The organism is Erysipelatoclostridium sp. An173, from assembly GCF_002160495.1.
Lineage (GTDB): Bacteria > Bacillota_I > Bacilli_A > Erysipelotrichales > Coprobacillaceae > Thomasclavelia > Thomasclavelia merdavium.
The window spans coordinates 1-57671 of sequence record NZ_NFKR01000005.1; the positions used below are offsets into that span (position 1 = coordinate 1).

Annotated in this window: 66 protein-coding genes and 2 pseudogenes (1 of these 68 running past the window's edge); 63 read left to right on the top strand and 5 right to left on the bottom strand. The window is 43.0% G+C overall.

Going from position 1 to position 57671, the window contains the following annotated elements:
• Positions 1-346: 346 nt before the first annotated feature.
• Positions 347-952, bottom strand: coding sequence for a YitT family protein (locus B5F09_RS03175; protein WP_087299924.1), 606 nt, complete (start codon positions 950-952; stop codon positions 347-349).
• Between the two features lie 199 nt (positions 953-1151).
• Here B5F09_RS03175 and B5F09_RS03180 point away from each other — a divergent pair, with 199 nt between their 5' ends.
• The 19 genes and pseudogenes from B5F09_RS03180 (at position 1152) to B5F09_RS03275 (ending at position 19705) form a co-directional block, all read left to right on the top strand.
• The gene (locus B5F09_RS03180) at positions 1152-2333 is read left to right on the top strand and encodes an iron-containing alcohol dehydrogenase (RefSeq protein WP_087371494.1); all 1182 of its coding nucleotides are present in this window, start codon (positions 1152-1154) and stop codon (positions 2331-2333) included.
• Between the two features lie 90 nt (positions 2334-2423).
• Positions 2424-2975, top strand: a complete 552-nt coding sequence (locus B5F09_RS03185) for a flavodoxin family protein (protein ID WP_087371497.1) — start codon at positions 2424-2426, stop codon at positions 2973-2975.
• Positions 2976-3141: 166 nt separating this feature from the next.
• Complete coding sequence (locus tag B5F09_RS03190; protein WP_239404232.1) at positions 3142-4035, top strand: LysR family transcriptional regulator; 894 nt, start codon at positions 3142-3144, stop codon at positions 4033-4035.
• 162 nt (positions 4036-4197) lie between these two features.
• Positions 4198-4572, top strand: a complete 375-nt coding sequence (locus tag B5F09_RS03195; protein WP_087299916.1) for a GntR family transcriptional regulator — start codon at positions 4198-4200, stop codon at positions 4570-4572.
• 2 nt (positions 4573-4574) lie between these two features.
• On the top strand, positions 4575-5429 hold the full coding sequence (locus B5F09_RS03200) for an ABC transporter ATP-binding protein (protein ID WP_087371500.1): 855 nt from the start codon (positions 4575-4577) through the stop codon (positions 5427-5429).
• A 1-nt stretch (position 5430) separates the two neighbouring features.
• Positions 5431-6081: pseudogene (locus B5F09_RS03210) on the top strand (ABC-2 transporter permease).
• Between the two features lie 125 nt (positions 6082-6206).
• Entirely contained in the window at positions 6207-6740 is a 534-nt protein-coding gene (locus tag B5F09_RS03215; protein WP_087371509.1) for a flavodoxin family protein, read from the top strand.
• 9 nt (positions 6741-6749) lie between these two features.
• Positions 6750-7922, top strand: coding sequence for an iron-containing alcohol dehydrogenase (locus B5F09_RS03220; protein ID WP_087371512.1), 1173 nt, complete (start codon positions 6750-6752; stop codon positions 7920-7922).
• 13 nt (positions 7923-7935) lie between these two features.
• A complete protein-coding gene (locus B5F09_RS03225; protein WP_087371515.1) occupies positions 7936-8439 on the top strand; it encodes a cyclophilin-like fold protein in 504 nt (167 codons plus the stop codon).
• Between the two features lie 136 nt (positions 8440-8575).
• Complete coding sequence (locus B5F09_RS03230; RefSeq protein ID WP_087371518.1) at positions 8576-9322, top strand: carboxymuconolactone decarboxylase family protein; 747 nt, start codon at positions 8576-8578, stop codon at positions 9320-9322.
• Between the two features lie 2 nt (positions 9323-9324).
• Positions 9325-10212, top strand: coding sequence for a MurR/RpiR family transcriptional regulator (locus B5F09_RS03235; RefSeq protein ID WP_087299902.1), 888 nt, complete (start codon positions 9325-9327; stop codon positions 10210-10212).
• 262 nt (positions 10213-10474) lie between these two features.
• A complete protein-coding gene (locus B5F09_RS03240) occupies positions 10475-12322 on the top strand; it encodes a beta-glucoside-specific PTS transporter subunit IIABC (protein WP_087371522.1) in 1848 nt (615 codons plus the stop codon).
• 20 nt (positions 12323-12342) lie between these two features.
• A complete protein-coding gene (locus B5F09_RS03245) occupies positions 12343-13743 on the top strand; it encodes a glycoside hydrolase family 1 protein (RefSeq protein ID WP_087299897.1) in 1401 nt (466 codons plus the stop codon).
• Between the two features lie 92 nt (positions 13744-13835).
• Positions 13836-15032: an MFS transporter gene (locus B5F09_RS03250; RefSeq protein WP_087371525.1), complete on the top strand. Its 1197-nt coding sequence runs from the start codon at positions 13836-13838 to the stop codon at positions 15030-15032.
• A 131-nt stretch (positions 15033-15163) separates the two neighbouring features.
• Positions 15164-15739, top strand: a complete 576-nt coding sequence (locus B5F09_RS03255; RefSeq protein WP_087299893.1) for a histidine phosphatase family protein — start codon at positions 15164-15166, stop codon at positions 15737-15739.
• A 13-nt stretch (positions 15740-15752) separates the two neighbouring features.
• Entirely contained in the window at positions 15753-16736 is a 984-nt protein-coding gene (locus tag B5F09_RS03260) for an aldo/keto reductase (protein ID WP_087371528.1), read from the top strand.
• A 13-nt stretch (positions 16737-16749) separates the two neighbouring features.
• A complete protein-coding gene (locus tag B5F09_RS03265) occupies positions 16750-18213 on the top strand; it encodes a family 1 glycosylhydrolase (protein WP_087371531.1) in 1464 nt (487 codons plus the stop codon).
• Between the two features lie 53 nt (positions 18214-18266).
• A complete protein-coding gene (locus B5F09_RS03270; protein ID WP_087371534.1) occupies positions 18267-19139 on the top strand; it encodes a LysR family transcriptional regulator in 873 nt (290 codons plus the stop codon).
• A gap of 119 nt (positions 19140-19258) precedes the next feature.
• The gene (locus B5F09_RS03275; protein ID WP_204215202.1) at positions 19259-19705 is read left to right on the top strand and encodes a flavodoxin; all 447 of its coding nucleotides are present in this window, start codon (positions 19259-19261) and stop codon (positions 19703-19705) included.
• A 114-nt stretch (positions 19706-19819) separates the two neighbouring features.
• On the opposite strand, the gene B5F09_RS03280 is transcribed toward B5F09_RS03275, so the two are convergent.
• Entirely contained in the window at positions 19820-20119 is a 300-nt protein-coding gene (locus B5F09_RS03280; protein WP_204215204.1) for a helix-turn-helix domain-containing protein, read from the bottom strand.
• A 152-nt stretch (positions 20120-20271) separates the two neighbouring features.
• Here B5F09_RS03280 and B5F09_RS03285 point away from each other — a divergent pair, with 152 nt between their 5' ends.
• Positions 20272-20517, top strand: coding sequence for a hypothetical protein (locus tag B5F09_RS03285; RefSeq protein WP_087156784.1), 246 nt, complete (start codon positions 20272-20274; stop codon positions 20515-20517).
• Positions 20518-21336: 819 nt separating this feature from the next.
• Entirely contained in the window at positions 21337-22875 is a 1539-nt protein-coding gene (locus B5F09_RS03290; protein WP_087156783.1) for an ABC-F family ATP-binding cassette domain-containing protein, read from the top strand.
• A gap of 294 nt (positions 22876-23169) precedes the next feature.
• Here B5F09_RS03290 and B5F09_RS03295 read toward each other — a convergent pair whose 3' ends face one another.
• The 3 genes from B5F09_RS03295 to B5F09_RS03305 all read right to left on the bottom strand — a co-directional run bounded on the left by B5F09_RS03295 (position 23170) and on the right by B5F09_RS03305 (position 25132).
• Positions 23170-23781 (bottom strand): SprT-like domain-containing protein, encoded by a 612-nt coding sequence (locus B5F09_RS03295; RefSeq protein WP_087371537.1) that lies wholly within the window; start codon positions 23779-23781, stop codon positions 23170-23172.
• A 158-nt stretch (positions 23782-23939) separates the two neighbouring features.
• Positions 23940-24398 carry a VOC family protein gene (locus B5F09_RS03300; protein WP_087371540.1) on the bottom strand — a complete coding sequence of 153 codons (459 nt, stop codon included), beginning with the start codon at positions 24396-24398 and terminating at the stop codon, positions 23940-23942.
• 113 nt (positions 24399-24511) lie between these two features.
• Complete coding sequence (locus B5F09_RS03305) at positions 24512-25132, bottom strand: hypothetical protein (RefSeq protein ID WP_087371543.1); 621 nt, start codon at positions 25130-25132, stop codon at positions 24512-24514.
• Positions 25133-25361: 229 nt separating this feature from the next.
• On the opposite strand from B5F09_RS03305, the gene B5F09_RS03310 reads away from it, so the two are divergent.
• The 42 genes and pseudogenes from B5F09_RS03310 to B5F09_RS03510 form a co-directional block, all read left to right on the top strand.
• The gene (locus B5F09_RS03310; RefSeq protein ID WP_087371545.1) at positions 25362-26003 is read left to right on the top strand and encodes a TetR/AcrR family transcriptional regulator; all 642 of its coding nucleotides are present in this window, start codon (positions 25362-25364) and stop codon (positions 26001-26003) included.
• 102 nt (positions 26004-26105) lie between these two features.
• Positions 26106-26396 (top strand): hypothetical protein, encoded by a 291-nt coding sequence (locus B5F09_RS03315; protein WP_087371549.1) that lies wholly within the window; start codon positions 26106-26108, stop codon positions 26394-26396.
• A 21-nt stretch (positions 26397-26417) separates the two neighbouring features.
• Positions 26418-26573, top strand: a complete 156-nt coding sequence (locus B5F09_RS14825) for a hypothetical protein (protein ID WP_158095800.1) — start codon at positions 26418-26420, stop codon at positions 26571-26573.
• Positions 26548-26835 (top strand): hypothetical protein, encoded by a 288-nt coding sequence (locus B5F09_RS03320; protein WP_143357486.1) that lies wholly within the window; start codon positions 26548-26550, stop codon positions 26833-26835. The genes B5F09_RS14825 and B5F09_RS03320 overlap by 26 nt, the downstream gene beginning before the upstream one ends.
• A 317-nt stretch (positions 26836-27152) precedes the next feature.
• The gene (locus B5F09_RS03325) at positions 27153-27764 is read left to right on the top strand and encodes a TetR/AcrR family transcriptional regulator (RefSeq protein ID WP_087371555.1); all 612 of its coding nucleotides are present in this window, start codon (positions 27153-27155) and stop codon (positions 27762-27764) included.
• The gene (locus B5F09_RS03330) at positions 27764-28528 is read left to right on the top strand and encodes an SDR family oxidoreductase (protein WP_087371558.1); all 765 of its coding nucleotides are present in this window, start codon (positions 27764-27766) and stop codon (positions 28526-28528) included. Before B5F09_RS03325 ends, B5F09_RS03330 begins: the two co-directional genes overlap by 1 nt.
• A gap of 233 nt (positions 28529-28761) precedes the next feature.
• Entirely contained in the window at positions 28762-29511 is a 750-nt protein-coding gene (locus B5F09_RS03335) for a MerR family transcriptional regulator (protein WP_087371561.1), read from the top strand.
• A gap of 71 nt (positions 29512-29582) precedes the next feature.
• On the top strand, positions 29583-30311 hold the full coding sequence (locus B5F09_RS03340; protein ID WP_087371563.1) for an ABC transporter ATP-binding protein: 729 nt from the start codon (positions 29583-29585) through the stop codon (positions 30309-30311).
• Positions 30304-31047 (top strand): ABC transporter permease, encoded by a 744-nt coding sequence (locus tag B5F09_RS03345; RefSeq protein WP_087371566.1) that lies wholly within the window; start codon positions 30304-30306, stop codon positions 31045-31047. Before B5F09_RS03340 ends, B5F09_RS03345 begins: the two co-directional genes overlap by 8 nt.
• A gap of 202 nt (positions 31048-31249) precedes the next feature.
• Positions 31250-31915 (top strand): response regulator transcription factor, encoded by a 666-nt coding sequence (locus tag B5F09_RS03350; RefSeq protein WP_087231315.1) that lies wholly within the window; start codon positions 31250-31252, stop codon positions 31913-31915.
• On the top strand, positions 31912-33027 hold the full coding sequence (locus B5F09_RS03355) for a HAMP domain-containing sensor histidine kinase (RefSeq protein WP_087371569.1): 1116 nt from the start codon (positions 31912-31914) through the stop codon (positions 33025-33027). Before B5F09_RS03350 ends, B5F09_RS03355 begins: the two co-directional genes overlap by 4 nt.
• Before the next feature lie 96 nt (positions 33028-33123).
• Positions 33124-34488 carry an ABC transporter permease gene (locus tag B5F09_RS03360; RefSeq protein ID WP_087371572.1) on the top strand — a complete coding sequence of 455 codons (1365 nt, stop codon included), beginning with the start codon at positions 33124-33126 and terminating at the stop codon, positions 34486-34488.
• Positions 34489-34504: 16 nt separating this feature from the next.
• Entirely contained in the window at positions 34505-34693 is a 189-nt protein-coding gene (locus tag B5F09_RS03365) for a hypothetical protein (protein ID WP_022335342.1), read from the top strand.
• Positions 34694-34704: 11 nt separating this feature from the next.
• Complete coding sequence (locus B5F09_RS03370; RefSeq protein WP_022335343.1) at positions 34705-35352, top strand: ABC transporter ATP-binding protein; 648 nt, start codon at positions 34705-34707, stop codon at positions 35350-35352.
• Between the two features lie 250 nt (positions 35353-35602).
• Positions 35603-36028, top strand: coding sequence for an RNA polymerase sigma factor (locus B5F09_RS03375; protein ID WP_087371575.1), 426 nt, complete (start codon positions 35603-35605; stop codon positions 36026-36028).
• Complete coding sequence (locus B5F09_RS15405) at positions 36003-36245, top strand: helix-turn-helix domain-containing protein (protein WP_087371578.1); 243 nt, start codon at positions 36003-36005, stop codon at positions 36243-36245. The genes B5F09_RS03375 and B5F09_RS15405 overlap by 26 nt, the downstream gene beginning before the upstream one ends.
• A complete protein-coding gene (locus tag B5F09_RS03385; protein WP_087371581.1) occupies positions 36242-37054 on the top strand; it encodes a DUF3825 domain-containing protein in 813 nt (270 codons plus the stop codon). Before B5F09_RS15405 ends, B5F09_RS03385 begins: the two co-directional genes overlap by 4 nt.
• A 593-nt stretch (positions 37055-37647) precedes the next feature.
• Positions 37648-38034 (top strand): sigma factor-like helix-turn-helix DNA-binding protein, encoded by a 387-nt coding sequence (locus tag B5F09_RS03390; protein ID WP_204215205.1) that lies wholly within the window; start codon positions 37648-37650, stop codon positions 38032-38034.
• An 84-nt stretch (positions 38035-38118) separates the two neighbouring features.
• Complete coding sequence (locus tag B5F09_RS03395) at positions 38119-38319, top strand: hypothetical protein (protein WP_087371588.1); 201 nt, start codon at positions 38119-38121, stop codon at positions 38317-38319.
• The gene (locus tag B5F09_RS03400) at positions 38312-38662 is read left to right on the top strand and encodes an rRNA biogenesis protein rrp5 (protein ID WP_087371591.1); all 351 of its coding nucleotides are present in this window, start codon (positions 38312-38314) and stop codon (positions 38660-38662) included. The genes B5F09_RS03395 and B5F09_RS03400 overlap by 8 nt, the downstream gene beginning before the upstream one ends.
• On the top strand, positions 38662-39780 hold the full coding sequence (locus B5F09_RS03405; RefSeq protein ID WP_087371593.1) for a DUF2800 domain-containing protein: 1119 nt from the start codon (positions 38662-38664) through the stop codon (positions 39778-39780). Before B5F09_RS03400 ends, B5F09_RS03405 begins: the two co-directional genes overlap by 1 nt.
• Before the next feature lie 13 nt (positions 39781-39793).
• Positions 39794-40357, top strand: coding sequence for a DUF2815 family protein (locus B5F09_RS03410; protein ID WP_087371597.1), 564 nt, complete (start codon positions 39794-39796; stop codon positions 40355-40357).
• A gap of 75 nt (positions 40358-40432) precedes the next feature.
• A complete protein-coding gene (locus B5F09_RS03415) occupies positions 40433-42373 on the top strand; it encodes a DNA polymerase (protein ID WP_204215207.1) in 1941 nt (646 codons plus the stop codon).
• Positions 42374-42388: 15 nt separating this feature from the next.
• Positions 42389-42823 (top strand): DUF4406 domain-containing protein, encoded by a 435-nt coding sequence (locus B5F09_RS03420; RefSeq protein WP_087371603.1) that lies wholly within the window; start codon positions 42389-42391, stop codon positions 42821-42823.
• Positions 42811-45153 carry a virulence-associated E family protein gene (locus tag B5F09_RS03425; RefSeq protein WP_087371606.1) on the top strand — a complete coding sequence of 781 codons (2343 nt, stop codon included), beginning with the start codon at positions 42811-42813 and terminating at the stop codon, positions 45151-45153. Before B5F09_RS03420 ends, B5F09_RS03425 begins: the two co-directional genes overlap by 13 nt.
• 297 nt (positions 45154-45450) lie before the next feature.
• Positions 45451-45969: a YozE family protein gene (locus tag B5F09_RS03430; protein WP_087371608.1), complete on the top strand. Its 519-nt coding sequence runs from the start codon at positions 45451-45453 to the stop codon at positions 45967-45969.
• A complete protein-coding gene (locus B5F09_RS03435) occupies positions 45950-46231 on the top strand; it encodes a VRR-NUC domain-containing protein (RefSeq protein WP_087314835.1) in 282 nt (93 codons plus the stop codon). Before B5F09_RS03430 ends, B5F09_RS03435 begins: the two co-directional genes overlap by 20 nt.
• The gene (locus B5F09_RS03440) at positions 46212-47576 is read left to right on the top strand and encodes a DEAD/DEAH box helicase (protein WP_087371611.1); all 1365 of its coding nucleotides are present in this window, start codon (positions 46212-46214) and stop codon (positions 47574-47576) included. The genes B5F09_RS03435 and B5F09_RS03440 overlap by 20 nt, the downstream gene beginning before the upstream one ends.
• An 86-nt stretch (positions 47577-47662) precedes the next feature.
• On the top strand, positions 47663-48124 hold the full coding sequence (locus B5F09_RS03445; RefSeq protein ID WP_087371614.1) for a hypothetical protein: 462 nt from the start codon (positions 47663-47665) through the stop codon (positions 48122-48124).
• Positions 48125-48253: 129 nt separating this feature from the next.
• Positions 48254-48613, top strand: coding sequence for an HNH endonuclease (locus tag B5F09_RS03450; protein ID WP_087371618.1), 360 nt, complete (start codon positions 48254-48256; stop codon positions 48611-48613).
• 144 nt (positions 48614-48757) lie between these two features.
• The gene (locus tag B5F09_RS03455) at positions 48758-49306 is read left to right on the top strand and encodes a P27 family phage terminase small subunit (protein WP_087371621.1); all 549 of its coding nucleotides are present in this window, start codon (positions 48758-48760) and stop codon (positions 49304-49306) included.
• 4 nt (positions 49307-49310) lie between these two features.
• Positions 49311-50096, top strand: a complete 786-nt coding sequence (locus B5F09_RS03460) for an S-adenosylmethionine synthetase N-terminal domain-containing protein (protein ID WP_087371623.1) — start codon at positions 49311-49313, stop codon at positions 50094-50096.
• Positions 50093-50707, top strand: coding sequence for an HNH endonuclease (locus B5F09_RS03465; RefSeq protein ID WP_087314845.1), 615 nt, complete (start codon positions 50093-50095; stop codon positions 50705-50707). The genes B5F09_RS03460 and B5F09_RS03465 overlap by 4 nt, the downstream gene beginning before the upstream one ends.
• Complete coding sequence (locus B5F09_RS03470; protein ID WP_087314847.1) at positions 50697-51971, top strand: site-specific DNA-methyltransferase; 1275 nt, start codon at positions 50697-50699, stop codon at positions 51969-51971. The genes B5F09_RS03465 and B5F09_RS03470 overlap by 11 nt, the downstream gene beginning before the upstream one ends.
• Complete coding sequence (locus B5F09_RS03475; RefSeq protein ID WP_087371626.1) at positions 51964-52581, top strand: HNH endonuclease; 618 nt, start codon at positions 51964-51966, stop codon at positions 52579-52581. The genes B5F09_RS03470 and B5F09_RS03475 overlap by 8 nt, the downstream gene beginning before the upstream one ends.
• Positions 52571-54514: a DNA cytosine methyltransferase gene (dcm, locus tag B5F09_RS03480; protein WP_087371630.1), complete on the top strand. Its 1944-nt coding sequence runs from the start codon at positions 52571-52573 to the stop codon at positions 54512-54514. The genes B5F09_RS03475 and dcm overlap by 11 nt, the downstream gene beginning before the upstream one ends.
• An 81-nt stretch (positions 54515-54595) precedes the next feature.
• Positions 54596-55315, top strand: a complete 720-nt coding sequence (locus B5F09_RS03485) for a virulence protein (RefSeq protein WP_087371633.1) — start codon at positions 54596-54598, stop codon at positions 55313-55315.
• Positions 55299-55514 (top strand): annotated as a pseudogene (locus B5F09_RS15355) (DUF4314 domain-containing protein); the annotation flags it as partial. The gene B5F09_RS03485 and the pseudogene B5F09_RS15355, both read left to right, overlap by 17 nt.
• Before the next feature lie 180 nt (positions 55515-55694).
• On the top strand, positions 55695-55976 hold the full coding sequence (locus B5F09_RS03495; RefSeq protein WP_087371638.1) for a DUF6809 family protein: 282 nt from the start codon (positions 55695-55697) through the stop codon (positions 55974-55976).
• A gap of 138 nt (positions 55977-56114) precedes the next feature.
• Positions 56115-57065, top strand: a complete 951-nt coding sequence (locus B5F09_RS03500) for an amidoligase family protein (protein WP_087371641.1) — start codon at positions 56115-56117, stop codon at positions 57063-57065.
• Positions 57066-57162: 97 nt separating this feature from the next.
• Positions 57163-57639, top strand: coding sequence for a gamma-glutamylcyclotransferase family protein (locus B5F09_RS03505; RefSeq protein ID WP_087371848.1), 477 nt, complete (start codon positions 57163-57165; stop codon positions 57637-57639).
• On the top strand, positions 57629-57671 hold the 5' end (the start) of the coding sequence (locus B5F09_RS03510) for a hypothetical protein (RefSeq protein WP_087371645.1). The gene runs 158 nt beyond the window's last position; the window shows 43 of its 201 coding nt (coding positions 1-43); it begins with the start codon at positions 57629-57631; the stop codon falls past the right edge of the window. The genes B5F09_RS03505 and B5F09_RS03510 overlap by 11 nt, the downstream gene beginning before the upstream one ends.

Genomic DNA, 57671 nt, shown 5'->3' on the forward strand with positions numbered 1-57671 from the left:
TTATCAAAGTAAGTGTTATAATATGTGTGGTTATATAAGCTTCCCGGCATTAATTTCAAATTTACCCATCGATTTGTATCTTAATGTGCAGGTGTGCTACTTATTTTTAGATGGGAATAAAATTTTTTTGGCTCTTTTTAGAGTCCTTTTTGTGTTTCAACACACCCAATTTTAATGCTTTTTTAGTATTTTCAGATTAATCACTTAGAAAAAACAGCAAGTGACTGTATTCAATGTGGACATTGCAATCACCGTTGTCCTTTTAAAGTTGATCAAATAAAAAGAATGAAAGAAATAAGTCAATACTTTGGTAAATAAGAGATGATAGTGAAATCATCTCTTATTTTTAAAAATTAAGCTGATAATATTTTTCATAAATTTTTATAATTCTGCCAATAAATAATGCAGTTAAAATAGTACCAATTCCAATACCATAAAGTGTAGTATTATTAATTATACATAATAAAACCGTTATTAACACTAAAGAAATATCAAATGTATTTTTTACTGTTGAAAACGGAATTGAAAAAACATCTGATATAGTCTTAACTATTCCATCAGTAGGTGTTAAAACAACATCAGTCTTTACACATAAATAGACTCCCATAGCTGTAATAAACATTGTTAAAACAAAACATATAAAAATAATAATGATATTAAAATTTAACTCGGGAATAATATAATCATATAAATCAATTAGCCATCCAAATGCAAATGATAATGGTATTTCTAAAGTATAAGCTAGAGTAATTCTTTTTGATAAAATACATTGTATTAAAACAAATAATAAATAACAAATGATTGATGCTGTTCCTAATGAAATATAATATATTTCTGAAATAGCATACATGACCGAACTAAAAGCAGCAACACCTAGTCCATAACGAATATTTAACACAACTGCAAAAGCAATTAGATTTAAGCCAATAATATAATAAATTCCTCGTTTCATAACTCCCTCCTAATTTGTCTATTATTGTACATCAAATATTTTCAAAAATATAATTCCTAATTTTCATCATATCAAAACAAAGAGTTATCAAAGGTATTAATAGTTTAATAAGTTTTACTTATCTATTTGATTAGAAGGTTATATTGAAGATAATTATATTTCTAATTAAAATATAGTTAAAGAAAGGAAGGAAAATAAAATGAACGATTTTCAATTTCAAAACACAACAAAAGTTTATTTTGGAAAAAACCAATTACAACACTTACATGAAGAAGTTTTAAAATATGGAGATAAAGTATTAGTAGCTCACGGAGGAAATTTTATTAAAAATTCTCCTTTATATAGTAAAGTTATTGAAGAATTAGAATTAAATAATATTAAAGTTTATGAACTAGGAGCAGTTGAACCTAATCCTCGCCATACAACAGTTAATAAAGGAGTTGCTTTATGTAAAAAACATGGGATTCAAACTGTTTTGGCTATTGGCGGTGGTTCTACGATTGATTGTTGTAAAGCGATTGCAGCAACATCTTTATCTGATACTGATAATATTTGGGATTTAGTTGAAGGAAAAGTTAGCTGGCATGATGCTTTGGCAGTTATTGCAATGCCGACAATTGCCTCAACTGGTAGCGAAATGGATAAATCATGCGTTATCGCTAACGTTGATAAAGGGGTTAAAAGTGGTATTAATGGTGAAACAATCAGACCTAAAGCAGCTTTTCTAGATCCAACAAATACATTTACAGTTCCAGCTAGACAAACTGCATGTGGTGGTTTTGATATTATGGCTCATTTATTTGATATGAATTATTTTGTAAATGCTTTAAAGTATCCATTACAATTTAATGTAGTTGAAACATTATTAAAAACAGTTAAGACTCAATTACAGATTGCAATTAAAGAACCTGAAAATTACGAAGCTCGATCAACAATGTTATGGGCAGCAAGCTGGGCTTTAAATAGTTTTTGTACTTCAGGATTTAAAACTCAGCCATCATTACATGCATTAGAACAATTTTCTTCATCATATGATTTAACTCATGGATTAGGATTAGCGATTATTATGCCAAAATGGATGAAATATTTATTGGATCGAGATGATAGTGTGGCTGATGATTTTGCTCGTTTTGGAGTAAATGTTATGAATGTAGATGATGGTAATGATAAAAAGGCAGTAGCTTATAAAACTATTGAAGCTTTACAAACTTTTATTAAAAATGAACTTGGATTACCAGTATATCTATCTGAAATAGGTATTGATGATAGTAAATTTGATGAAATGAAAGTAAAAGCCTGCTATGGTAAAGATTCATTACCACTAGCATATCGACCATTAACCCAAGAAGATTGTTTAAATATTTATAAAATGTGTCTGTAAATAATAAAAGAGAAATTATCATTTGATAGTTTCTTTTTTATTAGTTTTACTTATTATTGAGAAAAATTTTAATATATATAGGAGATAGTTATGAGTAGAAAATGTTTAATTATTTCTTCTAGTCCTAGAAGAAAAGGTAATAGTGAAATATTATGTCAGCAATTTGCAAAAGGAGCAATGGAGGCTGGTGTAGAAGTTGAAAAGATAAATTTAAATGATTATAATATTTTACCATGTCTTGCCTGTGAATATTGTCGTCATCATGATAATCAATGCATAAGAAAAGATGATAGTAATCAAGTAATTCAAAAGATGATTGATGCTGATATCTGGTTATTAGCATCGCCAGTATATTTTTATAGTATTTCTTCACAAATGAAGTTATTGATTGATCGAATGTTTGCTCGTGAATATGAAATTAGAAATGCTAAAAAACGAAAAGATGTTTATTATTTGATTACAAGTGGTTCACCAGATCATGATCAAATGATAGGAACTATTGAATCGTTACGAGGATTTATCAAAGTACTAAGAACTGTTGATGAAAAAGGAATTATTTATGGAACAGGTGCTTTCTTGTTAGGTGATGCTAAAAAGCATGTTGCATTTAATCAGGCCTATGAAATGGGAAAAGCTGTTTAAAGTTTAAAAAGATTATTTGAGTAAATTACAAATAAATTTAAATATTAATGAATCTGGACTAGAATGTTTAAATACATTCTAGTTTATATTTTACTTGAACTTTTAATTATTAAAATTTTTTTGTACAATATAAATATAACTTTTATCTAATGTAAGGGGGATAATAATGTTTAAACAAATGCAGTATTTTATCGCTGTTGTTGATACTCAAAGTTTTACTAGAGCAGCAGAATTATATTATATTTCACAATCAGCAATATCCCAGCAAATTAAGGCTTTAGAAGAAGAATTAGGAGCTAAATTATTGATTAGAAAAAGAAAATCTTTTTCATTAACACCTGCTGGTGAATATTTTTATCAGCATTGTCAGGAAATATTACAAGATGTTGATGAGCTATGTAAAAAAACCAGGGAATTAGAAGAAGATGAAAATATTTTAAAAGTAGGGTATTTAAGAGGATATGAAGGTAAAGAGTTTAAAGATGCTGTATTGGATTTTGCTTCATTATATCCAGACGTTACAATTAATATTATTAAAGGAAATCATGAGGAGTTGTATAAGCATTTGATGGATGAAACGGTTGATTTGGCGATAAGTGATCAACGTCGTTCTTTTCATGATGATTTTATTAATTATCATTTATTGCATATGGATTGTTGTGTGGAGGTATCACTTAATAATCCTTTGAGTAAGGAAGATATTTTAGATGTAAAAGATTTAAGAAAAGAAAATTGTATTTTAGTAGCGACTCCAGAACAACAAGCAATTGAACAAGAATTTTATGAAAATATAATTGGATTAAAATGCAAGTATTTATTTGCAAATGATATTGATGAAGGTAGATTAATGGTAATGATGAATCGGGGTATTATGCCAATTGAACATGTAAAAATGCCTAAGAATGAAAAAGAAGGAATTAAAACTATTCCTTTATATCGGAATCAAAAATTGATTCAAAGAAATTATTGCGCTTTTTGGAAGAAAGAAAAATCTACTTATTATATTGAAGAATTTGCAGATATGATGCGAAAAAAATTTAAGATTAGTCATCAAGAATAATCATTGATTATAGAGATATAGTTTATATTGTAGATACAACGAATAATTTCGTTGTATTTTTTTAACAAAACTGTATATATTGTATATTAACAGTATTAACGTTATTAGTTATACTGTATATGTAAGATATATACAGTATATTATGTTACGAGGTGAATATTCATGGAAATTATTTTAAGTAATGCTAGTTCTAAACCTATTTATGAACAAATTGCTTTACAGATTAAAGAGCATATCATGAAAGGAGAACTAAAGGCCAATGATCCTCTACCCTCAATGCGCAAGTTGGCTAAGGATCTACACGTTAGTATTATAACAACTCAACGAGCTTATGAAGAGTTGTCCAAAGATGGTTTTATAGATATTGTACCAGCTAAAGGGGCATTTGTTTCGATACAAAATAAAGATTTTATTATCGAAGAAAATCGACGGCGAATTGAAAAGCTGCTTAGTGATGCTTGTGAACTAGCAAAACAAAACGGAATTACTGTTGAAGAATTATTGCAAACACTGCAATTGATATTTAAGGAGATGTAGTTATGGAATACGCTATTGAGGTGGAAAATATATCTAAAGAATATCGTGATTTTAAATTAAAAGATATTTCATTAAAAGTTCCTTCAGGAAGTATTATTGGTTTGATTGGTGAAAATGGTGCCGGAAAATCAACATTTATCAATGCAATTTTAGGAGTAATTGATTCTCATTATGATAAGTTACAATATTTTGAAAAAGATTTTAAAGATAATGAGAAAGAAATTAAGGAACAAATTGCGGTTATTTTTGATATTACTCATTATAATTTAGAGTTTACACCGAAATTTATAGGTTTATTACTAAGTAAGATGTATAAACAGTGGGATATGGATAAATATTATCAATATTTAGATAAGTTTGATTTACCACTAAAAAAGAAATTAAAATCCTTTTCTCGAGGAATGAAAATGAAATTAGAATTTGCGATAGCTTTTAGTCATAACGCTAAAATATTAATTTTAGATGAAGCTACTAGTGGCTTAGATCCAATTGTTCGTGATGATATTTTGGGATTAATTCGTGAATTTACTGAAGATGAAAAACATACAGTTTTAATTTCATCTCATATTACAAGTGATTTAGATAAAATTGCAGATTATATTGCCTATATTCATCAAGGTAAATTGCAGTTTTTAAAATCATATGAGGAAATTAATGAAAATTATGGCATCATTAATGGTGGTGAAAGTTTATTAAAATCATTAAATACAGAAGATATTATTGCCTATATAAAACAACCTTATAGTTGCTCGATATTAATAAATAATCGTCAGGATATTTTAAATATTTTTACTGATCTTGATATTAAAAGACCAACAGTTGAAGAATTAATGTTGTTTTATGTTAAAGACAAATAATATGTTAGGAATAGTTATTAAAGATTATTATGAAACATTCTGTCTAAAAAAGAATATCATTGGGATGATATTTTCATTATCAGTTATTTTATTAGTAGTACCTTTAATAGATAATTTATATGCTTTTGTTTTAATAGTAGGAATAACTTTACCAATGATGGGAGCCTCTACTCTTCAATCATCAATGGAGCAGGATGAAATTTCTAAATTTGATCAAATTTTGTTAACATTTCCAATAACTAGACAATAAATAGTGAAAGCAAAATTATTATCATCATTATTGTTAACTTTAATTACTAATCTTTTATTGAGTTTGTTAATTACTATTGTTTATGTTTTTATTTATCAAACAGTTGATTTAAAAACAGGATTGCTAGTTTTGTTTATTGGATTTATTATTGCATTAATAATGAATGCAATTAATGGCGTTGGTTTTTTCTTGCTTGGTAATAAAAAAGGAGCTGTTGTTTATGCAGTATTAGTTGCCGTATTTGCCTTTGGATATGTTATGTTTAATTTAAATTTTGATTTAAGTAAATTATTATCATTAGATATTGGAGTAATTTTAATACTAAGTCTAATTGTTGCAATTGTTTTAAATATTATTAGTTATTTTATTTGTGTAAAAATATATAATAGAAAACATTCATAGTACACTTCGGTGTACTTTTTTTATACCTAAAAGGTATGGCAGACAATAAATAATAAGTATTAGACAATTTTGATAATTGCTAGTTAAAATGATAGTAGAAAAAAGATTTTTGTTGGAGGTATAAAATGAAAATATTAGTTTTAAAAGGAAGTCCACATAAAAATGGTTCTTCTAACTTGTTAGCTGATGAATTTATTAAAGGTGCTAAAGAAAATAATCATCAAATTGAAGAGTTTGATGTTGCTCATGCAAATATTAAGCCATGTCTTGGTTGTGATCATTGTGGAATGAATGGACCATGTATCCAAAAAGATGATATGGCTAGTTTAAAAGAGAAGATTTTAGAAAGTGATATGTTAGTATTTGTTACTCCATTATATTATTTTGGAATGTCAGCTCAATTAAAATTAGTTATTGATCGTTTTTATAGTTTTAATGGTCGTTTAACAAGCAAACCTATTAAAAGTGTTTTAATTGCTGCTGCTTGGAATCAAGCAGATGATACTATGGATGATTTATTGACACATTATCGTACGATTTGTAATTATTTAGATTTTGATAATCAAGGGGAAATTCTTGGATTAGGTTGTGGAACAGTTTCTATGACTAGAAATACTGTTTATTTAAAACAAGCTTATCAATTAGGTAAAAAGATTTGAGGTGGGAAAATGGTCGTTGAAGATAATGCTTTTTTTCCAACTAAGATATTATTTGGAGCTGAAAAATTAAAAACTTTACATCAAGAAAAATTACCGGGTAAACGAGCTTTGGTACTAATTACTAATGGTAATTCGATGAAAAAATATGGCTATTTAGATCAGTTATGTAATGAGTTGAATTTAGCTCAAGTTGATTTTGTAATCTATAATCAAATTAGTGCTAATCCTACTTCTGATGAAATTGATAATGGAGCAAAATTTGCTAAGGAAAAACAAGTAGATTTTATTATTGCTTTAGGTGGTGGTAGTGTTATTGATAGTGCTAAAATGATAGCTATTGTTTTAACTAATGGTGGTTCGATATGGGATTATACATGTACAGATAAAAAGCCTAAAACAGTTATTAATGACCCTATCGCTATTATTGCTATCCCAACGACAGCGGGAACTGGTTCTGAAGTTGATTGTGCTGGAGCATTTACTTATTTACCATTACAAGAAAAAGTAGCATTTAAAGATGAACGATTATTTCCTGCTATTACAGTTATTGATCCAACTTTGACGTATACCTTGCCATCAAAGCTAACTGCTTATCAAGGTTGGGATGCCTTAACCCATAGCATGGAAAATCTAATAAATAAAAATGAAAATAGCGATGCTACAAATATTGCAAAAACAGTAGTTAAATTAGCTGGTAATAACTTAAGTAAAGCAGTTAAAAATGGTGATGATCAAGAAGCTCGAGAAAAAATGGCTATTTCAAGTTATTTATCAGGAATTGTAATTAATTTAAGTGGTACTACATCAATGCATGCTCTAGAATGTGCTATGTCAGCATTACATCCTGATTTAGAACACGGAGCAGGTTTAATAATTCTTTCAATTGCTTATTTTCAGTTTTTTATTGATTTGCATATTTGTGATGAAGTATTTGTTGAAATGGCTAGATTGTTAGGAGCAGTAGATGCTAATAGTCCTGATGATTTTATTAAAGCAATCAAAAATATTCATCAAAAATGTCATGTTGATAATTTAAAAATGTCTGATTATTTGATAAGTGAAGATGAGTTCCCTTTGATTATCGCTAAAGCCCGTCGAGCAATGCCTGGTAACTTTGTAAATGATCGATATTTATTATCAGATGAAGATTGTTTAAAGATTTTAAAACAAGCTTATCGTTAAAAGAGGTGTTATAATGCTAAAAAAAGCAGCTAAAGTATTATTGATTATTTGTGTATTATTGTTAAATGGCTGTCAAACTTCAACTAATCAACAAAATAATGGTGATTCAAATAATGAAGTTCAAGAATCATCTGTTAAAGAAAGTGAGGAGACAAAAACAATGACAACTATTAAATTGCAGTTTGATAATAAAGAAATTGTTGTTGAATTAGACGATAATTCTGCTACAAGAGATTTAGTTTCTAGATTACCACTAGATGTTCAATTTGAAGATTTTAACGGTACTGAAAAAATTTGTTATTTGGATGAAGATTTAGATACTAGTGACGTATCTACAAGCTGTTTACCGGTTCAAGGAACACTAGCCTATTATATTCCATGGGGTAATATTTGTTTCTTTTATCAAGATTTTCAAGAATCAAATAATTTAGCGCCACTAGGTAAAGTTGTTGAAGGATTAGAATATCTTGAAGAACTAGATCAAGGATCAAGTGTTCAAATTAGTGTTGAACAATAAAATATATTTTATTAATCTATTAATAATTGATAACTATTTGTAATTATTAATAGATTTTTTTAACATCATTAAATTAAAAATCAAAGAAATGCTATAATAAAGATAAGATTATATTATTATAGAAGGAGAAAATGTTATGAGTAGAATTGAACGAAGCAAAGAAAAATATGAACAGTTATTTAAAACAGAACAAAAATTAGATCCTAATGATCCTGAATTAATGAGTCAATTACAACGGCTCATTTTTGGAGAAGTATTCTATATTGGTAAATTAACAGATAAACAAAGAGAATTGATAACTTGTACAATTTTAACAGTACTGCAAACATTACCACAATTAAAAGCCCATGTAAATGCTGCATTAAATGTTGAAGTTTCCCCATTAGAATTAAAAGAAGCTATTTATCAGTGTGCACCATTTATAGGTTATCCTAAAACTTTAAATGCAATTAGTGTAGTAAATGAAGTATTTAACCAAAGAAATATTACATTACCATTAGAAAATCAATGCGATTTCGCTGATGATCAAAGATATGAACGAGGATTAAAAATTCAAAAAGAATTATATGGTGATGAAATCAAAGAACGTTATCAATATTTACCAGAAGAAATTGCTAATGCATTACCAAAATTTTTAACGGAATGGTGTTTTGGAGATTGTTATAGTCGAAAAGATATGGATATTAAAACTAGGGAATTACTTATTTTTTGTGTTTTAACAGCTTTAAATGCTACAGGACAATTATACTCTCATGTTTTAGGAAATTTAAAAGTTGGTAATTCTTTAGATATTTTATATGCAGCTTTGATTCAATGTTTACCATATTTAGGTTTTCCATGTATTTTCAATGCTTTTAATGCTATTAAGGAATTGGCTGAGTAGTTATGTATTTATTTCAAAGAATTGAAGAAGTCATGATTCAATATCATGATGCTAGAGCAGTAATTGCCGAGTTTTTATTAAATGAAAAAAATCATCTATATCGATATACAATGGATGATATTGCTCGTTTTACTTATACTTCTAAATCTACCTTAGTAAGATTTGCGAAAACTTTGGGGTTTAAAGGCTGGAAGGATTTTAATCGGGTCTTAATGGAGGAAATAAAGTATCAGGAGAGTAATAAAAGTACTATTGATGTAAATTTTCCTTTTGTTGAAAGTGATGATTATAAAAAAGTTATTGATAATATGGCCCAGTTACAAATTGAAAGTATTATGGATACAGCTAATTTAATTCAAGAAAAGATGCTGGAATTAGCAGTAATCCGATTATCGAAAGCTAAAAATATTATTCTTTTTGGAATGCGTCCTAATTCTTATTATGCTGAAAGTTTAAGATGGAAGTTTTTAAGCATCGGATTGCATATTCATATTGCTGGTTATGGTGAATTTGGGATGCTAGCAAGGACACTTACTAAAGATGATTGTGCTATTTTAGTATCTTATTCAGGGGATAATGTCAATAAAGATCCGATGGCCCAGGTAGAAATATTAAAAAAGCAAAATGTTCCAATGATCGCTATGACTAGTGGTGGTAATAATTATTTGCAACAAAATATAGATTGTATTTTTGAAATATCAGCGCGAGAACGTTTATATAGTAAAATTTCTACTTTTGCAACTGAACAATCATTGTTATTAATATTTAATGTTATTTTTGCTTGTTATTTTAAAAAGCATTATCATCAAAATCTTGTTTATAAAATTGAAAATTCTAAAGTATTAGAGCAGCAAAGAAATGCTACATTAAAACAATTAAAAGAAGAATAGTTGGATCATCAAGTAATTTGATGATCTTTTCTTCTAAAAAAATATTATTGATATTTATAGGGAATATGGATTTTATTTCATTTAATTTCACCAAAATGGTCATAAATATTGTTAAATGATGAAATAAAATTTTGACTTTAAAAAGTTATGGGAATTTCGTTGTTTATCTATTTTTACAATGCTAAAGTGTTCTTGTAAACAAAAAAGGTTGTTACAAAATGCGCGTTTTATAAAGACCTTATTAAAAAATAAGGAGAAAATTATGAGTAAACAATATGAAAGTCTGGCTCAACAAATTGTCAAATTAGTTGGGGGAAAAGATAATGTAAATCATGTTTATCATTGTCAAACAAGATTACGATTTAAACTAAAAGATGAAAGTATAGCTGATCAAGATGCTTTAAATGCTATGGATGAAGTAGCTCGCTGTTTGATTAGTGGCGGGGTTTTCCAAGTAGTAATTGGAACTCATGTCAAAGATGTTTTTGAAGAAGTAGAAAAAATTGTAGGTCCTTTAGAAGGCAAAGCAGTAGAAACTACAGAAAAAAAGGGGATTGTTTCTACAGTAATTGATTTTGTTTCTGGAACATTTCAACCAATTATTCCAGCTTTATCTGGAGCAGGGATGGTTAAAGCAGTTTTAGCTTTACTAGTAACTTTTGAAATGATTTCTGCAGAATCACAGACATATTATATTTTAAATTTCTTTGCTGATGCAGTATTTTATTTTTTACCAATGATGTTAGCGTTTACTGAAGCTCAAAAATTACGTTGTAATCCAATTTTAGCAGCTTCAATAGCCGGGATAATGATGCATCCCAACTGGAATGCCTTAGTAACTGCAGGTGATCCAGTAGAGTTTTTTGGAATTATTCCATTTACGCTTACTACTTATACTTCAACAGTAATTCCAATTATTATTGTAGTATTAGTTCAATCATATGTTGAAAGATTTTTAGAAAAATGGATTCCTCAAGCAGTGAAATTAGTGTTTGTACCAATGTTAACATTTTTAATTATGGGACCACTTGCTTTAGCTGTTTTAGGTCCAATTGGAAGTATTTTAGGTAACTATCTTGCTGATTTCTTTACTTTCTTGAGTACTACTGCAGCTTGGGCACCAGCTGTTTTAATTGGTGGTTTTTTACCAATTATGGTTATGTTTGGATTACACAATGGAGTTGCGCCATTAGGGGTTATGCAAATGGGTGAACTTGGATATGACAGTATTTTTGGACCAGGTTGTGTTTGTTCTAATATTGCTCAAGCAACAGCTTCAGCAGTCGTTGCAATTAGAACTAAAGATAAAAAAACAAGACAAATTGCTACTTCTGGATCAATTACAGCTTATATGGGAATTACAGAACCAACTTTATACGGAGTTAATTTACCAAAAAAATATCCATTAGTTGCAGCAATGATTGGTGGAGCAGCTGGGGGATTATATGCAGGACTTACTCATACTCATCGTTTTGCGACTGGATCTTCTGGTTTACCAGCAGTATTCTTATATATTGGTGATAATACAATGACTTATTTTTATAACATATTAATTGCTTTAATTATTAGTTTTGTAGTTACAGCAGTGGTAACTTACATCTTAAGTTTAAAATTCGAAAAAGAACCGGAAACAAAAACAATCGAAAAAGTACAAGTTAATAAAGGTGAAATTCTTTCACCACTACATGGTAAATTATATCCATTAACTGAAGCTAAAGATGAAGCATTTGCTTCTAAAATGTTAGGTGATGGAGCAATGATTCAACCAGATGATGGAAAAGTATATGCACCATTTGATGGTCAAATTGTTACACTTTTCCCGACAAAACATGCAATTGGGATTTTATCAGATGATGGAATAGAATTATTAATTCATTTTGGTATTGATACTGTTAATTTAGATGGTAAACACTTTACAGCTTTTGTAGAACAAGGGCAAAGAGTAAATCAAGGAGATTTATTAATTGAAGCTGATATTAAAAAGATTGAAGCTGAAGGGTATTTGACACAAGTACCAGTAATTATTACTAATAGTGCAAGTTATCAATCAATTACATTAAGTGATAAAAAAGATGTAAATTATCAAGATGTTATTTTAAAAGTAGAATAAAAAAAGAAAGGATGAGGTATATGTTTTATAAAGAATTAAAAGATTTTCCTGATAATTTTTTATGGGGAGCTAGTACATCGGCATATCAAGTAGAAGGTGCTTATAATGAAGATGGTAAAGGACTATCAGTTCAGGATGTTCATGAAGCTCCTGAAGGAATCACTGATTTTAAAGTAGCTAGTGATCATTATCATCGCTATAAAGAAGATGTAGCTTTAATGGCTGAATTAGGTTTAAAAGCATATCGTTTTTCAATTGCCTGGAGTCGAATTATTCCAGATGGTGATGGTGAAGTTAATGAAAAAGGGATTGAATTTTATAATAATTTAATTAATGAATTAGTTAAATACCACATTGAACCAGTTGTAACTATTTATCATTTTGATTTACCATTAGAGTTACACAAAAAAGGTGGCTGGGCTAATCGTAATACAATTGATGCTTTTGTAAAATATGCCAAAATATTATTTGAAAACTATGGCGACCGAGTAAAATACTGGCTAACAATTAATGAACAAAATGTTATGATCAATCATCCAAATGCAATGAATCCTGGTAAAGTTCCAAGTAAAAAAGAACTATATCAAGGATGTCATAATATGTTTGTTGCTAGTGCTAGAGTGACATTATTGTGTCATGAAATGGTTGAAGGTGGAAAAATTGGACCAGCTCCAAATATTACTGCTATCTATCCTGAAAAGTGCAATCCTGCAGATGTAATTGCTGCTGATAATTGGGAAGCAATTCGTTGCTGGTTGTATTTAGATATTGCCGTTCATGGTCGTTATAATAATCTTGTCTGGGCTTATTTGAATGAAAAAGGCTATACTCCAGAAATCTATGATGGCGATATGGAAGTAATAGCTAAAGCAAAACCAGATTATTTAGGAATTAATTATTATGCTACAGCTACTGTTGCAGCTGCTAAAAACGATGGAACTGATTGTCAGCCAAGAAATGGTGATCAACAAATTATGATTGGTGAAGAAGGAGTTTATCGGGCTGCTAAAAATGATTATTTGGAAATAACTGATTTTGGCTGGATGGTTGATTCTATTGGAATGCGAGTAACCCTTAGAAGAATTTATGATCGTTATCATTTACCTTTATTGATTACTGAAAATGGTTTAGGAGCTAAAGATGAATTAGTGGATGGAAAAATTCATGATCAGTATCGTATCGATTATTTACAAAGACATTTCCATCAAACTAAATTAGCTCTAACTGATGGAGTAGAAATTATTGGATATTGTCCATGGTCATTTATTGATTTAGTAAGTACTCATCAAGGTTATGGTAAACGTTATGGTTTTGTTTATGTTGATCGTGATGAAGATGATTTAAAAGAAATGAAACGTTATAAAAAAGATTCATTTTACTGGTATCAACAAGTTATTAAAGAAAATGCTAAATCTATTTAACAGCAAGATTTTTCTTGCTGTTATTTCCTTAGATAATCTAATTTATTGGAAAAAATATTTTTTTTAGATAAAATTAATTTGAGGTGTTATTAATGAGTAATAAAAGTACAAAACATTTTTTAGTTTTATTAGTATGTTGTGGTTTAGCAGCATCATCGATTGGAATTTCGATTAATTCATCAGGTGTATTTTATACACCAGTATCTGAAAGCTTAGGAATTTTACGTGGTTCTTTTTCGATGCATATGACAATATTTTCTTTAGTTACTGCTATCAGTGCTTTCTTTATTCCAAAATTGATGGAAAAATATTCTTATAAACTAATTTTAACAGTGAGTGTCTTAGTTGCGGTAATTGCAACTGCTGCTATGGCTTTTGCTAAAACAATTCCAATGTTTTATTTGCTTGGAGCTATTCGGGGATTAAGTACCAGCTTTTTTTCAATCGTTCCTTTAACTTTAATTATCAATCAATGGTTTGAAAAAAATCATGGGCTTGCAACAAGTATTGTATTTGGTTTTAGCGGTTTGGCTGGATCGTTTTGTTCGCCAGTTCTTTCGCATTTTATTGAAACAATGGGGTGGCAAACAGGGTATTTTATAAAGGCTGGAGTTATTTTATGTCTATGTTTACCAGCAGTTTTGTATCCTTTTCATCTTGATCCACGTTTAGATGGTTATTTACCATATGGTTATAGTGAAAAACAAGTAAGTGAGGTAAAGAAGAGTTACTCTTTTAGTTTTTTGACAGTTGCGTTTGTTAGCTTTTTTATCTTTGGACTTTTAAGCAGTTGTATTACTAGCTTTACTCAACATTTTCCAGGTTATGGCCAATCTTTAGGTTATAGTGCTTCTTTAAGTGCTTTACTGCTTTCAGCCGGAATGGTAGGAAATGTAGTTTCTAAATTGATTATTGGTGTTTTGAGTGATTGGTTTGGTGCTGTAAGGGCAACATTGATTATGATTTTTGCAATTATAATCGGTATTGTTTTATTAATTGCTGGTTCAAATATTTATTTATTAATGATTGGAGCATTTTTATTTGGATCAAGTTATGCTATTGGTGCTGTTAGTTTACCATTACTAACAAAATATTTTTTCAAAGTAGAAAATTATGCTAAAGCTTTCCCAAGTATTTCTTTTGCTTCTAATTTAGGAGCCGCTATTTCTTTATCGATGGTTGGTTATATTTATGACTTTTTTGGTTCATATTTATATGGATTTATAATTGCTTTAATTATGATTGTAATATGTGTTGGGTTACTTTTAGTTACTAATTTTAAACGATAAGCTGTTGTAATTAACAGCTTTTTTAGACTATTTAATGAAAAAGTCAAAATATAGACTTTTTGATTTTTTAGTAAATTGTATTTATATAAAGATTGAACTAAGATAATAGTTGTAAAAAGGAGATGGTAAAGATGGCAAAAACATTATATCTAATGCGACATGGTCAAACATTGTTTAATGTGTTAAAAAAGATTCAGGGCTGGTGTGATTCACCATTGACTGAAGAAGGGATTAGACAAGCCAAGATTGCAAGAAAATGGTTTGAAGATAATAATATTCAATTTGATCATGCTTATAGTTCAACTAGTGAACGTTGTTGTGATACGTTAGAATTAGTTAGTGATATGCCTTATGTTAGATTAAAAGGTTTAAAAGAGCATAATTATGGTACTTTGGAAGCAGAAGGAGAGTTCTTAGCAGAAAACGATCCGGAAAAATGTAAGACATATTATTTACAATTTGGTGGTGAATCTTCAGAAACCGTTAAAGAAAGAATGATTGAAACCCTTACAAATATTATGGAACAAGAAGATCATCACTCAGTCTTAGCGGTTAGTCATGGTGGGGCCTGCTTTAATTTTTTAAGAGGTGTTGAAGATGACTATAGTGAACAATTGCAAAAAGGTTTTGGAAATTGCTGTATCTTTATCTATGAATATGAAAATCATCAGTTTAAATTAAAAGATGTAATTAGACATCAATTTTAAGGAGGAAGTGAAAATGAAATATACAACATTAGGAAACAGTGATTTAAAAGTATCAAAAGTTTGTTTGGGATGTATGGGATTTGGAGATGCTCAAAAAGGAATGCATTCATGGACTTTACCAGAAGATAAATCAAGAGAAATTATTAAATATGCATTAGACAATGGTATTAATTTCTTTGATACAGCTATGGCTTATCAAGGAGGAACTAGTGAAGAATTTTTAGGGCGAGCTATTAAAGATTTTGCTAAAAGAGAAGATGTAGTTATTGCAACAAAATTTTCACCTAGAACTCAAAAAGAAATTGATGATGGTATTACCGGACAACAACATGTAAGAAATTGTCTAGAAGCCAGTTTAAAACGTTTAGGTATGGATTATGTAGATTTATATATTTTACATTCTTGGGATTATAATACGCCAATTGAAGATTATTTAGAAGGATTACATGAAGTAATTCAAGAAGGAAAAGTAAGATATATTGGTATTTCTAATTGCTTTGCCTATCAATTAGCTAAAGCCAATGCCTTAGCTAGAGCAAAAGGATATGAAGAATTTATCTCTATTCAAGGACATTATAATTTAATTTTTAGAGAAGAAGAACGAGAAATGGCAAAACTATGTAATGAAGATAATATTGCAATGACACCATATAGTGCCCTAGCTTCAGGTCGTTTAGCTAAACATCCTGGTGAACAATCAAAAAGAATGCAGGAAGATAGCTATGCAAAAGGTAAGTATGATGCTACTGAAAAACAAGACCGTATCATCATCGATCGTGTTGATGAGTTAGCTAAAAAACGTGGTGTGACAATGACTGAGATTTCACTTGCGTGGTTAATGTCTAAAGTAGCGGCACCAGTTGTTGGTGCGACAAAAGTTCATCATATTGATGGAGCAGTAAAAGCAACTGAATTAGAATTAACTGATGAAGAAAAAGCTTATTTAGAAGAACCATATCAACCACATGCTCTAGTTGGAATGATGGCCCAAAAATAAAGGAGTAGTTAAAATGGCTTTAAGTAAAGACTTTTTATGGGGTGGTGCTACTGCGGCTAATCAATTAGAAGGTGGTTATAACCTTGATGGTAAAGGATTAAGTACAGCTGATGTAATATGTGCTGGTAATTTACAAACCAAACGGCAGATAACTTATCATAATGCTGATGGAACTAGAGGTAGTCAGGAAATTATGCCATATCATGATTTACCTGATGGAGCAACTTGCGATTGTTTTGATGATTATTATTATCCAAGTCATGATGGTATTGATTTTTATCACCATTACAAAGAAGATATCAAACTATTAGCTAAAATGGGCTTTAAATGCTTTCGAATGTCAATTAACTGGAGTCGGATTTTTCCAAATGGTGATGACGATAATCCTAATGAAGCTGGTTTGAAATTTTATGATGATATATTTGATGAATTGAAAAAATATCATATCGAACCAATGGTTACAATCTGTCATTATGAAAATCCAGTTAATTTAGCTAATAAATATGGTGGCTGGATCAATGAAAAAGTAATTGATTTTTATTTGAAATATTGTAAAACAATATTTACTCGCTATAAAGGTAAAGTTAAATACTGGATTACATTTAATGAAATTAATATTATGAATGTTGTACCCTTTTATTCTGGTGCATTATTAAAAGCTGACCAACAATCTTGTGCAACAGCGGTTTTTAATCAATTTATTGCTAGTGCTAAAGCAGTAAAATTAGCCCATCAAATTGATCCAAATAACAAGGTTGGGATGATGATTGCTCATGGAGCAATCTATGGTGAAACTTGTAATCCTGATGATCAGGTTTTAGCGATGCTTAAAGAGCGTGATCGTAAATTTTTTAGTGATGTTATGGCACGAGGATATTACCCAGCTTATAAATTAAAAGAATATCAGCGTGAAGGAATAACTATTGATCTAACTGAAGAAAATAAACAAATATTAAAACAAGGGTGTATTGATTTTATTGGTTTTTCTTATTATGATTCAATGACAGTTTCAGCTACTGCTAGTGGTAGTATCAGTAATGTGATTTCTTCAACTGTAAAAAATCCTTATTTACAAATGTCTGCCTGGGGTAAAGAAATTGATAGCCAAGGATTAAGAATTGTTTTAAATGATTTATATGATCGTTATCAAAAGCCGTTATTTATTGTTGAAAATGGCTTAGGAGCACAAGATGAATTGATAAATAATACAGTTGAGGATGATTATCGTATTGATTATTTAAGAAAGCATATTATTGAAATGAAAAAAGCGGTAGAAGAAGATGGTGTTGAATTATTGGGATATTTAGTATGGGGTTGTATTGATTTGGTTTCAGCGGTAACAGGTGAAATGAAAAAAAGATATGGTTTTATATATGTTGATCGTGATAACTATGGTAATGGTTCCTTAAAACGTTTTTGTAAAAAGAGTTTTAAATGGTATCAACAGGTAATTGCATCAAATGGAGAAATTTTATAAGTTTTAAAACAAGAAGTAGATGCTTCTTGTTTTTTGATAAGGGGATGATAACAATGGAACTTAGAGTATTAAAATATTTTTTGATGGTAGCAAGGGAACAAAATATTACTAAAGCAGCTAAACTATTACATGTAACTCAGCCTACTTTATCAAGACAATTAATGCAGCTAGAAGATGAGCTTAATGTTAAATTATTTTATCGAAAACAGCATAATATTGAGTTAACTGATGAAGGAATGTTATTACGGCGACGAGCTCAGGAGATAGTTAGTATTGAAGAAAAAATTAAAGAAGATTTTACAAGTGACACTGAAAATATTACTGGTTTAATTACTATTGGCTGTGGCGAGGCTATAGGGGTAAAGCGTTTATCTAAGATAGTAAGTGATTTTTCAAAAAGTAATCCACTAGTTAGATTTGAAATCATTACGGCTGATTCAGATACTATTAAAAGCTCTTTAGATAGAGGAACAGTTGATATAGGAATGTTAGTAGAACCGGTTGATATTACTAAATATAACTTTAAAAAGATTATTCAAAAAGAACGTTGGGGAGTTTTAACGAGAAACGATTCTCCTTTAGCTAAAAAAGCTTTTGTTTGTCCTGAAGATTTATTGAATTATCGTTTATTGATGTCTAATCGTGCTATGGTAATAAATGAAATTGAAAATTGGTTTGGTGATTATTATTTGAAATTACAGATAGCGGCTAGATATAATCTAGGATATAATTTAGTCCATTTTATTAAAAATAAATTAGGAATTGCTTTTTGTTTAGAGAGTATTGATGAAATGCGAGATTTAACTTTTATTCCTTTAAAGCCAAAATTAGAAAGTGGATCAGTTATGGTTTGGAAAAAAGATTTATTATTATCTCCGGCAATGAAAGCATTTATCAATTATTTGAAAGATTATTCAATGATGTAAGATAATTTGAAATACCTAAAAGGCATTATAATCGATAGTATATAAGTATTGGAATAAATGATAAATTATTCTTATAATAAAATTGTAAAATTAAATAAAAAGAAATGGAGATGATTTAAATGAAAAAAAGAATTATGATGTTAGTTTTAGGTATTGCTGTTATTATGGTAGCAATCTTTGGAATTTTTACTTACTTAAATAACAATCAAAATGAATCACAAGATACAAATGAAACTGTTAGTAATGAATCAAAAACAGATGATATAAACATAGAAAACATGGGTAATACTTTAATTTTATATTTTTCAATGAGTGGAAATACTGAGACAGTTGCAAATTATATCCATGAAGAAATTGGCGGTGACATCGTCAAACTAGAAACTGTTCAAACATATCCAGAAGATTATGATGAGCTGGTTGATTATGCTCGCGAAGAACAACGAGATAATACTCGTCCAGAACTTGAGACAACTATCGAAAATATTGAACAATATGATACGATCTTTTTAGGATATCCTAACTGGCTTGCGTACCACAAATTGATACAATGCACCCAACTTGCGTGATTGGGTGCATTTCAAATTTACATATAAAATTAATGGTCTTGCTCCTGCAATTGACAGGGGCTTTTTTAATGGCAAAAGAAAAGCACATCTTTCCCAGCGTGGGAGCGATGTGCTTCAGATGGCATCCATCAGTTCAAGAAGGATTTGCTTTTGCCTATCTGTCAGGGTACTCCATTTTGAAAAGAGTTTCTGTTGTTCTTCGGTCAATTGCGCTTCTTCACCCTCGGCAAAGAACTGAGCCAGTGTGATACCAAATGCCCTGCATACTGCCTCCAGAGTTGGCAGCGTTGGTGCGTTATTTCTGTTGAACATATTTGTAACGGTGGAATGGGAAAGGTTTGCCTCCTTTGCCAGCCGATAGTCCGTCCAGTTCCGTTCCTCCATCAGTTGTCTAATCCGTTTCTGTGTATCCATATCATCACCTACCTATCTGTATCTATTCTAAGTCCCAGAATGGTGGTATAATAGTCACAATCGGTAGCTATCATATTTCCTAAAAGGGGTTTATACAGTTATAGTATTGTAGATGATGGAAATGCTATTCGCAAAAGACTGGAGGTAGAATAATGCAGGAGCATATCTTTGAAAGAATGGCGCGGGAGAGAAACATTTCAGTTGAGGAAATGCGGGCGATAATTTCCGATAGAATTGGCAAGGGGTGGAATGATAAAGATCCGGTCAAACGGGAGCAATGGAGAAAAATTCCCTGTGCTGGAGATGTGCCAACACCAGATGAATGGCTGAACTATGTGGTAAAGAAGATAAAAGATGATGGTCAAGAAGGGTTATTACGGAAATATTTAATTTGGTAGTTATATCTTGAATGCTATACATCTGATTGTAGTGATCCGCCAGCTCATGCAGGAGTATGGTTGGCAGCTTGAAGTTGGGGGCAAGGTACTCGGCGCGGAGATTGATTTCTCGCTACTGGCATTCTGTATCTCGTTGATACTGTACCAGCCATGTGCTCTGTGCCCTCCGTCTTGCGATACAGTGATGGCAGGGAGACTCACTTGTCCTCATAAAAATCCTCGTTGAACAGATCGAACATTTCCCCGGTTTCCTATACACATTTAAAAGCCTATTCTGGCGGGGATTGGATAATTCCAATTATCACCCTGTCAACTACTACCGAAATCCCTTGATGTTCATCAGATTTTATTCCTCTAAATGTGCAGACAAGAGGTTGTATTTATGCTGTTTATGCTGTTCTGACCCAGCATAAAAGATATAGTGATTGACAAACCAGGCTCTCCATAGTATTATTAGAAACAAGAGTTATACCTCTCAAAAGGAGATAAAGGCATGATTATGAATTTTCATTTAACCGATCAGCGTAAAAAGAAAATCAGCTCTGTACAATCCATACCGATGAAACATTGTGCAGAGTATAGCGTATAAATGACGCATTTCGATTTCATCGGGAAGCCATAAGGGGGATTTTATACCCATTTTGAGAAAGTGGCTTTCCATGCAGTTATAATGTGTATGAGGCTATGGACAATGTTTTGTCCATAGCCTTTTGTTTTTGGCGCTGCTATGCCAGAGGCAGAAGGCAGATACATTTGTGTATCTTTGCTTTCTGCCTTTTTCGTTTGTATCAGAGAATATGCAGGAAAGGGTTAATAAAAATGAGCTTATTAGAAATTGACGGACTGACACACTCTTTTGGTGAGAATGTGCTATACAAAAATGCAGGTTTCACACTCAATAAAGGAGAACATATTGGCATTGTCGGACAGAATGGAACCGGCAAAAGCACTTTAATCAAAATCTGTACAGAGCAGATCATACCAGACAGCGGGCGCATTGTCTGGCAGCCGAATACTACGATTGGTTATTTAGACCAATATGCGGAAATCGACCATACCTTAACGATGAAAGAATTTCTCAAATCCGCTTTCACAAAGTTATTTGAAATGGAGGCACAGGCGTTGCAGCTATATGAAAGAGCTGCTGACGGTGATACGAAAAGCCTTGAACTGGCCGCCCATTATCAGGAACAGCTTGAAGCCCATGACTTTTATTCGATAGATACCGCTATTGAGCGTGTCGCCAATGGGTTAGGACTTCTTGCGATTGGCCTTGACCGTCCGATTGCTGAAATGAGTGGCGGCCAGCGGGCAAAAGTGATTTTAGCAAAATTACTGCTGGAAAAGCCGGATGTCCTGTTGCTGGACGAGCCGACCAATTTTCTTGATAAAGACCATGTAACATGGCTGGCGGAATATTTATCTGCTTTGGAAAATGCTTTTTTAGTGGTTTCCCATGATTTCAATTTTCTGGATAAGATAGCGAACCGCATTTGTGATATAGACAATGACACGATTACAAAATACTACGGCACATATTCCGAATTTCTGCGGAAGAAAACCCTGCTGCGGGAAGATTATGTACGGCAATATGCGGCCCAGCAAAAGGAAATTAAAAAGACAGAGGAATTTATACGGAAGAACATAGCGGGCAGAAAAGCAAAAATGGCGCGGGGACGGCAAAAGCAGCTTGACCGAATGGACAAAATGGAAGCCTTAGACCAAAAGGAAATTATTCCGCACTTCCATTTTCCCGTACTTCCATTAACCAATACAGAACACTTGTTGGTGAAACATCTGGCAGTTGGCTACCATTACCCCGTTTTATCAAACATTGAATTTAGCATTAAGGGAGGACAAAAAGTTGTTATTACTGGATTTAATGGGATTGGAAAATCGACACTATTAAAAACCCTGATTGGGGAAATTCCATCTATGCAGGGCCATTTCAAATTTTCCGATCAGGTTACTATCGGATATTTTGAACAGGATTTAGAGTGGAAAGAACCTGAATTGACGCCCATTCAAATTGTTGCCAATGCTTATCCCAATATGGTGACAAAAGATGTCCGCAAGCATTTGGCACGATGCGGAATTTCCAGTAAACACGCTATGCAGTCCATAGGAACATTAAGCGGCGGCGAACAGGCAAAGGTAAAGATGTGTCTGCTTACTCTGACCCCCTGTAATTTCCTGATTATGGATGAACCTACAAACCATTTAGACGTACAGGCAAAAGAGGCTTTGAAAACAGCCCTTTCAACTTTTGCAGGAACGGTACTGCTCGTATCGCATGAGGAAGCATTTTATCGAGATTGGACACAACGAGTTATCAACATATTAAGGAACAACCTTTAATACAAAAACAGCCTTCCAAATCGGAGGGCTGTTTTTGTATCTATGCCCGGAAAGCCTGATATTGTGGGCTTTCCGGGCTTTTTCTGTTTTCCGGGGACTCGGTGGAACAAGCCGCCATCAGCCCGCTTCCTATTGCGGCGATCACATAATCCCATGGCGGCTCATTTTTGCACACCCTTGTCCGGCCCGTATATGCCAGAAACGAGGAAACGCTAAAAAGTATCCGCTCCCGGACAGCACCACCTCTTTCAATGAGAACAATTTAGCGGGAACCTCGCGGCCCCCGCTTTTTTCTTATTCCCGCTCGAAAGCCTCTCCGCAATCCCCGCAGATTACATTGACCTCCCGCGTTGCCCGGATAATGGTGCCGCAGCAGGGGCAAACATATTTGATGCTGCGGTTAATGGATTTCTTACTCCCGCCCTTGGTGGTGCCTTCCACCGGCAAGCGGCTGGCGTTGATCTTGTCCTCGCCCAAAGTTTTTCTGATCCATGCCTCCGCCTCCGGGGCCAGCGTCGTTGCCGTCCAGCCATACTTGGCGTGCTTCTCGATATGCAGGCCGTGGGCCTCAGCGGTGGCCTTAAATTTCTGGTTGTGGTAATAGCCGTTGTTGCTTACGTCTTGGATGCCATGAACCAGATTGTAGAGATGCGCCATCTCATGCAGGAGCGTGGCTGCCAGCTCGAAGATGGGCCGGTCAAGGTACTCGGCGCAAAGATTGATTTCCCGATACTTCTCGCCGCTGGCGTTCCATATCTCGTTGATACTGCACCAGCCATAAGCCCCGCGCCCTCCGTCCGGCGATACAGTGATGGCCGGGCGGCTCAACTCGCCTTCGTAAAAATGCTCGTTGAACAGGTCGAACATTTCCTCGGTTTTTCTTACGATTTCAGATATTTGCAGCATGGTTGCGTCCTCCTTAAAGATATGTTTTATTTCTGTGAGTGACAGCTTACACACCACCGGTCAAAAAGCAAGCTCTAAAGGTCTTAAAACATATCTTTTTCACTGAGGATAGGAAAAGCCCCGCCAAAGCGGGGCTAATCAAAACAGCAAATTAGGATTTATCGCATACAGGCATTGACAAATTTCATAGGTACGTCCATGCGTTCTGCTACTTGTTCTGGTGTCATTCCACTGTTTAAGAAACGCTTGCATACTATTTTCATGTTCTCGCCAACTTCGATAATATGTTTATCTGGGTCATAGAAACGAACAACACGCTGTCCCCATGAATGTTCTACAATAGGGTGGACATATTCAACATCACATTTTTTCAGCTTATCCGCAAATTCATCAAAATTATCTTCTTCAAAGTAAATTTCAAAGTTATTGCCACCAAAAGAAATATCGCTTTTTCCAATAAAGTCTTTATATGTTTCAACTGTCTGCAAAGCCAAACCGCCTGTTAAAGTCTTATTTGCTCCAAAATCCATAATCACATGAAGCCCGAAAACCTTTTTATAAAACTCAACTGATTTGTCTATATCTGTTACTACCAGCATAGGATTTTTCAATTTCATTTTCGCCACCTCCACAAATTCCAATTTGTTTTTCTGATTATAGCATATCGAGCTACAAAAGGGAAGCATGTTATAACTCAAGAAAGACCCCGCCGAAGCGGGGCCTTCTCGTTTTACTCTGCAGCAATGAAGCCTTGTTCTTTCAGGCTTTCGATCAGCGCCGGATTTTCCGGGCCAGTCAATGTTCCTTCTCTGTCGATATTGTAGCTTCCTACTGCGAAAGCGTATGTCGGCGCTCTCAGATATTCCGGCTTTGCTCCAATGAAGTCGCCTACTGCTGCCACCAGCTCCTTGCGCCGTACACCTGTCACATTGTAGGCGGCCTCAATGCCTCCCGGACTGCTTTCTTCTGCGGTAGGTTCACCGGGATTTTTTACCGGGGTTTCAATCTCCTGCGGGCTTTCTTCCAGCGCGGCCTCTATTTCTGGCTCGGCAGTCTCCACGGCCATAACCTCTGTACTTTCCTGTGCGGCGGCTTTGGCTGCGGCCTTCGCCGCCCGGCTTACTCTGGTGCGGGCCTCCGGGAATACCTCCGGCAGTGCGCCTTCCTCATAGTGGATTTCAAAGGTGATCTTCCCGTCCATGTGTACGTTGAAGTGGAAGTCAGTCATTTCCACTTCTTTCAGCTCGTCCGGTAGCTCGATGTTCTTGTACCGCTTGACCTCCTCGCCGTTTACCATAAGGCAAACCGGAACCGCGTCCCTCAGTTTCGCTGTGATTTTCCCTGTTTTCATTATCATTTCCACCTTTCATGTTTGTGTTTGGGCTTGTGCCTTGTGTGAGTCACAGCTTACACACCACGGGTGGAAAAGCAAGGCTTTTTATAAATTTCAAGTAAACTTTTCATGTAATTGCTCAAAGTAAAAAATATAAATACCGCACGAATGTATCTTGACAAAGTGGACGTTTGATGATATGATGGAAACATACCAAACGAATGATAATTAGGGAGGTGATATAAAGATGGCAAGGAATAAATATCCTGAAATAACTGTTGAAAAAATACTTGAAGTATCACAGCGGTTATTTATGGAAAAAGGGTATGATAATACAACCATCCAAGACATTGTAAATGAACTTGGTGGGTTGACTAAAGGTGCTATTTATCATCATTTCAAGTCGAAAGAAGAAATAATGGATGCTCTGGGCGAGAAAATGTTTTTCGATAATAACCCTTTTACTCTTGTCAAAGAACGTAAAGATCTGAATGGTTTACAAAAAATGCGTGAGGTTATTAAAATCAATTATGAAGATACAGAGAGGGCCGAATTAAGCAAACGTACCCTTCCCGTATTAAAGAATCCACGTATTTTAGCGGGAATGATTGATACGGACAGACGCTTACTTGCTCCACTATGGCAAACGCTAATTGAGGAGGGGCAAGCTGATGGATCTATAAATACAGAATATGCAAAAGAATTGTCTGAACTTATTCCGCTATTGAGTGATTTATGGCTGACTCCAACAACATATCCGGCTTGCGAAAAAGAAATAATGAATAGGTTTAACTGTATGAGCGCTATTTTGGATGCGATGGGAATACCGTTATTCAATAGTGAACTCAAAGAGCTTGTTGAACATCGTGTCGAAGAACTTTTGAAATAGATATAAAAGTGCCTTGCAAAAGGTACTTTTATATAAAGCAATTACATTCGTTCGTCAGGTATTATTTTTAGGTTTTTAATACCTATCAAAGGAGGCGCTTTTATGACAGAGGAAAGATTTGAAAATGCAATGGAACACTTTGGAAATGCAGTTGAAACAGTCGTTGAAGGTGCAGCAACGGTCGTTGACAAATCTATGGATTTCATGTGGGGATTTCGTCCAGTACGGTTAGTGGGAAGAACACTTACCTTTTTAACAGGTGCGGGGCTTATGGCGAGCTCTGTACCATTGGAAGAAAAGGGGTATCATAAGACGGCAAAAGCTTGCTTAATCGGTGGAGGTGTTGTTATTGCGGCACAGATTATAGAAATAGCCGTACTAAGAAGAAAATGAAGTGAATGAGGAGGTTCTATTATGCGTAGACTGTGGTTTTGGATGAAATTTGTAGCAGTCGCTGGTACAACTGCGGTGGCAATTCTTGAAATATTGTCAATCAACCGAAAATACACCAGCTCAAATAGTAGTTTTTACAAAACTACGCCTAATGAAATGGGAGAGAAAAATGACTGAAGAAAAAATTGAAATTGCAATGGAACGTATGGGTGACGCTATCGAGAAAACTGTTGACGGAGCGGCTAACAAAGCATGGCGACATCGTCCGGTTCGCGTGATTGCAAAAACAATATCTTTTTTAACTGGTGCCGGGCTTATTGCAAGTACCATACCACTTACCGAAAACGGAAATACTACAGCCGCCAAAATATGTTTGATAAGTGGTTGTATTGTTATTGTTGCCGGAATTGCTGAATTGATCTTTATTAAACGAAAGTAATTTGGTTGTGAAAACAAGCCTATTACCTACCGCAACAAAATGGGCCAGTCTGCCTTGTGCGGATTGGCCCATAGTGGATTTCAAAGGTGATCTTCCCGTTCATGTGTACGTTGAAATGGAAGTCGGTCATTTCCGTCTTTCATTTTTGTGCTTGTGCCTTGTGTGAGTCACAGCTTACACACCACGGGTGGAAAATCAAGGCTTTTTTGCTTTCTCTTCAAACTATATTTTGATTATTTCCTTTCCGCCGCTCTTGACATTCTAACAGTTGTTAGGTATAATTTACCTAACAACTGTTAGATAAGGGAGGAGATTAGATGAACGACACAAAGCAACGCATATTAGATGTTTCTTTAGACTTGTTTTCTCGAAGTGGTTTTTCGGCGGTATCAATCAGAGACATTTGCGGACAGGTGCAAATCAAAGAAAGCTCTATCTACTATTACTTTAAAAATAAGCAGGCTATTTTTGACGAACTGCTTTGCTTGTTTGAGGAAAAAGCAAGAGATATGATGTCTCAATTAGATGCAGCACTTGCAGAGCAAACTTTTTCTGCAACGGAAAACTTCTATCAAACTGTGTGTGATACCTTTTTTAATAGATATTTAATGGATAACTTCTGTAACAAGGTAATACGTTTGATCTTAATAGAGCAATTCAGAAACAGCGCCGTTCAGAAAGTATATGACCGTTGGATGTTTACTGAACCGCTTTCTTTTCAAAGCAAGGTGTTTTCTGTTCTAATTCAGATGGGTGTTATCCAGGGTAAAGACAGCGACTATTTGGCGGTGAAGTATTATGCGCCAATCCAATTCTTTGCTCAAAGGTGGCTGTTTAGCGGAACACTGACCGAAGAGCGTAAAAGTGCTTTTCGCACAAGTGCTTATCAGTATATTCAAAGATTTTTCAACGAGATAGGGGTGGCATAATGGCAAATATTATCATTACAGGTGCAAATCAAGGAATCGGCTACTACTTTACAGAGCAGGCGCTCAAAGATGGAAACAGGGTTGCCGTATTGGATATAGAAACAGATCATTTGAAAGACTTAGCCCAAGTGTTTCCAAAGCAGCTTTTGTGCTGTAAAGCAGATGTGTGTGATGATATACAGATAGATACCGCTGTAAAAGAAATCGTTGCAGTCTTTTCCTCCATAGATATTGCAATCCATAATGCCTGCCTTTGTACCTTTGCTAATGAGAACGATACAGAACTTAATATGTATGAAAGAGTTTTCAATGTGAATTATTATGGCGGACTGCGTTTGGCTAAACGTGTTCTGCCATATATGCAGGAGCAAAAAAGGGGCAAAATTATTTTTACAAGCTCCGGAGTAGGAGTGACCGGCTTTATCGGAATATCGCCTTACGCTTCTACCAAAGGTGCTTTAGAATCGTTGGCGAAATGTCTAAATATTGAATATGCTTCTGACGGAATATCTTTTCATATTATCCACCCACCATTAACCCGAACAAAATCGGCTTCTCCTCTTCCAGTACCGAATGAATTCATGGCTGATCCTCAAAAAGTCGGATATGGCATTGCGAAACATATTTTTTCTAAGAGATTTATTATATGTCATAGTTTTGGTCAAAAACTTCAGACTCTTCTCTGTTATTTATGCCCGATTAAAATGGGAAAACTGATGTCGAAGATGGCTGCAAGATATATGAACAGTCAAAAGGACTTATAATTGCAGGCATAACTTATTTAGCACAAATTCAAGTTGGCAAACAGAAAACATAAATATATCTAATGTTTAAAGCAAGGCGGGCCTTCTACCTGCCAAAATGAGCTAATCTGCCTTGCTTGGATTGGCCCATTACAAAAGGCTTGCTTTTTCCTTCAAAATCCGCTACACTGTCAACCCTACACTTTAACACCAGACTTATAAAGTGTGGTATAACAGAATGGGAGGTGTATAGGATGAAGCAGTATAAAACCATCGACATTGCCAGACGGATTGGCATCCATGTGAATACCGTCCGGCTCTATGAAAAATGCGCTCTTATCCCTAAGCCGGAACGCTTACCAAATGGATACAGAGTGTTTACCGATCTTCATATAGAGCAATTTAAGCTGGCGCGTGCGGCACTTCGGGTAGAGGTACTTCAAAATGGACTCAGAAAGCAGGCGGTGAATATCATAAAGGTTTCTGCTGCCGGAAATTATGGAGAAGCTGCCGCATTGACCCGCCGCTATATCCAGCAAGTGGATCAGGAACGAAAAAATGCGGAGGAAGCAATTCAGATTACCCGGAAAATACTTGCTGGATTGGATGGAAAAGAACATACAGGTATTTACTTCACGCGAAAAGAAGCTGCGGATTTTCTCGGTGTTACCATAGACACGCTGCGGAACTGGGAATTGAATGGCCTGTTCACAATCAAGCGCAGAGAGAACGGTTATCGTGTCTATTCGGAGAAGGATATACAACGCTTGAAGATCATCCGTTCCCTTCGCTGCGCGAATTACTCGCTGGCAGCCATTTTACGGATGCTGCGGGCGATCAACGATGATCCCGCCGCAAATATCCGTACAGTCATTGATACGCCGAATGAGGATGACGATATTATTAAGGCGTGCGACAAGCTGCTTACCTCTCTGTCCGAGGCCCGGAAAAATGCGGTCTATGTGGCCGGACAAATTGAAAAAATGCAGAAAATGACAAAATAAAAGCCTACATTGACCCACCATACCACCGAACCATGCTAACCTTTATACATCAAAATAGGAGGTATAAAGGCATGGATGAAACCATCAAAGTAACCGGTTTGAGTAAATCTTACGCCGGAAACAAAGTAATCAGTAACATTGAGCTTTCGATTGGAACAGGTCAAGTGTTCGGCCTGCTCGGAGCGAATGGCGCGGGCAAAACTACCACGATAGAGTGTATCTTAGGCACTCGGAAGGCAGATGCGGGATCTGTTTCTATTTTAGGATTGAATCCTCGAAAAGACAGAAAACAACTCTTTGAGCAGGTTGGCGTGCAATTTCAGGAAGCCAGCTACTCGGACAAAATTAAAGTTTGGGAGCTGTGCGAAGAAACCGCCTGCCTTTACCGGAAAGCTGCAAATTACGAGGAGCTTTTGAGGCAATTTGGTCTGTGGGAAAAACGAGACGCTTTCGTAAATGAATTGTCCGGTGGGCAAAAACAGAGGCTATTCATCGTTTTAGCACTCCTGCCTGATCCGAGGGTCGTCTTTCTGGACGAGCTTACAACGGGCCTTGATACGAAAGCACGCAGGAGTGTTTGGAAAAGTCTGGACGCACTGAAACAAAAGGGTCTGACCATCTTTCTTTCCTCACATTTTATGGACGAGGTGGAAGTCCTGTGCGATACAATCGCCATTTTGAAGGACGGAAATTTCATTTTCACAGGAACCGTTCAGGAGGCAATTCACCAAAGCCCATATGATAATTTGGAAGAAGCCTATTTGTGGTTTACCGGAGAGGAGGAAACGGACGATGAATAAATATGTCACAATGCTGAAAACAGAAATCAAGCTGTCTTTTCGAGGTATGGATATGGTGATCTTCGCACTTTGCCTGCCGGTCGTGATGGTGGTACTGCTCGGCATCATTTATGGAAATCAGCCCGCTTTCGAGGGAGCAAGCTATTCCTTTTTGGAGCAATCCTTTGGAGCAATTTCCACGATTGCAATCTGCGCCGGTGGCGTTATGGGCCTCCCGTTGGTGATTTCTGACTATCGGCAGAAGAAAATACTGAAACGATATAAGGTAACGCCAACCAGCCCCATCCTGCTGCTAACAGTACAGGTTTCTATTTACGCCATTTACTCGCTGCTTTCTTTGATATTGGTCTATTTGGTAGGAAGTCTGTTCTTCGGCGTGCGGTTGCCCGGTTCCGTGGGAATCTTTCTGGCCTCTTATCTTCTGGTGATGCTTTCCACATTCAGCATTGGAATGATGGTGGGCGGAGTCGCTCCGAACATGAAGGTCGCGAGTATTGTTGCCAGCGTTTTGTATTTTCCCATGTTGATCTTCTCCGGGGCCACTCTCCCATACGAGGTGATGCCGACAGCATTGCAGAGGATTTCAGATATTCTACCGCTAACACAGGGGATCAAATTGCTGAAAGCGGCTTCTCTGGGATTACCGATAGAAGTTGCTTGGCTCCCTCTGGTTGTCATGGTGGCTCTGATTATTATCTGCGGAGGAATTGCGGTGAAATTCTTCAAGTGGGAATAAAGAAGTAATAATACAAAAGAACTTTTTATTACAGCAAGGCGGGCCAATTACCTGCCAAAATGGGCCAGTCTGCCTTGTGCGGATTGGCCTCATTATGAAAGGCTTGCTTTTTCATAAAAGTCCAGTACACTGTCAATCTGACACAAAGCATTTCATACTCTTTCCATATTGCTTTGGTATGATGGAGCGAGGAGGTGTAAAAATGGCTGTTTTATTGATTGTGGAAGACGATACCGCCACCAACGAGGCAATCTGCGAATACATGAGCTCCGCAGGACATACCACCTTGTCTGCCTTCGATGGAGAGCAGGGCTTGCAGATCGCAAGGGAAAAATCCATTGATTTAGTGGTTCTGGACATTATGCTCCCGAAACGAACCGGTTTGGAGGTATTAAAAGAACTGCGTCAAACGAGCGGCATCCCCGTCTTAATGCTTACCGCCCTTGACGATGAGCCTACTCAGGCGGCCAGCTTTGATGAACAGGCGGACGACTATATCACAAAACCCTTTTCCATGCTTTTGCTGGGGAAACGGGTGACGGCTCTGCTGCGGCGGTGTGGGAAAAGCCCGGAACTGAGCCAAATCCAGATAGGCGATATTACGGTGGATTTTGGCGGCTACACCGCTTCCGGGCCGGGCGGCCCTATTGACCTGACACCAAAGGAGATCGACCTGCTGAAATTGCTGATAGAGCATAAAGGTCTAGTTCTTACACGGTCGCAGATCTTGGACGAGTTGTGGGGATATGATTACCCCATCATCGACCGAACTATTGATACCTACATCAAAAATTTACGGAAAAAGCTGAGTCTTGACCGGATTGTAACGGTAAAAGGCGTTGGCTACAAGTATGAGGAACACCCATGAGAAACTTAAAGCTCTTTACTAAAATCTTCTTATACACCTTTGGGGTGATGCTATTTGTCACTGTGATGGCCCATGTCTTTCTCTACGTGCTTGCGCCGCAAATGACCGTAAGCACCAACCGTTTTGTGGAAGGGGCCATTATTGAGAGTGATGTGAATACTGGTATTTTGATAAAATCCGCTATCGGAAAAGCACTGCCGGTATCCCTGCTTTGCTGCGCCATCATTTCCGCCGGGTGTTCCCTGTTGTTTTCCAGAGCCATGACGAGGCCAATCAAGCAGATTGCGGAAACAACGGAAAAGATGGAAAAACTGGATAAGGCTGCAACCTGCGTGGTGCATACGAAGGACGAGATTGGCGAATTGGCCGCCCGCGTAAATAAGCTGTATGCCAGCCTGCTTTCCACCATTGAAAAGCTGGAAGAAGAAAAGCAAAACGTCCGTGAGGCGGAACGGTCAAAAATTGATTTCCTGCGGGCCGCCTCCCATGAACTGAAAACACCGGTGACTGCTCTTAACGCGATTTTGGAAAACATGATCTTAGGCATTGGAAAATACAAAGACCGGGATCGCTGTCTGTTGGAATGTAAGGAGATTACCGGGCAGCTCTCCTCTATGATTAAAGAAATTTTGGATACCTCCCGGCTGGATTTTACACAGGAGAAACAGGACGCCCAAACCTTTGACCTGTCGGAGCGCCTTCCGGCGATCTGCGAGCCTTATCAGTTGATTGCGAAGGCAAAAGAAATCGACTTTACTTTCAGCATACAGGGAAAGTGCCCTGTCCATACGTCGAAGAAAAGCCTTGAAAAAATCCTGTCCAATCTGCTCTCCAACGCGGTTGCTTACACAAAGCCGGGATGCAAGATCACCGTTATATTGAACGCCCAGCAGATAAAAATAGAAAACGAGTGTATGCCCATCCCGCCGGATAAGCTGGCCCATATATTTGAGCCGTTCTACCGCCCGGATTTTGCCAGAGGCAGAAAAGATGGAGGGAATGGGCTGGGGTTATATATTGTAGATACGCTTTCAAAGGCCCTTGGGCTGCCCTATCAATTTGAGGCGACCAAAAACCCGCCGGGAATGTGCTTTACCCTTTATCTCTCATAAAGCGATTGCTTTTTATCCGTTTCATACTGGTTCCATATTGGGGTGCTATGCTGTCAGCGTTGCAACACTTATCCCATATGAAACGGAGGTCATTCTATGAACTTTATGAATCGAGCGTGGCTGTACATCGTCCGCAAGAGGGGCAAGAGTATCCTTCTTTTTGTCATCTTGCTGGTGATGGCAACCTTTGTACTGACCGCCCTGGCGCTGGGGAACGCTTCTAAAGCTGCCCAGCAGGAGCTGCGGCAAAGTCTTGGCGGGAGTTTTCTCATTGGCTTTGACTACACGGAAAACAACCCCTATTTGAAGGTGGAAAGCGTGGATGGCGGAACGCTGATTTATTCCACTCAGCAAATCCGCCCGGAGCTGGTAGAGCAAATCCGGGAAATTGAGGGGATCAAGGAATGCAGCGCAACCGTGGAGGGGCTGGCGGCGTTCCCCTCTCTGGAACTGTTTACCGGCAATATCCCCATTGAGGAAGAATTTCGCGCATCCTCAAAAATTTTAAGCGCATGGAAAAGCGAGGAGCTTACTCGTTTTACTTCCGGGCAGCTTACGCTGACAGAAGGGCGGCATATCCTGCCGGACGACAAAAACAAGGGGCTTATCAGCAAGGATCTGGCTGAAAAAAACGGCCTGAAAATTGGCGATAAAATCCAAACGGACAAAGGCGTGGAGATTGAAATTGTGGGCCTGTTTTCTCCAAAAGAAATCGAAGGTATCAACGATCAGGTAACAACCTACGATAAAATACAAAATCTCATTATCACTGATCTCGCCACTTTAGTGGCTTATGAAAACGGCCCTGCAATCCAAGGATTTAATGAGCTGACCGTATCAGTAGACGATCCGCAGAACATGGAGGAAATTATTTCTAAAGTAAAGGGTATCTCCGGTGTGGACTGGAAGGGATTCTCTTTTCTGCTTGACAACGAGGACTATGAGAACGCCGCGTCCTCCTTAGAACAATTATCGGAGCTGGTAGCCACTATTTTGATTGTCGCGCTGATTGTAAGCATTGCCATCCTTTCGCTCATTCTTACCATGTGGGCCAGAACCCGAATCCACGAAACCGGCGTGCTGCTCTCTGTTGGGATCAGCAAGCTGTCGATTTTAGGACAGTATATTGCCGAGGTTTTACTCATAGCAGTGCTGGCGTTTTCCCTTTCTTATTTCTCTGCCAGCGCCATTGCAGGCCAGATGGGAAACGTCCTGCAATCCGGGCAGGCGGTAACAGAGGTGCAGCAGGAAAACGGCTTATCTGCCGGAAGCCGTGGCGAAGCCGGAACAGACGCAGAAGATCAGAAAATAGAACCCCCTAAATTGCAGGTTCGCGTACAGTTTGAGGAAATGGGGCTCCTATTCCTGCTTGGGATCGGAATTGTAACGGTATCCGCTGGAATTTCCTCGATTTCCGTCATGCGGCTGAAACCGCGAGAGATTTTATCAAAAATGAGCTGAGAAAGGCGGTAACGATATGAAAAAAGTATGGAAATTGTTTCCTATATTCTTTCTTCTGGTACTGTTGTTCACTGGGTGTACCCCGAAGGAGAACAAAGGGGACGAAACGCAGGAGCAGTCTGGTGCGCCCATGATAGATTATGAGGTGCCGGATAAAGTAAAGGACTATGACTTCAACTATGAATTTGTACCGGAAGGTGAATAGGAGGTAGCTATATGGGAACTTTGGAATTACAAAACTTGACCTATTCTTATGATAAAAAGAAAAAGGTACTCAGAGGAATTGACGCGCGGATGGAGGCTGGAAAGATGTATGCCATTCTCGGCCCCTCCGGCTGTGGCAAGACAACGCTCCTTTCCCTGTTGGGCGGTCTGGACAGTCCCACAAGCGGGGCTATCCTGTTTGAAGGGAAGGATGTTGCACAGACCGGATTAGCAGGACACCGGAAAAAGAATGTTTCGTTTATCTTTCAGAGCTACAACCTGATTGATTATATGACTCCGCAGGAGAATGTCCGGCTGATTTCCAAAAAACCAGCATTTCCGTTTCTGGAACGGCTGGGGTTGACGAAGGAAGAAACAAGACGAAACGTGTTGAAGCTTTCCGGCGGTCAGCAGCAACGTGTAGCCATTGCGCGGGCACTGGCCAGCGAGGCTCCAGTGATTTTGGCGGACGAGCCTACTGGCAATCTGGACGAAGAAACCGCTCAGGATATTACAGAAATCCTGAAAGAAAGCGCACATCAGATGAATAAATGCGTGGTAGTAGTCACCCACTCAAACGAGCTGGCAAAACAGGCGGATGTGGTGTTCCGGCTGAAAAAAGGCGAACTACATATAGAGCAAAGCGGGAAATCTTCATAAATTATTTTTTAAGGCAAGACTACTACTTGCCAAAACGGGCCAGTCTGCCTTGTGCGGATTGGCCCATTTTGTTTAAGGAGGAAAAATATATGTGCAGCTCCTAACCAGCATTTAGATAGACTCACCCATTCAAAAATTTTTCTCAAAATATTTTTCAAAATCTTTCCGGTTTTCACCCCTGAGATGTGTTCTGGTTATGTGAGGAGGCGAAAAACAACCAGCTCAAATCTGCAGGAAGGAGGGATGCGGCATGAAGTCTCCCTCTGACTATGAAAAACGGATTGTTGCCATGGTGGATTCCTTTACCAAGACAGTAGCCCGGAATTTCAGCAGAAATCTCAAACGGGCAAAGGCAAACCGGGAGAAGCATTTTTCCGATGAACCGGTAGACTATCTTCTTGAACTTTTAAGCCACGACGACAGGTATCCGTCCGACCATTTTGTGCTTTATGCGGACGAGTTATCCTGCGTGGTCTATAGCGAAACTTTATATAAAGCACTCTGTTCCCTTCCGGAAAAGCAGCGGAAAGTCTTACTGTTTGACTTCTGGTACGCTTGGACAGATGGGGAAATTGCAGCCAGAATGGAGGTGACAACCCGCACTGTCTACAACCTGAGACAGCGCGCATTTAAGGCAATCAAAACTTTCTATGAGCAAGGAAGCTCAGAGCCATGAATTAACCTATGACCTAATCAAGCGAGCGGTTCACGGCGACCAGGAGGCAATCGAGGCATATCTCCTGCACTATGACGCTTATATCAATTCTCTGGTGATGTATGACGAAGTCGGCCCAGACGGCCAGCTACATTCCTACATCGACGAGGACATGAAGATACAAGTGCAGATGAAGCTCGTGGACGCATTACAGAACAAATGGAGGAAACTGATATGATTCTCATGCCAGACCTGTTTTCCTTCGCCTACGTCCCGAACTGGTACTCCCAGCTTGATATGCTGGCGGAGATGGCCCTGCCGGAACCGTGGCGATTCAAAAACCCTATATACTTAACGAAAAATCCAGATACTCCGATTTTGGAGCGATATATTCACGCGATCTTTAAGAAACAGCTTATTGATTACAAGGACGAAAGAAACCCCAGCAGCGCGGCAGATTACTTCCACATTGAGAATGAATTTTGCTGCTTCCATACGGGCCTCTACACCCGGCGGTATAAGGCTATATATGCCTGCTTTGACCGGAATAAAAAGAAGGACTCCCTGCTGGAATGGTATTTCAGGGGCTTTGCGGACGAGCTGTCGCCAATGCTCCGGCACATATCCCCGCTGCCGAAGAAGCCCAGCTACTATATGACGCAATATGGCGTCAATTACAACCCGGAATGGCCGATCCGCGTCAACGTGGATCATATCCTCGGCGACGAGGAGAACCTTTCCCGTATCCCGGCAGAAATCCGCGAAGCGCAAAACCTGCCCCTGCTTTTAGAAACGGCAGTTGAGTTGGCGCGGCGGAAGGCTGTGGTGGAACCGAGCATTGTGGTTCCGCAGGGGTATCAGGGCCGGGTGCAATACTTGCTGCCGATCTGCCTGACCGATATGGAGCAGCCAGACCTTGCCATGACCCTCACGATCATGGACGGGTATTACTTGGGGAACACCTGCCTCACCTTAGAAATGGCGTACCTCAACGCGCGGCTTCTTTCCAGACCGGTGGCGCATTGGCTCACGGACATTGTGGAATAGCTGCGCACAGATCGCAGGCTCGCTCCCCGGTAGCCGGATCGGCTCTGGCGGAAAGGAGTGACCGGTTTGCGTCAAAGCAAGAAGGAGGTTGAACAGGATGACATAAGAGACAAAATGCGTCCGGTATACTGCCCGAAATGCGGGTGGAAACTGCTGGACGCGGTAAAGGGTACAAAGACATTGATTAAGATCCCCCACAAGGGCCGGTATCCCGATTTATATGTGAAGTGCGGGCACTGCGGCGCGGAGGTTGGGATCATCAAAACTGAATAGCTACCACCGAATGTTCCGGGCTGGTTCCGGGACTTACCGGATAGCTGCGGCAATACGACAGCCCCCATAAGGAATGTATATGACGGGCGGGCAACGGACAGCGAAGCCGGGAAACCGGTGCGGCGTTTGTCTGAGCATGATGCACGAAGGGGTGATTTCATTCCATCATCTGTGGTTGCCCCTTCATCACGCTGTCTTGAAAGAAAGACAGATGGGATATTGAGCCTGGCAAGCGGCACTTTTGTGCTGCTTGTCAGGCTCTTTTTTTCGTTTTAGCGGCAAAGGTGCCGCCTGCCGGGCTCCGAAAGGAGAACGGCAAATTGAAAATCAATTACACATTTGCAAATGGTGAGACCTCAGATGTAGAGGTCAATGAGGAAATCGGAAACTTGATTCTGGATTCCAGGCGGGAGGAAAGCAATCAGGATCGGAAAGAGCGGTACCATTGCTATTCCCTGGATGCGGCGGAATATGAAGGCGCGGATTATGCGGACGGCAGTACGCCGGAGACAGAACTTTTCCGGCAGCTTGAAAACCAGCGGATCAAAGAGGCGTTTGGGCAGCTCTCGGAGGTACAGCGGCGCAGGCTGCTGATGCTGGCCGAAGGGGTATCCCTCCGGGAGATTGCCCGCCGGGAGGGCAAGGACATTAAGACTATACGGGAATCCATCGAGGGAGCCAGGAAAAAGTTTTTGAAATTTTTCTGAGACATCCCCCCTCAAACCGTGCTTCAAATCTCCGTATGTTGAAGGACATCCCGATACCGTCCTTCAGAAAGCAGAGGTGATGAGATGAAACACACATTGCAGATCCGTGTTTCAAAAAAGCCCGTGAACAGCGGCGCGGTCAGTGTGCGGAATGTCTCCGTGCGTGAGCGGTTCATGCGTTTCCTGCTGGGGGACAAGGTCAGGCTGACGGTCATCGTTCCAGGCAGCACGGTGGAGGAACTGTCCATCCGGGAGGTTGCGGAAGGAGGGCTGGCGCATGAGTAAGATGAAACTTCTTCTGGACGTGGTATCCGATCTCCGTTCCCTGGCAGACAGTTTGCAGGCGGTGGCGGACGCTGTCGCACAGGGCGGACAGGAGCAGCCGGACCAAACCACGGAGGAAAAGCCGACTCAGAAACCGGAAAAGAAAAATGTTGCAAAGCAAGTGGAGAAGGCAGAGCCAAAGCCGCTGACGCTGGAACAGGTGCGGGCGGCTCTGGCGGAGAAGTCCCGTGCCGGACACACATCGGAAGTAAAGGCGCTCCTGATCAAGCACGGTGCGGATAAGCTGTCGGACATTGACCCGGCGGAGTATCCGGCGCTCTTTGCGGAAGCGGAGGTGCTGTGATGGGAAAACACGCATTGCTTTCCGCTTCCTCCAGCCACCGGTGGCTGAACTGCCCGCCTTCCGCAAGGCTTTGCGAGAAGTATGAGGATACGGGCAGCGAATACGCCCAGGAAGGGACGGACGCCCACAGCCTGTGTGAATACAAGCTGAAACAGGCGCTTGGCATGGATGCCGCAGACCCAACGGAGAACCTTTCCTTCTACAACGAGGAAATGGAACAGTGCGCTTTGGACTATGCCGCCTATGTGCTGGAACTGGTAGAAGAAGCAAAGAAAACCTGCAAGGACCCGGTAGTGCTGATCGAGCAGCGGCTGGACTTTTCCCGTTTCGTCAAAGACGGATTCGGAACCGGCGACTGCGTCATCATTGCAGACGGGACCCTGGACATCGTGGATTATAAGCACGGGAAAGGCGTGGAGGTGTCCGCCGTAGAAAATCCTCAGATGATGCTGTATGCCCTGGGCGCTCTGGAACTGTTTGACGGCATCTATGACATTGATACCGTCCGCATGAGCATCTTCCAGCCACGCCGGGATAACGTGAGTGTCTGTGTCATGGCAAAGGATGACCTTTTGCAGTGGGCCTGCAATGACCTGACCTATAAGGCGAAACTGGCCTATGAGGGCGGCGGGGAGTTTGCCTGCGGGGACTGGTGCCGGTTCTGCAAGGCGAAGGCGGTCTGCCGGAAACGGGCGGAGTACAACCTGGAACTGGCGAAATATGATTTTGAGATGCCCGATATCCTGGAAGATGCGGAGATCGCCGCCATCCTGGACAAGGTGGATGAACTGGCTGTCTGGGCTGCGGATGTGAAGGAATACGCACTCCGGCAGGCACTCAGCGGGACGGAGTATCCTGGCTATAAAGTGGTGGAGGGACGTTCCAACCGCCGGTACATCAGCGAGGAGGCAGTGGCCGACGCCGTTTCTCAGGCGGGGTACGACCCCTACGCCAAAAAGGTGCTGGGCCTTACGGAGATGCAGAAGTTCCTGGGCAAAAAGAAGTTTGATGAGCTGCTGGGCGGCCTGATTGAAAAGCCCCAGGGCAAGCCCGTCCTTGTGCCATTGTCTGATAAGCGACAGCCTATGAATACGGCACAGAATGATTTTAAAGATTGAGGAGGAAACCAGAATGTCAAATAAAGTCAAGAACCCGATGAAAGTGATCACCGGCCCCAATACCAGATGGAGCTATTGCAACGTGTGGCAGCCCAAGTCCATCAACGGCGGCACGCCCAAGTACAGCGTCAGCCTGATCATCCCCAAGTCGGACACGGTCACCATCAACAAGATCAAAGCGGCTATCGAAGCTGCCTACAAAGAAGGCGAGGCCAAGCTGAAGGGCAACGGCCGGAGCGTCCCCGCACTTTCCGTCTTAAAGACGCCGCTCCGTGACGGGGATGCGGAACGCTCGGACGATGAAGCCTACGCAAACGCCTATTTCGTCAACGCCAACAGCGCCACGGCTCCGGGCATTGTGGATGCGGATCGCCAGCCAATCCTGGACACTTCCGAGGTTTACAGCGGTGTATACGGCAGGGCGAGCATCAACTTTTATGCGTTCAATTCCAATGGCAATAAGGGGATTGCCTGTGGCCTGAACAACCTGCAGAAGATCCGTGACGGTGAGCCGCTGGGCGGCAAGTCCCGCCCGGAGGATGACTTCGCGGATGAGGACGAGGATTTCCTCTCCTGACACAGAAAACCGCTGGAACCGGGTGGCGGGGGATTCCCCCTGCCGCCCTTAAGGCATTGAAGGGAGATGATAAACTTGAAATCTATATCATGGGATTTGGAAACGTACAGCAGTGTGGATCTTACGAAATGTGGGGTGTACCGATACTGCGAGAGCGAAGATTTTGAAATCCTGCTTGCCGCATATTCCATCGATGGCGGGGCGGTACAGGTGACCGACCTTGCCTGTGGAGAGAAACTCCCGCAAGAGATTCTGGATGCGCTGGAAGATGAAACTGTAGAGAAGTGGTCATTCAACTCGCAGTTTGAACGGATTTGTCTCTCACGGCTCCTCGGCTATCCGGCCGGTGACTATCTTGCTCCGGCATCTTGGCGCTGCTCTATGGTGTGGGCCTCAACACTGGGCCTTCCCCGTTCCCTGGAAAGCGTGGGCGCAGTGCTGGGGCTGGAGAAGCAGAAGCTGACGGAAGGCAAAGACCTAATTCGCTATTTCTGCGTCCCCTGCAGACCGACGAAAGCCAATGGCGGCAGGACGCGGAACCTGGCGGAACACGACCCGGAGAAATGGGAGCGGTTCAAGGCATATAACCTGCGGGATGTGGAGACGGAAATGCAGATCCAGGAGAGGCTCTCCAGATTTCCCGTGCCGGATTTTATCTGGGAGGAATACCAGCTCGATCAGGAGATCAATGACCGGGGAATCGGCGTGGACATGGAACTGGTCCGGCAGGCTATTGCCATGGATGCCCGCTCCCGTGAATGGCTGACCGCCTCCATGCAGGAGCTGACGGAACTGGAAAACCCGAATTCTGTACAGCAGATGAAACAGTGGCTGGCAGACCACGGACTGGAAACAGACACCCTGGGAAAGACAGCGGTGGCGGAGCTGGTTAAGACAGCGCCGGAGCCGCTGAGGGAGGTTCTCTCGCTTAGGCAGCAGCTCGCCAAGAATAGCGTGAAGAAATATACGGCGATGGAGAATGCAGTCTGCGCAGACAGCCGGGCGCATGGAATGTTCGTTTTTTACGGGGCGAACCGCACCGGCCGGTTCTCCGGGCGGCTGATCCAGTTGCAAAATCTGTATAAGAATACCATGCCAGATTTGGCACAGGCGCGGGCTTTGGTGCGGAGCGGTAATTATGAAGCACTTTCCATGCTCTATGAAGATATCCCGGATACCCTCTCCCAGCTTATCCGCACGGCATTTGTGCCGCAGGATGGCAGGAAACTCATTGTGGCAGATTTTTCCGCCATCGAAGCGAGAGTGCTGGCTTGGCTGGCCGGAGAGAAATGGGTATTGGAGGTTTTTGAAAAAGGCGGAGACATTTACTGTGAGACTGCTGCCCGTATGTTCCACTGCCGGGTGGAAAAGCATGGGGAGAACGCAGAGCTGCGCCAGAAAGGAAAACAGGCGACTCTGTCCTGCGGGTATGGTGGCAGCGTCGGTGCGCTGAAGGCAATGGGTGCGTTGGAGGCCGGAATGACGGAGGAGGAACTTCAACCGCTGGTGGATAGCTGGAGAGCGGCAAATCCCAATATCGTCCGTTTCTGGTGGGATGTGGATCGGGCTGTGAAAGAATGCGTCAAAATGAGAATCCCCACGGAGACACACGGCCTCCGCTTTGATTACCGGAGCGCCATGCTCTTTATCACCCTTCCTTCCGGCCGGCGGCTCGCCTATGTGAAACCGAGGATTGGCGAGAACCAGTTCGGTGGGGAGTCGGTGACTTACATGGGCGTGGGCGGAACAAAGAAGTGGGAACGGCTGGAGAGTTATGGCCCCAAGTTTGTGGAGAATATCGTCCAGGGTACCGCCCGCGATATTCTCTGCAATGCCATGCAGACTTTAAAAAACTGCTCCATTGTTGCCCATGTGCATGACGAGATTATCATTGAGGCTGACCGGAGAATGTCGGTTACGGCGGTTTGCGAACAGATGGGCAGGACGCCGCCCTGGGCGAAAGGGTTGAAGCTGCGGGCAGACGGATACGAATGCGAGTTTTATCAGAAGGATTAGAAGGAGGTGCAGCCTATGGGCATCAACAAATATAACAGCGAGGGTTATTACGATCCAACCACATACGAGGCTCTTTCCAATATTGAGAAAGAGGAAAAAGCGACAAAGCGTGTATACCGGCCGCTGGTCTATATATGCTCTCCCTACGCTGGCGATGTGGAACGGAATGTGAACATGGCAAGGGCATACAGTCGTTTTGCAGTACGGAATACCTGCATCCCCATTACCCCTCACCTGCTTTATCCGCAGTTCATGGATGATAGCAGCCCGACGGAGCGGGAACTTGCCCTGTTCATGGGAATGGTACTGCTCACGAAATGCGAACAGGTGTGGGTGTTCGGCAGCGTCATATCTGCGGGTATGCGGACAGAGATTGCGAAAGCGGAAAGGAAAAAGATACCCGTGCGGTATTTCACAGAGGAATTGGAGGAGATGCCATGCGCGAATTAAACATTGCCTGCGCCAACAGCCGCAGCACGAAACAGTTGACGAACAAGAAGATCGAACTCTCCGCTTTGAAGGGACGGCTGAAAGTGACAATCCGTACAACGGAGTCCGCAGAGGAATACGCCCGGCTCCCCAGGTCGAAACGGGACGCCGCGAAGGACCACGGCGGCATTGTAGCTGGCGTGCTAAAGGACGGGAGGCGCAAGATCGACACGGTGGTCTCCCGGTCCATGGTAACGCTGGACGGGGACCGGATCGAGGCGGAATTCCTGGAGGACTATGAACGCCGGGTTCCCTACACCTCCATCCTCTACAGCACCCACAGCCACACGCCGGAGACGCCGCGGGTGCGGATACTGGTCCCTCTGACGAGGGATGTAACGCCGGAGGAGTATGTGGCGGTGGCAAGATACCTGGCCCAGTCCCTGGGCATGGACTATTTTGACGAATGCTCCTACCTGCCCAACCAGCTCATGTACTGGCCCAGCACACCGGCCAACGGGGAGTTTGTCTATAAGGAGACGGACGGGCCGTGGCTTGACCCGGACGAAATCCTGTCGGCGCATCCGGAATGGACAGACCCTACCAGGCTGCCTACCTCCTCCAGGGAGAGCCGGGCGAAGGGGATCGGGGATAAGAAACAGGCAGATCCGCTGGAAAAGGAAGGTATTGTTGGAGTTTTCAATAACGCCTACTTTCCTATAAACCTCGCCATGGAAAAATTCCTGAGTGACATTTATGAGCTTTCAGCGGATGGGACACGCTATCGCTTTAAGGAGTCGAGCAGTCAGCCGGGTGTGGAGATCAAGGAGGGCGGCAAATTTGTATACAGCCACCACGCCAAAGACCCGGCATATCTGAAGCTGTGCAGCGCCTTTGACATTGTCCGCATCCATCTGTTCGGCGATGAGGACGAAAAGAAGTCCTTCCGTTCCATGGCGGATTTCGCCAGCAGGGACGAGACGGTCAAAATGCTGATCCTTGAGAAAAAGCAGCAGGCGGCAGAAACGGACTTTTGTTTCACGGACGGGGACGATACCTGGAAGAAAAAGCTGGAGTATGAGTCTCGTTCTATGGTGTTAAAAAACAACCTCCATAACATTACCCTGATTATGGAGAACGATCCCAACCTCAAAGGAATCGTGTTTAACCAGTTGGCAGACGGCATGGAGATCAAAGGCGAGGTGCCATGGAAACATCCGGCAAGGTTCTGGCGGGATGCGGATGACGCGCAGCTCATCAGTTTTGTAGATTCCCATTATGGCTCGTTTTCAGAACGTAATTACCGTATCGCAGTTACCAAGGTGACGGACGACCGTTCCTATCACCCGATCCGGGAAATGTTCGAGTCCCTTCCGCCATGGGATAAGGTCAGGCGGGCAGAGACCGTGCTGATCGATTATCTCGGTGCGGAGGACAACCGCTATGTCAGGGCGGTCACCAGGAAGTCGCTGTGCGCAGCGTATATGAGGGTACATTATCCCGGCATCAAGTTTGACAACATGATTGTTTTAAACGGGGCTCAAGGTATTGGCAAAAGCACCCTCATTTCCGCCCTTGGTGGGGAGTGGTTCTCAGACAGCCTTGCCCTTTCTGACATGAACGATAAAACAGCCGCTGAGAAACTGCAGGGGTACTGGATTCTGGAGATCGGCGAACTTGCGGGCATGAAAAAGGCGGACATCGACAAGGTCAAAGCCTTTATTTCCAGACAGGACGACAAATACCGCGCCAGTTTTGGGCGGAGGGTGACTCCGCACCCAAGGCAATGTGTGTTCTTCGGCACGACCAACAGCGAGAACGGGTATCTCCGCGATATTACCGGAAACCGCAGGTTCTGGAACGTCAAGGTTACCGGCCAGGGAAAGTGCAAGCCCTGGGAAATGACCGCCGAGGTGGTCCGGCAGATATGGGCGGAGGTCGCCGAGATCGCCAGGTCGGGAGAAAAGCTGTATCTTGATGCTGACATTGAGGCTTACGCCAGGCAGGAACAGCGGGAAGCGATGGAGCAGGACGACCGCGAGGGCATCGTGCGGAATTATCTGGATATGCTTCTTCCCGATGATTGGGACAGCATGGATTATTACAGGCGCAGGGAGTATATCCGAGATATTGATGATCCGACCAGGGCTGAGGGTACTGTAAAGCGGCAGACCGTGAGCAACATCGAGATCTGGTGCGAATGCTTCGGCAAAAGCAAGGAGGAGATGCGCCCCTCGGACTCCTATGCCATATCTGCCATTATGGTGCGGATCGAGGGCTGGGAGAAATGCGGGATGCGGCAGATGCTCCCCATCTATGGGCGGCAGCGCATATATACGAGGACAACCTGAGCCGTCCCACACCTGTCCTGGGGTTGTCCATGGCCGGAAAACGCAGTCAGCACAAGGGTTTCCGGTATCTTACTGGACAACTGGACAGAAAAACCTATATAAGACAAAAACATGAATTTATATGGATATAGATCCCGTCCTGCACACGCGCGAACACGCGTATTTCGCGCGTAAGGGAATTTTCCGTCCACTTGTCCGCAGAAGCGGCAAAAACGCAGTGATTTCAAGGGTTTTTGCTGTGGACAGGCCCTGTGGACAAGGGCTGGACGGGACAACTTCTGAAAGGAGAAATCGGAAATGATCAAAAATGGAAGGCCTTATACGAATGAGAACGGATTTACCGATGGGGCGCTGATCACCGGCCGTGAGGATGCTGTGGTTACCGCGGTTGACGGATGGATCAGAAAGAATATTCGAGCCGGGAAGAAGATCCTACAGGGACACACGAGTTACGGGATGAAACACCTGCTGGAACATGATACGGGCGTTTACCTTACCAACAACGAGTTCAAGGACGCCATGCTGCTTGCCGGATACCGGCCCGTGAATCCGAACAGCCTGAACTGGAAGTACCGCATTGAGCTGACACGAGAGATCAATGACAATCCCAGCCCGTTCTTCCGCTGGGCGAGGAACTTCGAGGCGGACGCCACGCCATGCGGGGATTTTGTCCGGGATATGCTCCGCGACTTTGAATTCCCGGTTCTGGCAGAACATGATGTTATTGCGCGGTACCTTGGCCGTATCGGCGCCTGCAGCGGAGCGGTGGAGGCATTTGAGGTGTTATGGAGGGAATATGCGGGAGCGGCAGATTGAACAGACCCTGGCAAAAGCCGTAAAAGCGGCAGGCGGCATCGCACCGAAATTTACCTCTCCCGGATTTGCCGGGATGCCCGACCGCTTAGTGCTGATGCCGGGCGGACACATCGGCTTTGTGGAGGTAAAAGCACCGGGAGAAAAACCGAGGCCCCTGCAGCTTTCCAGGCACAGGCTCCTTCGGCGATTGGGCTTTAAGGTGTATGTGCTGGATGACGAGGGGCAGATTGGAGGGATCATGGATGAAATACAGTCCCCATGAGTATCAGAGCCATGCCACGGAGTATATCGAGACACACCCTGTTGCGGCGGTGCTTTTGTCGATGGGGCTTGGCAAGACGAGCATTACCCTGACCGCTTTGAACGACCTGCTGTTTGACCGCTTTGAGATCCACAAAGCCATCGTGATCGCACCCCTGCGTGTGGCACGGGATACCTGGCCGGCAGAGATTGAGAAATGGGACCACCTGGGCGGCCTGATCTATTCCGTGGCTGTGGGAACAGAGGCGGAGCGGCGGGCGGCGCTGAGACGGCAGGCAGACATTTACATCATCAACCGGGAGAACGTGCAGTGGCTGGTGGAGGCAAGCGGCATCCCCTTTGATTACGACATGGTGGTGGTTGATGAGTTATCTTCTTTCAAGAATCACCAGTCCAAGCGGTTCCGTGCCATGATGAAGGTGCGGCCGAAGGTGGGACGGATCGTGGGACTGACCGGGACGCCCAGCAGCAACGGGCTGATGGATCTATGGGCTGAGTTTAAGCTGCTGGATATGGGGCAGCGGCTGGGGAGGTTTATTGGGCAGTACCGCACCCGGTTCTTCCTGCCGGACAAGCGCAATGGGCAGGTGGTGTTTTCCTACAAGCCCCTTCCAGGGGCGGAGGAACAGATCTACCGGCTGATCTCCGACATCACGATTTCCATGAAATCCACAGATTACCTGCATATGCCACAGTTCGTTTCCTCCGGCTATGAAGTGTATCTCTCTGAGGAGGAAACGCAACGGTATGTTTCCTTCAAGCGGGATCTGTTGCTGCAGCTCCCGGACGGGGAAATCACCGCCGCCAATGCTGCGGCTCTTTCCGGGAAGCTCTCCCAGATGGCGAATGGCGCGGTATACACAGATGAAGGAGAGACCATTGCCATCCATGACCGGAAACTGGATGCCTTGGAGGACATCATCGAGAGTATGGGAGGGAAACCGCTCCTGGTGGCTTACTGGTTCCGGCACGACCTGGAACGGATCACGGAACGGCTCCATAAGCTGAAGATCCCGTTTTCCAGGCTGGATTCTTCGGAAAGCATCCGCAGATGGAATGCCGGGGAACTTCCGGTGGCCCTGATCCACCCGGCATCGGCGGGACACGGGCTGAACCTTCAAAGCGGAGGTTCCACCCTTGTATGGTTTGGACTGACCTGGTCCCTGGAACTTTACCAGCAGACCAACGCCCGTCTCTGGCGGCAGGGCCAGCAGTCCGATACCGTGGTGGTGCAGCATATCATCACGAAAGGTACGATTGACGAGCGGATCATGAAGGCCCTGTCGGAAAAGGACACCACACAGGCAGCGTTGATCGAAGCCGTGAAAGCGGATCTGAAAATCTGAGCCAAACCATGAAAACAAGGAGCCAATCAAAGACAATCTGTGAAAATCCGGGGGAATAAAAAAATCTTTGATTGGAGGTACCGGGTATGAGCATTATCTGGAAGTATCTTGATAAACGGTCGGCGGCTGTGGACGCCTTGAAGGATTACGGCAGCATGAAATTTATTATCGGCCACACGGATGACGAAATCAAAAGAGCCTATGAGAAGATGGAAGGCATCAGCAGCCCGCAGCTTGACGGGATGCCCCGCAGCCATAATCCGCAGGCTTCAGAGGAGAGGATCGTCAAGGGCATTGAGGAGATCGATGTTTTGAAGGAACGATACCGGCAGGCGGTGGAATACATGGCGTGGTTCGTCCCAGCCTGGAAAGAACTGACAGAGGATGAACGGTATGTGCTGGAAGCGTTCTATGGTGAGGACAACCAGTACGGAAGTAATGCCGCTGACGATGTGGCAGACTATTTCCAGATTGAACGGGCTTCCGCATACCGCAGGAAGAACCGGGCGCTGGAGCGCCTGACCATCCTCCTGTTTGGGAAAGCCTGATGTCCACTCTGTGAGATGAAGTTTCCATTTGGACATGGTACGATAGTAACATCGAAAACTGCATAAAGACAGCCAGCCTCATGGGAGAAATCCTGTGGGGCTTTCTTTATGCCCGGAGGAGGTGAGCCGATGCCAAGGAAACCAAAGCGGCCGTGTTCCTACCCCGGCTGTCCCAAGCTGACGGATGGCAGGTTCTGTGAGGAACATCAAAAGCTGGAGAATCAACGGTACGAAAAGTACGGCCGGGACCCGGCAGCCAAGCGCAGGTACGGACGGGCATGGAAACGCATCCGTGACCGGTACATGAATGCGCACCCGCTTTGTGAGCGGTGCCAACGGGAAGGCAGGCTCGTAAAAGCGGAGCAGGTGCATCACATCAAGCCTCTGGCAGAGGGCGGTGATCACAGCGAAACAAATCTTATGTCCTTATGTTCTTCTTGTCATGCGAAAATTCATGCAGAACGTGGGGATCGCTGGCACAATCACTAAAGGCCCCAAGGGCGGTCAAAATCTCTACGGCAGAGCGGCCGGGGAACGGGCGCGGGGTCTCGCGTGCGAAAAAGGCGAAATCAAAAGGGTAATTAAGGGCGGCCGGCTACGGCTGCTTATTTTTTCGAGGAAAGGGGTGAGAAAATGCCGACAAAATCCAATAACACAGGCGGGCGCGGCGGTGCGAGACCCGGTGCGGGAAGGAAAAAGTCTGCGGTCAAGGAGAAAGCCGAGAACGGCAATCCGGGCGGACGGAAGCTGGAAGTGCTGGACATTCCCGAAGTCGAGGGTGTCGATATGCCAAAGCCCCATGAGTTCCTCTCCGCAGAGCAGCGTGATGGGAGTACGCTCCAGGCGGAGGAGATCTACACGGAAACCTGGGAGTGGCTGAAAAAGGTGGGCTGTGCGGCGAAAGTGTCTCCCCAGCTATTAGAACGGTATGCTATGTGCTCCGCCCGCTGGATTCAGTGCGAGGAGATGACTAACCGTATGGGCTTCCTATCCAAGCACCCGACCACCCAGAAGCCAATCCCGTCTCCGTTCATCAATATCGGCATCAACTATATGAACCAGGCGGTGCGGCTCTGGAACGAAATCTTCCAGATCGTGAAAGAAAACTGCAGCACCGATTACGGGGAGGTTTCTCCCCAGGATGATTTGATGGAGCGATTGCTCCGGGCAAGGAAGGGGTAAAGCCATGTTTGAGAAAGTAAATCCGTGCCACCCGGATAAGGTGGCGGACCGTATTGCCGGCGCACTGGTGGATGCGGCGTACAGAAAAGAGGAAAATCCCAGGATCGCCGTGGAAGTCCTCATCGGCCACGGTGTCTGCCACATCATTGCGGAGAGTTCGGTACACATCCCGCTGGATGAGGTGGACGCCATCGTGAATCGCATCGGCGGAAACTTGCACACGGATTATGTGGAAGTTCCGCAGGACGGACGCCTTGCCAATAACCAGGCAGAAGGAATCCGCTGCGGCGACAATGGCATCTTCAAAGGGGTGCCGGTCACGGAGGAGCAGAAAGCACTCTGCGAGATTGCAAAAAGTGTGTATCACACTTACCCTTCGGATGGGAAGTACATCATTGATGAAGCAAGGCTGATCCTCTGCCAGAGCAATGCGCCTACGGAAGAACTAAAAAGGTTATATCCTTCCGCCGAGGTCAATCCCCTGGGAGACTGGACCGGTGGCACGGATGTGGACTCCGGCGCGGCCAACCGGAAGCTGGGCAGCGACATGGCCGATTCCGTGACGGGCGGCGGGCTTCATGGGAAAGACCTCTCCAAAGCGGATGTGTCTGTGAACATCTACGCTTGGCTCAAAGCGCAGGAAACCGGAAAGCCAGTGGAACTGTGCTGCGCCATCGGGGATGATACAGTGGACGGTGTTCCCTACGCTGAGATCGTGGAGACTGCCCGGAGATACATCCGGAGCCTTGGCGGTTTTGAGAAATTTGCGGAATGGGGGCTGGTGCGATGAAAACTACATCTCATTCGGAAGGAGCATTAATTTGGGTTGATGAACAGATGAAGACTCTCGGTGTGGATGATTATCATTTTTGCCCAGAGAACGATTGTTATGTTTGTGATCGCTACGGGAACTTCTATTCAATTTGTCACAGACAGTATTCCAAGGCAGGAAATTTAGTTGAAAAATACAGGATAATGAAACTAAACGGATCAATCGATAAGTATGGCTATGTTACGTATCGCATCACGATAGATGGAATCAAAAAACATCTTAAGGCACATAGAATGATGCTAAATGCGTGGATTGGAGAAAGGCAAAATCTTGTAGTAAACCATAAAGATGGCAACAAACAGAATAATGCCCTCTCAAATCTCGAATGGTGTACAGTTGCTGAAAATAATGCTCATGCGATTAGTACGGGATTGTTTGATCCGCATGCCGCCAAACATGAATTAGCCATACCGTTAGCAGACTGGCTCACATTATATATTCTGTATGAGCATTTCGGAATGTCTATGTGCGAATTAGGGCGGATAAATAATGTTTCACATTCGACTATTTCAAAAATCGTCCAAAGAATCCGTACAATTCTGCCGAAGGAGGTGCAGCATGGAACATAAAACAATTACAGAATTCCAGTTGGTTGATATTAATCGGCTTGTCCCATATATCAATAATGCAAGGACACACAGCCCGGAGCAGATAAACAAGCTTCGGGCTTCTTTACGGGAGTTTGGATTTGTAAATCCGATTATTGTTGATAGAGATTACAACGTTCTGGCAGGACACGGACGTCTTATCGGCGCAAAGGCAGAAGGATACAAAGAAGTTCCGTGCGTTTTTGTGGATGAAATGACGGAAGCGCAGAAGAAAGCCTATATCATTGCGGACAACCGCATGGCGATGGATGCCGGATGGGATGAGGAACTTCTGCGGGTGGAGATTGAGTCCTTGCAGGGTATGGACTTTGATCCCCTGCTGACCGGTTTTGATGAAAAGGAACTGGCAGACCTGTTTGGTACAGATGATGAGGCGAAGGAAGATGACTTCGATGTGGAAGCGGAACTGGAGAAGCCCTGCTTTTCCAAAGCAGGTGACATCTGGAGGCTTGGAAAACATACCGTCATCTGCGGGGATTCCACAGACCCGGAGACGTTCCGTTTGCTTCTTAGAGACACGAAGGTCAACCTGGTCTGCACGGACGCCCCGTATTTTGTTAAACTGGAGAGCCAGTCCGGGCGGATCGCAAACGACGATCTGGAGGATGCCCAGGCCTACGAGTTCCTCATGAAAGCATTTACGAACTTCAAAGATGCCATGGCCATTGACGCTTCTATCTATGAATTTTACGCCACTATGAAAGCGCGTGTGTTTTATGACGCCTTTGAGGATGCCGGGTTCAAGGTCGGCGCCGGACTCATCTGGAAAAAGCCCAGGGCTCCGCTGATGCGGACAGACTGGAAGTTCAACATGGAACCGATCATCTTTGGCTGGAGAAAGGATGGAAAGCACAAGTGGTATGGAGACCAGAAACAGAAAGCCGTCTTTGAATTTGATGGAATCAAGAATTCAAAAGAGGACGGACATGGTCATCCTTCCAGTAAACCTGTTCCTCTCATTGCGTATCTGATACAGCAAAGCACACAGGTAAATGGAATCGTACTGGATGGGTTTCTGGGTTCAGCATCCACGCTGATTGCCTGTGACCAGATCGGGCGGATCTGTTATGGGGTGGAACTGGAACCAAAGTTTGTAGATGTGGCAGTTATGCGTTACATGAACCAGCATGGCAACAGTGCGGATGGTGTGCTGTTGATCCGGGATGGAAAGGAACATACCTACGAACAGGCACTTGATATGGCGGAGGTAATTGCAGATGAGTAATGTAAAATATCGGTTTTCTGAAGACGGCCTTGTAGCCTATGGGGAACTGGCAAGCGGTCAGATTTTTGTGATAGATGCCGATATGGTCGAAAAGATTCGTACAGTTAAATTTTATCTGGGCAGCAAAGGAAATGGCAGCCAATATTATGTGATTGACTGTAAGGGACGAACCCTCCATGATTATCTGTTTGAACACAGGCCGGGCTATGAAATAGACCATATAAATCTGGACACATTTGACAATCGCAGGTGCAATATCCGTTATTGTACACATCAGCAGAACCAGATGAACCAGCCGCTGCAGAAAAATAATACTTCCGGTGTCAGTGGCGTGAGTTATTATCCGCCAAGGCGCAAATTCCGGGCAAGAATAAAAATCTGCCAGCAAGAGATACACCTTGGCTATTTTGATACCTTTGAAGATGCAGTAAAAGCGCGGAATATTGGAATGCTTTGTATGTTTGGACAGTATGGGAGATATAACGATACTGGAAAAGCACCGGATTGGATTGAAAGAAAAGTCGCTGGAAAATGTGCGCGTTATGCGGAACTCTCGCAGAACAGCGCATTTTTTGATTTCTGGGATGGGGGTGTTGTCAATGCTCCATGACAAACTGACCCTCGGCAGCCTGTTTGACGGTTCCGGCGGTTTCCCTCTTGGCGGCTTGCTCTCCGGCATTACCCCCGTTTGGGCATCGGAAATCGAGCCGTTCCCCATCCGGGTGACCACAAAGCGGCTTCCGTTTATGAAGCATTACGGCGATGTCTCCCGGATGGACGGTGGGAAGATTGAGCCGGTGGATGTCATTACCTTCGGCAGCCCTTGCCAGGACATGAGCATCGCGGGCCGGAGGGAAGGTCTGGACGGCTCCCGCTCCAGCCTTTTCTATGAAGCCGTCCGGATCGTAAAGGAAATGAGGTGTGCAACTGATGGCAGATATCCAAGGTATATCGTCTGGGAGAACGTCCCTGGTGCGTTCAGCTCCAACAAGGGCGCGGACTTCCAATCCGTCCTCGAAGAGATCTGCTCGGTCAAAGGATACAAGATTGATCCTGCTCGACCTGCGAAGTGGCCAGCCGCCGGGGAGATCGTGGCAGACGATTTCAGTCTCGCATGGCGGGTATTTGATGCGCAGTACTGGGGAGTCCCCCAACGCAGAAAACGCATCTACCTTGTCGCAGATTTTGCAGGCAGGAGTGCCGGAAAAATACTATTTGAGTCCGAAGGCGTGTCTGGGTATACTCCGCAGGGCTTCCGCCCGTGGCAAGGAGCTGCCGGAACTTTTGCGGAAGGCGCTGGAGCGTCAGGCTGCGTCTGCTTAAACGACCAGGGCGGCAGCCGCATGGATGTGACGGAGGATGTTGCGGCAACGCTCCGGGCAGAAAACCATGGGCACCCGCCCTGCGTGATGGGGGCGGCAGGCTTTTGTACCGAGCATTCCGCACAGGCAAGGGGCATCGGGTATGAGGAGGAAACCTCGCCTACTCTCCGTGCCGGTACGGTGCCGGCGGCGGTCTATGAGAACCATAGCCAGGACACCAGATACACCGGCCCGCTGGAGACAGCCCCTACGGTCATGTCTACCTATGGCACAGGCGGAAACAACCAGCCCTTTGTGGTGGAGACACCCAAGACGCTGAAGATCCGCTCCGGCTGCGAGGGCGGCGGCAAGGGCGCGCTGATCCAGGATAACAAATCCGCCACGCTGGGCTGCAACAATGACCAGGCGGTATTCGTGCCGTTCGTGAAAGGTACCCGGCCCCACTCTCCCGATGAGGGGCAGCAGTGGAAAGCATCTGATGTGGCGAACACGCTGAACACTTACGATATGGGCGAGGCCCGGTGCAATGAACTGGCAGTCAGAGTTTACGGCATCTGTTCCAAGGACAGCAACGCCATGAAATCCGATAATCCAAAGAGCGGGTTCTATGAAGCGGAAACTTCCAGATGCCTGGATGCGAACGGCGGCAATCCCACCTGCAACCAGGGCGGCATGGCTGTAGTAGCCCTGCAGGGCTCCATGATCGGCAGGGCGGATAAGAACGGACCCCAGGGCAGCGGCGTGAACGAAGATGTGTCTTTCACGCTGGATGCTGCTGACCGTCATGCGGTGGCTTACTGCATGACCACCGGCACTTACACCCAGATGCTCAAGGAACAGTCCCCGACCTTGATGGCAAGGGACTATAAAGACCCGCCTGTAGTGAACGAGACAGAGCCGGAATACATCGTCCGCAGGCTGACGCCCACCGAATGTGCCAGACTGCAGGGGTTCCCGGACTGGTGGTGCGCCGGGCTTGGGACAGACAAGCCGACCGAGGAGGAGATCGAGTTCTGGACAGAGGTGTTTGAGACACACCGCTCCGTCATGGGGACTTCCTCCAAGCCTAAGAGCCGGAACCAGATCATCAAGTGGCTGAAGAATCCTCACTCCGACAGTGCAGAATATAAAATGTGGGGCAATGGCGTGGCACTCCCCAATGTCTATTTTGTGCTTTCCGGCATTGTGTACTACTCACAATTCCCGGACTTTTTGTTGTGACATATTTTGCGCCGGATTCGCTTGCTATTTCCGCCGCTTAGAGTGATGAATGTAGTACCGAAAAACAAGGAGGTACAGAGAATGCGAATTGAATTTCACAGAACAGGCGCGGAAAGGAAGGCGCTGGTAACAGCCATCGGGGAAATCCTGGAGGTCAGGCCGCAGTACAAAGGGATGCCGAGCGCCGCTTACGAAATCGACTACTTTACAGTAACGAAAGAAGGTACGCTGGAGTTTGACGACCGGGCTGACAGTGAGGAAGTGGAAAACCTGCTGGAGCAGCTTGCTGACCGGGGGATCGTAGCAGCGCCGGCGGAAATGGCGCAGGCTTGGTTTAATGCGAGGGAGGCAGAACTATCCGAAAAAAGCGAAACCGAGCCGCAGGAGGCAAATGCGGGGCTTACGGTGGAAATCCCGCTGGACAAGGTGGCGGTGGGCAATCTTACCAAGCTGCTGGACGCCAAAGGGAATCTGATACGGAAGGCTCTGGGCATCACCGACCTTCGCATCGAGGTGCTGGACGACCGGGTGGCGTTCCCCTGGTTCCCCCAGGTAGACGCAGACTCCGCAGCCGCCTACACCCACTTCATTTCCGCGCTTTGCGAGATGAGCAGGAATGCCAAGCGGGTAACAGCGACCGAGAAGCCGGTGGACAATGAGAAATACGCCTTCCGGTGTTTTCTCCTGCGCCTGGGCTTCATCGGCAGCGAGTATAAAGCGGAACGCAAAATCCTGCTGAAGAACCTGACCGGTTCCTCGGCTTTCAAGAACGGGGGTGTGAGCCATGAAGTTTCCGAGTAGAGAAATCGTGGAGCGCATCTGCCGGGAATATCCCGCCGGTACCCGTGTGGAACTGGTGCGGATGGATGATGCGCAGGCTCCGTCCGCCGGCACGAAAGGCACTGTCAAAGGCGTGGATGACACCGGCTCCCTCCTCATGCGCTGGGACAATGGCAGCGGCCTGAATGTAGTTTACGGAGAGGATGTCGTGAAGAAAATTCCGGCAGTCAGGACCGTCTGCTACGGCAGGATGGAGGAATGGTATAGCCGCAGGGAGGCGGAGCAGTTTTTCCTGCGGGCCATGGCTGCCTCCGAAGGCAGTGAACAGAGGCGGTACGCCAAGATATATACAGAGCTGAAAATGGGCATGGAAGTTTGCACAGATGAGGAGGATACTTGAATGGAACAGGATATTTTAGACCGGCTTTATTATGGGAAAATCGTGCCGTGGGAAAACCGCAGGGGCAATACGCCGGAAATGGATTTGCTCAGTGGGCAGGTGGATCAGGACATCCAATGGTTGAAAAAGGTCCTGGGCGATAAGGAAAAGGAAGTGCTGGGGCACCTTTTGGAGAATGCTTCAGAACTGGAACGGCTGCAGGTCTGCGAGGGATTTAAGGATGGATTCCGGCTTGGGATACAGCTTGTAGTGGCTGGCCTTGGCGGTGAGAAACAGCCATAAACTACACAATATCCCGCGGTCATCTTTGTGTAATATATAACGCGGAATTAACTTGCTATTATCCTCTTTTAGAGCGAATATGTGTACACCGAAAGGGAAAACACACAGCCGCAGGGCAGAAAAACGGAGGATTTCAGAATGAACGAGAAAACAGCAAGGCAGATTGCAGAGATGAAGAACCAGACCATCGGGGTCGAGGTGGAGATGAACAGCATCACCCGCCAGAAGGCAGCGAAGGTTGCCGCTACCTACTTCGGCACAGGCAGATACGAGAACACCGCCGGCCGCAACGGGTACAGCACCTGGAGCGCATGGGACGGCCAGGGACGCGAATGGAAATTCCAGAAGGACGTTTCTATTGCGGGACCGGAAGAACAGAAATGCGAACTGGTCACCCCAATCCTGACCTACGGCGACATCGAAACCCTGCAGGAGCTTTGCAGGCAGCTTAGACACGCCGGAGCGAAAAGCGATGCCAGCCGGGGGTGTGGAGTTCACATCCACATCGGAGCGCAGGGGCACACGCCGCAGAGCCTTCGGAACCTTGCCAACATCATGGCGAGTCACGAGAGCCTGATTGCCGAGGCGTTGAAGCTTGACCGGGGTCGCATGAACCGCTACTGCCGCACGGTAGACCCACGGTTCTTGGAGCAGGTCAACCGCAGGAAGCCCCGCACAATGTCACAGCTTGCGGACATCTGGTACAACAGCAACGGCGCAAGCTACGGAAGAAACCACCATTACAACGATAGCCGCTACCATATGCTCAACCTCCACGCCACTTTTACCAAAGGCACGGTCGAGTTCCGGCTCTTCCAGTTTGATGAGCCGACAGCCGAGCGCCGGGGCGGCATCCACGCAGGGCAGCTTAAGAGCTACATCCAGCTTTGCCTGGCCTTAAGCCAGATGGCAAAGGATGTGCGGACGGCAAGCCCTAAGCCCCAGCAGAACGAGAACCCCAAATACGCCATGCGCACCTGGCTCCTCCGCCTGGGCTTCATCGGTGAGGAGTTCGCAACGGCCAGGGATTTTCTGACCCGCAATCTTTCTGGGGACACAGCCTTCCGGCACGGTAGAGCCGCCGCTTGAAGGACACGCAGGAGTTAGCCTCCTGCCACCTTACCCTTGACCGCCTCGGCGGTCTTAAGGTGGTAGAAGGGTAACCCCTTCGGAAAGGATGGATACCATGAAAGAAAAAAGATACTACATTGCTTACGGCAGCAACCTGAATGTCGGGCAGATGCGGATGCGCTGTCCCCACGCCACGATCCTCGGCACGGCCAACCTGAAGGGCTGGGAACTGCTTTTTAAGGGGAGTAAGACCGGCTCCTACCTGACCATCGAGGAAAGCGAAGGCGGCACAGTCCCTGTGGTGATCTGGGAGGTAACAGCAACCGATGAAGCCGCTCTCGACCGCTACGAAGGATTTCCCAACTTTTACTACAAAAGGGACATCCGGCTTCAGTACAAAGGCATCCGCACCGGGAAGCGCAGGACGGTGACGGCCTTTGCCTACATCATGCATGAGGACAGGCTGATTGGGATTCCGAGCAATTTCTATATGCGGACCTGCCTGGAAGGGTACGACACCTTCCGCTTCGACAAGGATATTCTGGTTGATGCTTATGATAAATGCCTGGAGGTATGCGGATATGAAGGATAACATCACAAGGATGGCTGTCTGCCCGCTTTGCG

Coding starts and splice junctions, on each gene's coding strand:
- B5F09_RS03175 (WP_087299924.1), bottom strand. CDS start 952: ATGAAACGAGGAATTTATTATATTATTGGCTTAAATCTAATTGCTTTT.
- B5F09_RS03180 (WP_087371494.1), top strand. CDS start 1,152: ATGAACGATTTTCAATTTCAAAACACAACAAAAGTTTATTTTGGAAAA.
- B5F09_RS03185 (WP_087371497.1), top strand. CDS start 2,424: ATGAGTAGAAAATGTTTAATTATTTCTTCTAGTCCTAGAAGAAAAGGT.
- B5F09_RS03190 (WP_239404232.1), top strand. CDS start 3,142: ATGTTTAAACAAATGCAGTATTTTATCGCTGTTGTTGATACTCAAAGT.
- B5F09_RS03195 (WP_087299916.1), top strand. CDS start 4,198: ATGGAAATTATTTTAAGTAATGCTAGTTCTAAACCTATTTATGAACAA.
- B5F09_RS03200 (WP_087371500.1), top strand. CDS start 4,575: ATGGAATACGCTATTGAGGTGGAAAATATATCTAAAGAATATCGTGAT.
- B5F09_RS03215 (WP_087371509.1), top strand. CDS start 6,207: ATGAAAATATTAGTTTTAAAAGGAAGTCCACATAAAAATGGTTCTTCT.
- B5F09_RS03220 (WP_087371512.1), top strand. CDS start 6,750: ATGGTCGTTGAAGATAATGCTTTTTTTCCAACTAAGATATTATTTGGA.
- B5F09_RS03225 (WP_087371515.1), top strand. CDS start 7,936: ATGCTAAAAAAAGCAGCTAAAGTATTATTGATTATTTGTGTATTATTG.
- B5F09_RS03230 (WP_087371518.1), top strand. CDS start 8,576: ATGAGTAGAATTGAACGAAGCAAAGAAAAATATGAACAGTTATTTAAA.
- B5F09_RS03235 (WP_087299902.1), top strand. CDS start 9,325: ATGTATTTATTTCAAAGAATTGAAGAAGTCATGATTCAATATCATGAT.
- B5F09_RS03240 (WP_087371522.1), top strand. CDS start 10,475: ATGAGTAAACAATATGAAAGTCTGGCTCAACAAATTGTCAAATTAGTT.
- B5F09_RS03245 (WP_087299897.1), top strand. CDS start 12,343: ATGTTTTATAAAGAATTAAAAGATTTTCCTGATAATTTTTTATGGGGA.
- B5F09_RS03250 (WP_087371525.1), top strand. CDS start 13,836: ATGAGTAATAAAAGTACAAAACATTTTTTAGTTTTATTAGTATGTTGT.
- B5F09_RS03255 (WP_087299893.1), top strand. CDS start 15,164: ATGGCAAAAACATTATATCTAATGCGACATGGTCAAACATTGTTTAAT.
- B5F09_RS03260 (WP_087371528.1), top strand. CDS start 15,753: ATGAAATATACAACATTAGGAAACAGTGATTTAAAAGTATCAAAAGTT.
- B5F09_RS03265 (WP_087371531.1), top strand. CDS start 16,750: ATGGCTTTAAGTAAAGACTTTTTATGGGGTGGTGCTACTGCGGCTAAT.
- B5F09_RS03270 (WP_087371534.1), top strand. CDS start 18,267: ATGGAACTTAGAGTATTAAAATATTTTTTGATGGTAGCAAGGGAACAA.
- B5F09_RS03275 (WP_204215202.1), top strand. CDS start 19,259: ATGAAAAAAAGAATTATGATGTTAGTTTTAGGTATTGCTGTTATTATG.
- B5F09_RS03280 (WP_204215204.1), bottom strand. CDS start 20,119: ATGGATACACAGAAACGGATTAGACAACTGATGGAGGAACGGAACTGG.
- B5F09_RS03285 (WP_087156784.1), top strand. CDS start 20,272: ATGCAGGAGCATATCTTTGAAAGAATGGCGCGGGAGAGAAACATTTCA.
- B5F09_RS03290 (WP_087156783.1), top strand. CDS start 21,337: ATGAGCTTATTAGAAATTGACGGACTGACACACTCTTTTGGTGAGAAT.
- B5F09_RS03295 (WP_087371537.1), bottom strand. CDS start 23,781: ATGCTGCAAATATCTGAAATCGTAAGAAAAACCGAGGAAATGTTCGAC.
- B5F09_RS03300 (WP_087371540.1), bottom strand. CDS start 24,398: ATGAAATTGAAAAATCCTATGCTGGTAGTAACAGATATAGACAAATCA.
- B5F09_RS03305 (WP_087371543.1), bottom strand. CDS start 25,132: ATGAAAACAGGGAAAATCACAGCGAAACTGAGGGACGCGGTTCCGGTT.
- B5F09_RS03310 (WP_087371545.1), top strand. CDS start 25,362: ATGGCAAGGAATAAATATCCTGAAATAACTGTTGAAAAAATACTTGAA.
- B5F09_RS03315 (WP_087371549.1), top strand. CDS start 26,106: ATGACAGAGGAAAGATTTGAAAATGCAATGGAACACTTTGGAAATGCA.
- B5F09_RS14825 (WP_158095800.1), top strand. CDS start 26,418: ATGCGTAGACTGTGGTTTTGGATGAAATTTGTAGCAGTCGCTGGTACA.
- B5F09_RS03320 (WP_143357486.1), top strand. CDS start 26,548: ATGAAATGGGAGAGAAAAATGACTGAAGAAAAAATTGAAATTGCAATG.
- B5F09_RS03325 (WP_087371555.1), top strand. CDS start 27,153: ATGAACGACACAAAGCAACGCATATTAGATGTTTCTTTAGACTTGTTT.
- B5F09_RS03330 (WP_087371558.1), top strand. CDS start 27,764: ATGGCAAATATTATCATTACAGGTGCAAATCAAGGAATCGGCTACTAC.
- B5F09_RS03335 (WP_087371561.1), top strand. CDS start 28,762: ATGAAGCAGTATAAAACCATCGACATTGCCAGACGGATTGGCATCCAT.
- B5F09_RS03340 (WP_087371563.1), top strand. CDS start 29,583: ATGGATGAAACCATCAAAGTAACCGGTTTGAGTAAATCTTACGCCGGA.
- B5F09_RS03345 (WP_087371566.1), top strand. CDS start 30,304: ATGAATAAATATGTCACAATGCTGAAAACAGAAATCAAGCTGTCTTTT.
- B5F09_RS03350 (WP_087231315.1), top strand. CDS start 31,250: ATGGCTGTTTTATTGATTGTGGAAGACGATACCGCCACCAACGAGGCA.
- B5F09_RS03355 (WP_087371569.1), top strand. CDS start 31,912: ATGAGAAACTTAAAGCTCTTTACTAAAATCTTCTTATACACCTTTGGG.
- B5F09_RS03360 (WP_087371572.1), top strand. CDS start 33,124: ATGAACTTTATGAATCGAGCGTGGCTGTACATCGTCCGCAAGAGGGGC.
- B5F09_RS03365 (WP_022335342.1), top strand. CDS start 34,505: ATGAAAAAAGTATGGAAATTGTTTCCTATATTCTTTCTTCTGGTACTG.
- B5F09_RS03370 (WP_022335343.1), top strand. CDS start 34,705: ATGGGAACTTTGGAATTACAAAACTTGACCTATTCTTATGATAAAAAG.
- B5F09_RS03375 (WP_087371575.1), top strand. CDS start 35,603: ATGAAGTCTCCCTCTGACTATGAAAAACGGATTGTTGCCATGGTGGAT.
- B5F09_RS15405 (WP_087371578.1), top strand. CDS start 36,003: ATGAGCAAGGAAGCTCAGAGCCATGAATTAACCTATGACCTAATCAAG.
- B5F09_RS03385 (WP_087371581.1), top strand. CDS start 36,242: ATGATTCTCATGCCAGACCTGTTTTCCTTCGCCTACGTCCCGAACTGG.
- B5F09_RS03395 (WP_087371588.1), top strand. CDS start 38,119: ATGAAACACACATTGCAGATCCGTGTTTCAAAAAAGCCCGTGAACAGC.
- B5F09_RS03400 (WP_087371591.1), top strand. CDS start 38,312: ATGAGTAAGATGAAACTTCTTCTGGACGTGGTATCCGATCTCCGTTCC.
- B5F09_RS03405 (WP_087371593.1), top strand. CDS start 38,662: ATGGGAAAACACGCATTGCTTTCCGCTTCCTCCAGCCACCGGTGGCTG.
- B5F09_RS03410 (WP_087371597.1), top strand. CDS start 39,794: ATGTCAAATAAAGTCAAGAACCCGATGAAAGTGATCACCGGCCCCAAT.
- B5F09_RS03420 (WP_087371603.1), top strand. CDS start 42,389: ATGGGCATCAACAAATATAACAGCGAGGGTTATTACGATCCAACCACA.
- B5F09_RS03425 (WP_087371606.1), top strand. CDS start 42,811: ATGCGCGAATTAAACATTGCCTGCGCCAACAGCCGCAGCACGAAACAG.
- B5F09_RS03430 (WP_087371608.1), top strand. CDS start 45,451: ATGATCAAAAATGGAAGGCCTTATACGAATGAGAACGGATTTACCGAT.
- B5F09_RS03435 (WP_087314835.1), top strand. CDS start 45,950: ATGCGGGAGCGGCAGATTGAACAGACCCTGGCAAAAGCCGTAAAAGCG.
- B5F09_RS03440 (WP_087371611.1), top strand. CDS start 46,212: ATGAAATACAGTCCCCATGAGTATCAGAGCCATGCCACGGAGTATATC.
- B5F09_RS03445 (WP_087371614.1), top strand. CDS start 47,663: ATGAGCATTATCTGGAAGTATCTTGATAAACGGTCGGCGGCTGTGGAC.
- B5F09_RS03450 (WP_087371618.1), top strand. CDS start 48,254: ATGCCAAGGAAACCAAAGCGGCCGTGTTCCTACCCCGGCTGTCCCAAG.
- B5F09_RS03455 (WP_087371621.1), top strand. CDS start 48,758: ATGCCGACAAAATCCAATAACACAGGCGGGCGCGGCGGTGCGAGACCC.
- B5F09_RS03460 (WP_087371623.1), top strand. CDS start 49,311: ATGTTTGAGAAAGTAAATCCGTGCCACCCGGATAAGGTGGCGGACCGT.
- B5F09_RS03465 (WP_087314845.1), top strand. CDS start 50,093: ATGAAAACTACATCTCATTCGGAAGGAGCATTAATTTGGGTTGATGAA.
- B5F09_RS03470 (WP_087314847.1), top strand. CDS start 50,697: ATGGAACATAAAACAATTACAGAATTCCAGTTGGTTGATATTAATCGG.
- B5F09_RS03475 (WP_087371626.1), top strand. CDS start 51,964: ATGAGTAATGTAAAATATCGGTTTTCTGAAGACGGCCTTGTAGCCTAT.
- dcm (WP_087371630.1), top strand. CDS start 52,571: ATGCTCCATGACAAACTGACCCTCGGCAGCCTGTTTGACGGTTCCGGC.
- B5F09_RS03485 (WP_087371633.1), top strand. CDS start 54,596: ATGCGAATTGAATTTCACAGAACAGGCGCGGAAAGGAAGGCGCTGGTA.
- B5F09_RS03495 (WP_087371638.1), top strand. CDS start 55,695: ATGGAACAGGATATTTTAGACCGGCTTTATTATGGGAAAATCGTGCCG.
- B5F09_RS03500 (WP_087371641.1), top strand. CDS start 56,115: ATGAACGAGAAAACAGCAAGGCAGATTGCAGAGATGAAGAACCAGACC.
- B5F09_RS03505 (WP_087371848.1), top strand. CDS start 57,163: ATGAAAGAAAAAAGATACTACATTGCTTACGGCAGCAACCTGAATGTC.